Raw genomic sequence first — 56539 nt, forward strand, 5'->3', positions numbered from 1 at the left:
TCTATGACGGCATCCCGCATCTGCTGTCACCGGTCGTGACCGACCCGAAGAAGGCCGTTGTGGCGCTCAAATGGACCGTCCGCGAGATGGAAGAGCGTTACAAGAAGATGTCGAAGATCGGTGTGCGCAACATCGACGGCTTCAACACCCGTGTTGCCCAGGCGCTGGAGAAGGGCGAGGTGCTGACCCGCACCGTCCAGACCGGCTTCGATCGTCAGACCGGCGAAGCGATTTACGAGACGGAAGAATTCGACCTGCAGCCCCTGCCCTATATCGTCGTGATCATCGACGAAATGGCCGACCTGATGATGGTCGCCGGCAAGGACATCGAAGGCGCCGTACAGCGCCTCGCCCAGATGGCACGTGCGGCCGGTATCCATGTGATCATGGCAACGCAGCGTCCCTCGGTCGACGTCATCACCGGCACGATCAAGGCGAACTTCCCGACCCGTATCTCCTTCCAGGTCACCTCGAAGATCGACAGCCGCACCATCCTCGGCGAGCAGGGCGCAGAGCAGCTGCTCGGCATGGGTGACATGCTCTATATGGCCGGCGGCGGTCGCATCCAGCGTGTCCACGGGCCCTTCGTCTCGGACCACGAGGTCGAGGAGATCGTCGCCTATCTGAAGACACAAGGCTCGCCGCAATATCTGGAAGCCATCACCATCGATGACGATGAAGATGGCGAGGATGGCGGTGGTCCGATCGGAACCGGCAATCTCGGCGAGTCGGACGATCCCTACGATCAGGCCGTCGCGATCGTGCTTCGAGACGGCAAGGCGTCGACCTCCTATGTCCAGCGCCGCCTCGGCATCGGCTATAACAGGGCAGCTTCGCTGATCGAACGCATGGAGAAGGAAGGCATCATCGGCCCGGCCAATCACGCGGGCAAACGCGAGATCTTGGTCCCGACCGAAGAGTAACAGCCGCACCACGTTCCATCATGGAACAACAACGGTACGGGACGAGTTGCCGCAGCAGCAAGGGCGCGCATGGCCATGAAGCCGCCGCCTTTTTCGGCGAGACCGTTAGCATATGAAGGAGTACCGCATGACAGACATCAATGAACGCGACGCCCGCATGCCGATCGTGGCAAGCCGCCGCCAGTTCGTGCTGGGAACGGCCGCCTTGATGGCCTGCGCCGCCTTTCCGATGCCGAGCTTTGCTGCGGGCGCGGCACAGCAGATCGCCGATCACTTCTCCAGCGTGAAGACCATGATGGGCGAGTTCGTCCAGTTCGGCCCGCGCGGCGAGCAGACCGGCGGCAAGTTCTTTATCGAACGCCCGGGCAAGCTGCGCTTCAACTATGAGAAGCCGTCGCCGATGCGCGTCATTTCCGACGGCAAGAATGTGGTCATCGGCAATATGAAGCTGAAGACCTGGGACCTCTATCCGCTGAACAAGACGCCGCTCAGCATTCTGCTGTCGGAGCGCATCGACCTCGGTAATCAGATGGTTCGCGATGTGAAGCAGGAAGCTGATCTGACCACCATCGTGCTGGGTGACCGGACGATCTTCGGCGACTCGACCATCACCCTGATGTTCGACCCCAAGAGCTTCGAACTGCGTCAGTGGACGATCACTGACATGCAGAAGAAGGACACGTCCGTCATGATCTTCAACGTTCAGAACGGCGTGCAGTTGGATCCGAGCGTCTTCGAAATCCCCTATGCCGAGGTCCATGGCCAGAAGCGCGGCGGCTGAGGAAAACCTGTCGAGTTGTGGAGAAGGCGGCAGACCCCAGAGGTCCTGCCGCCTTTTTCTGTTCATGGGCGTCGTAATCCCCTAAACCCGCTGGGGAACCTGGAAAGCGGACGCCATGACACTCTCGATCTCCACCTGGAACATCAATTCGGTGCGCCTGCGCCTTCCGATCGTCGAAGACTTTCTGAAGCGCGTGAACCCGGACATCCTGTGCCTGCAGGAGATCAAGTGCCAGAACGACCAGTTTCCAATCGATGCGATTGCTGCACTCGGTTATTCCAACATCGTGATTCATGGCCAGAAGGGCTATCACGGCGTCGCGATCTGCTCGAAGCTGCCGCTCGCCGAGGATCACCGCCAGGACTATTGCGGCGTGGGCGACAGCCGCCACATCTCCGCAGTCTTCGAATGGGCCGGGCGCCGGATCCGCATCCATAATTTCTATGTTCCGGCCGGCGGCGACGAACCCAATCGGGACATCAATCCGAAATTCGGCCACAAGCTCGATTTCATCCAGGAGATGAAGATGCTTTCGGCGGAAGCTGAGCCGAACACCGGATCGATCCTTGTTGGCGACCTCAACATCGCGCCGCTGGAACATGACGTGTGGTCGCACAAGCAGATGCTGAAGATCGTCAGTCACACGCCGGTGGAAACCGAAGGACTGCTCGACATCATGCGACAGGGCAAGTGGGTCGACCTGATGCGCCAGCAGGTGCCCGCCTCTGAAAAGCTCTACACGTGGTGGAGCTACCGCGCCAAGGATTGGGCGGCAGCCGATCGCGGCCGTCGCCTCGACCATGTGTGGTCTTCCGCCGATCTGGCACCGCTGCTCACTGGCGTCGATGTGCTGAAAGAAGCGCGCGGCTGGACACAGCCGTCCGACCATGTGCCGGTGACAGCACACTTCAAGGCCGCATAGCAGGCGATAGACAGCAAGCTATTTAATTGAAGCGGGGCGCCAGGGCTTCAGACCCTTCGATCAATGCGGCCAGAGACTGCTTGATCCTGCCCTCGACCTGGCGGGCCATCTGCGGATATTCCTCAAGCAGCCGGTGAAAAAGCGCGCGTGTGATGCGGATGACTTCGACGTCCTGCGCAGCGACAGCTGTGTATTTGCGCTCTACCATGGTCACCAGTGCGAGCTCGGAGAGCATCACGCCTGGCCCGACACGCGTCTCGAGATGAGGCTTGCCATCCCGTCCGATCACGTAAAGCTCGATGTCGCCGCGCGCGATGACGTAGGCGCATTCCGCAGGCGCTTTCTCGCGAAACAGGGCCTGGCCGGCAGCAACCTGTCGATGCTCCGCGCCGAAGGCGATCAGTCGCAACTGATCGGTGTCGAGGCCGGAAAAGAGCGGCAATTCCGACAGGAGCTCGATATCGTCGCTGAGTGCCATGGCGTTCATCCTCTGCAGACGGTTTGGATGTCATCTGCCTCTTGACCGTCCATAACGCAAAACGGGGAGAGTGACGACCCGTCAGCCGTCCTCATCCCCGAGATGATGCACTCTCATTCCGATCAGGGAACGATCTTGTACCCGCCGTTTTCCGTAACAAGGATCTCGGCATTGGACGGATCCCGCTCGATCTTCTGGCGAAGACGGTAGACATGGGTTTCCAGCGTATGCGTGGTCACCCCGGAATTGTAGCCCCAGACTTCCTCAAGCAGCACGTCGCGCGTCACGACCTTCTGGCCAGCGCGGTAGAGGTATCGGATGATCGCCGATTCCTTCTCCGTCAGCCTGATCTTCTTTCCGTCGTCGGTAGTCAGAAGCTTCTGGCTCGGCTTGAACAGATAGGGACCGACGCCGAAGGTCGCATCTTCGCTCTGCTCGTATTGGCGTAGCTGCGCACGGATGCGGGCCAGCAGAACGGCGAAACGGAAGGGCTTGGTGACATAATCGTTGGCACCTGCCTCAAGGCCGAGGATCGTATCGGAATCCGTGTCGTGCCCGGTAAGCATGATCACCGGTGACTTGAAGCCGCCCTTGCGCAGCAGCTTCACGGCTTCCCGACCGTCCATGTCCGGCAGACCAACGTCCATGATCATCAGATCGACCTGCGCAGTCTTGGCCGTCTGCATGGCGCGGGTGGCGTTACTTTCCTGAAGCAGCGAGAACTCTTCGTAAAGCGAGAGCTGCTCGACCAGGATCTGCCTCAGATCATCGTCGTCATCCACGAGCAGAATGGTCCGCGTCGTCATCCGTCATCCTTCCAGAATGGTCCATCGGCGAAGGCCTTGCTGCCCTCTTGCACGGCATGTAAGTCGTTGTTGCAGCAGTTGAAGAGCTCAGCGTACAACAATAATCACGAACAAGGCAAAAAGTCGTGACCAAGAGACCAAAGGTTTCGCGACAGCAACGAAAGACTTTGGCCCGTATCGTGGTCCGCTCGGCTCCGCGCGACCAGCGTCGGGCTATTCTGCAAGCGGGCATCCTCAGCATTCCCGCGGCCATCGGCCGAAGCGGCAGGACGAGCCGCAAGCGCGAGGGTGACGGCGCAACGCCGATCGCCAGCATGCCCCTCCTCTATGCCTATCACCGAGGTGATCGCATCCAGCCACCACAAAGCCAGCTGAGGCTGCTGCGCACCCGCAGCGACATGCTCTGGAGCGACGCCAATGGTCACCCAACCTACAATCGCCCGGTACGCGCGCCCTTCAAGGCAAGCCACGAACGTATCGAGCGCGCGGACGAACTCTATGACATCTGTGTCGTGATGGACTGGAACATGCGCATGCGAAAAAGGGGCTGCGGATCAGCGATCTTCTTCCACATTGCACGGCCGGGCTTCACGCCAACGGAGGGATGCGTTGCCATTCGCCACCGGGACATGTGCCGCCTCCTGCCGCATCTTGACCGCAGGACGATCCTTCAGGTTCTCTGATATCCCGTTCAGGCGAATTGGACGGCACGCCTCTTTTATCGCGGCCGGATCGGACTAGTTAGGAAAGGCGGCCGGCATCGAAGCCCGGGTTTTACCGCTCCATTTTCCTTCCGCATTCATTGCGTTGACCATCCCCGACCTGGAGATTTCAATATGACAGATCAGCTTTACCTCTCGCTGCATGATGGCGCCCGCATCCCGCAGGTTGGCCTTGGTGTATGGCAAACGCCCGACAATGAGGCGGCACCGGCGGTCAAGGCAGCACTCGACGCCGGCTATCGGCATGTCGACACGGCTGCCGTCTATGAGAACGAGCAGGGCGTGGGAGAAGGCATCCGCCAGTCCGGCCTTCTGCGCTCTGACATCTTTCTGACCACCAAGCTGTGGAACACAGATCAGGGTTACGAGCAGACGCTGAAGGCTTTCGAAGCGAGCCTCAAGCGGCTCGGCACTGACTACGTCGACCTTTATCTCATCCACTGGCCGTCAGCGCATCGTGGCCTCTTCGTCGACACCTGGAAGGCCCTTGTGACGCTGAAAGAGGAAGGTCGGGCGAAGTCGATCGGCGTGTCGAACTTCTATCCGGAGCATATCGAAAAGATCGTGGCCGAGACCGGCGTCGTGCCGGTCATCAACCAGATCGAGCTTCACCCTGACTTCCAGCAGCGCGAAACCCGCGCCTTCCATGAGAAGCACAAGATCGCGACGCAGTCCTGGAGCCCCCTCGGCCAGGGCAAGCTGCTTGGCCATCCTGTCATCGCAGAGATTGCCCAGAAACTTGGCCGCACGCCGGCTCAAGTGATCATTCGCTGGCATATCGAAAATGGTCTTGTGGTCATCCCGAAGTCGGTCACGCCGTCGCGCATCGTCGAGAACTTCAAGGTTTTCGACTTCAAGCTGTCGGCGGAGGATCTGGACAGACTGAACGGACTGGATGACGCGGGCGCTCGTATCGGACCTGATCCGAAGACGGCGACCTTCTGATTCACGTGAGACACGACTGACGAGAATTGAGCGGGCCACCTGCTGAAACGAGGGTGGCCCGCTTTTGATTTATTCCTTGATTGCCGAATCCCAGTGCTCGTCGGCCTTTCCGTCGACGATGCGCCAGGTGTCGTACCACGTGGTGGTATAGGTCTTGGAAGGATCCTTCGGGTCCTTCTCCTCCCGAACGATGGCAACCGTGACCAGATCGCCTTCGGCCGTGACGAACGCCACTGGTGTCGACAGTTTCTCGGGGATCGGCTTCTTTTCGACCTTCAGGACCTGGGTGAAAAACCCGACGACGGTATCACGACCCGAAGGGACGTTCGGATTGTGCTGAAGGTAACGCTCGGTCAGAAACTGATCGGCCTTGTCCCAATGCCCGGCTTCCAAGAGGTTGCGCATGATGTGGTAGACCACCTGCTTGTTGGCATGCAGCTTCGGATCGACGCTCGTGAACAAGGCTTCCTTGTCGGCCGCGGCGACGACAGCCTCCTGGGCAGAGACCATAACGGGGTACATCAAAGGCGTAAACAAGCCTACGCTGATGGCCAGAACTGCGGGTCGCTTGAGCATGAACTTATCCCTTGGGAACAGCGAGGAAATTTGCCCGAAGGGATATCGTTTGCTGGAAGGCGCCGCCAGAAGGCAGTTTTTCCAGTTAAGGTCTGAAAAACAGAACCACCCACCCCATCGGCACTGCTAGAACAAGTTGCGTCAGGTGTTCGTCGTCGCGTTGGCAGTCCTTGCCAGCATGGAACAAGATGTGACACTCTGCGCTGCCACAATTCGGGAGATTTCCATGCTGTTCCGCCGCGCCGTTCTTGCCGGTCTGTCCGCCCTTGCCCTTGTTCCCTTCGCCGCGCATGCGAGCGACCTCCCGGATCTCGGCGGAAAATCCGTCGTTGTCGTAACGGAAAACGCCTATCCGCCGCTGCAATTCGTGGACCCCAAGTCCGGCCAGCAGATCGGCTGGGAATATGACGCGATGAACGAGATCGCAAAGCGTTTGAATTTCAAGGTGGAGTACCAGAACACCTCCTGGGACGCGATGATCCAGGCTGTCTCGGACGGTCAGTTCAACATCGGCATGACCGGCATCACCATCAAGGAAGATCGCAAGGAGAAGGTGGATTTCTCCGAGCCCTATATGCGTTCAGAGCAGTTCATGCTGGTCCGTGGCGATGAAACCCGCTTCACGGATGGCAAGAGCTTCGGCGAATTCAAGGATGGCCTGGTCGGCGCACAGCCGGGCACCACGCCCTTCTACACCGCCGTATACGAGATCCTCGACGGCAACGAGCAGAACCCGCGTATCAAGCTGTTTGAAACCTTCGGCGCGACCGTCCAGGCGCTGAAGACGGGTGATGTCGACGTGGTCCTGACGGACGGCACGGCTGGCAAGGGCTATGTCGATTCCTCGAACGGCGGCCTCAAGCTCGTCGGCGGTCCGCTCGGTTCGGAAGACTTCGGCTTCATCTTCACCAAGGGCTCCGATCTCGTGGCCCCGGTGAATGCAGCCATCGCTTCGATGAAAGCCGATGGCACGATCGAAGCCCTGAACAAGAAGTGGTTCCTCGACTACAAGATGGGCGAATGAGCCAGATTCAGACCTGCGACCTGAAGGCGGGTAACTGATGGCATTCCAGACCCTGCCCCAGGGTGACCAGAAAGGCGATCGGCCGTGGTGGCTGATCGCCTTCGTCGTGATGGCGCTGACCCTCGGGATCGTCATCTTCGTCAGTGATCTCTACACGCAAGTCTTCAACACCGTGGTCAAAGGGCTCGGCGTCACTGTTTTCGTGACGTTGATCGGCTTCCTTCTGGCCACGGCACTGGGGCTGCTGATTGCGCTGCTCGGCATGTCGGACCATATGGCCCTGCGGCAAGTAGCCCGCTTCTACGTGGAAGTGGTGCGCGGCATTCCGATCCTGGTGCTGCTCTTCTACATCGCTTTTGTCGGCGCGCCTGCCCTTGTGGCGCTCTACAACCTTGTGACCGCGCCGCTGATCTCGATCGGCCTGACGGACGCCATGGTCGTGCGAGACTTCTCGCTGATGTGGCGGGCGATCATCGCTCTGATGATCGGCTATTCGGCCTTTATCGCCGAAATCTTCCGCGCCGGCATCCAGTCGATCGACAAGGGCCAGATAGAGGCGGCAAAGGCTCTGGGCTTGAGCCGCAGCCAGCGGTTTCGACTGGTGGTCTTCCCTCAGGCGATCCGCGTGATCTTCCCGCCGCTCTCGAACGATTTTGTTGCGATGGTGAAGGACTCGTCCCTCGTCTCGGTGCTCGGCGTCGCAGACATCACCCAGATGGGCAAGGTCTACGCTTCCGGGTCCTTCCGCTTCTTCGAGACCTATTCGATCGTGGCCTATGTCTACCTGGTGCTGACGATCGGATTGTCGATCCTGCTTCGCGGCTTCGAGCAGCGCATGCGGACCCGCATGCGCGACTGAAGCGCTCCGTCAGTAACGCTCGGGAACATACATCTCGGTCGGTACCGGGTGGCGGATATAGTCGGCGTTGCGAACGCGTTCAGGAAGCTCCACGGTTTCCTTTGGCACATGCTCGTATGGCACCTGCGACAGAAGATGGGCGATCATGTTGAGACGCGCCTTCTTCTTGTCGACGGCTTGGACCACCCACCATGGGGCTTCCGGGATATGCGTGCGCTCCAGCATCTCTTCCTTGGCGCGGGTATAGGCCTCCCAGTGCACTCGGCTCTCCAGGTCCATGGGCGAGAGCTTCCACTGCTTCAGGGGATCGTTGATCCGCATGCGGAAGCGGAATTCCTGCTCCTCGTCGGTGATCGAGAACCAGTACTTCACGAGAATGATGCCGGAGCGAACTAGCATGCGCTCGAACTCCGGTACGGATCGAAAGAACTCTTCCAGTTCGTCCGGGCCGCAGAAGCCCATCACCCGCTCAACGCCGGCCCGGTTGTACCAGGAACGGTCGAAGAGAACCATTTCGCCAGCCGTCGGCAGATGCTGCACATAGCGCTGGAAATACCACTGGCTCCGCTCGCGTTCGGTCGGCGCGGGAAGGGCCACGACGCGGCAGACGCGCGGGTTGAGCCGCTGGGTAACCCGCTTGATCGCGCCGCCCTTGCCGGCTGAATCGCGACCTTCGAACAGCACGACCATCTTCAGCTTCTTGTATTGCACCCAGTCCTGCAGACGGACCAGCTCATGCTGGAGGCGAAAGAGTTCGCGGAAATAGATTCGTCTGTCGATCGTCGGCTCAGACATCCCGTCCGCGACGAGATCGTCGAGACGATCCTCATCCAGCTGTTGCTCCAGTTCCTCGTCGAAACTGTCGAGGATCTCATTCTTGATGCGATGGATGTCTTCGTTCATGACGCGGGTTCCGAGAGGATGATCTATACTGACGAAGATCAATCATGCTTGCACGACTGCTTCATGACAGACGGATGTCACAGGACCAGCGAAGCAATTGCCGACATCTGCGAAAACTGGTAAGACGCCGCTCATGGGATCGAAATTCGGATGCCTCGCGAACCAGTTTATCGTGCTGCAGGACCACAAGCGTCTGCCGGCGCGCTTCTTCGCGCGCGTTCAAGGGGCTTTGGCGAGCCTTCGCGGCTGACCGCCTTCGGCTGCGGCCGACCTTGTTGCATCCTAAAAAACCGAAATCCCTTTTCCTCAGTCTGGACGGAACTTAACCCATGAGCGCACCCCGCACCCTTTACGACAAGATCTGGGACGACCACGTCGTTGATCGCCAGGACGACGGCACCTGTCTTCTCTACATCGACCGTCACCTCGTCCACGAAGTGACGTCTCCGCAGGCCTTCGAAGGGCTGCGCATGGCCGGCCGCAAGGTTCGCGCACCGCAGAAGACGCTGGCCGTGGTCGACCACAACGTTCCGACCTCGCCGGACCGCCATCTCGGCATCAAGAACGAGGAGAGCCGCATTCAGGTCGAGGCGCTCGCCACCAATGCTGCCGAATTCGGCGTCGAATACTACTCCGCTTCCGACAAGCGCCAGGGCATCGTGCACATCGTCGGCCCGGAGCAGGGCTTCACCCTGCCGGGCATGACCATCGTCTGCGGCGACAGCCACACCTCGACGCATGGCGCCTTCGGCGCGCTGGCCCATGGTATCGGCACGTCTGAAGTCGAGCATGTGCTCGCGACCCAGACGCTGATTCAGAAGAAGGCGAAGAACATGCTGGTGCGCGTCGACGGGAAACTGCCCGAAGGCGTGACGGCAAAGGACATCATCCTTGCGATCATCGGCGAGATCGGGACTGCCGGCGGCACCGGCCACGTCATCGAATTCGCAGGCGAGGCGATCGAGGCCCTGTCGATGGAAGGCCGTATGACCGTCTGCAACATGACGATCGAAGGCGGTGCCCGCGCCGGTCTTATCGCGCCGGATGAAAAGACTTTCGAATACATCAAGGACAAGCCGCGCGCGCCGAAGGGCGAAGCGCTGGAGCAGGCGATTTCCTATTGGAAGACGCTAAAGTCCGACGAAGGTGCGCATTTCGACCGCGTCGTCGTTCTGGACGCTGCCAACCTGCCGCCGATCGTCTCCTGGGGCTCCTCGCCCGAGGACGTCGTCTCCATTGAGGGCGTCGTCCCGAACCCGGATGACATCCAGGATGAGACGAAGCGTACCTCCAAGTGGCGCGCTCTTGACTACATGGGCCTGAAGCCAGGCACCAAGATCACCGACATCGCCGTCGACCGCGTCTTCATCGGCTCCTGCACCAACGGCCGTATCGAGGACCTGCGCGAAGTGGCCAAGGTCGTCGAAGGCAAGACGGTGGCTTCCACCGTATCGGCCATGATCGTCCCGGGCTCTGGCCTCGTGAAGGAACAGGCGGAAGCCGAAGGCCTCGACAAGATCTTCAAGGCCGCTGGCTTCGACTGGCGCGAGCCGGGCTGCTCGATGTGCCTCGCCATGAACGATGACCGCCTGAAGCCGGGCGAGCGCTGCGCCTCGACCTCGAACCGCAACTTCGAAGGTCGCCAGGGCTTCAAGGGCCGCACGCACCTTGTATCGCCGGCAATGGCGGCAGCCGCGGCTGTTGCTGGTCACTTCGTCGACATCCGCAGCTTCAAGTAAGCCATCGGCAAGCTGGTATGCACTGTAGCCGCCCGCTGAAAAGCGGGCGGTTTTCTTTTGTCCGGGCCGTTGCAAAGGCACTCAAAGCCGCTATCGTCGCGCTGTCACAAAAATGTCATATGCCGCCCTGCAGGTCTTCCATGAACATCCGTGAATTTGATCTCTCATACCGCAGGCCGCGGCCGTGAGTACTGTCGCCATCGGTCTGGCGCTGATAGCCGCCGTCCTGCATGCCAGTTGGAATGCCTTTCTGCGCACCGGAGCGGACCGGCTCTGGTCGATCACAGTGATGAGCCTCGCTGGAAGCATCATCACACTGCCCTTGCTGTTCATGGTTCCCGTCCCCGGAGCAGCCGCCTGGCCATACATCCTGCTGTCGGCGGGCCTCCAGGTTGGCTACAGCCTGTTTCTGGTGGCGGCCTACAAGCATGGCGAACTGGGCCAGGTCTATCCGATCGTTCGCGGCACCGTGCCGCTGCTGGTCACTCTGGGCGGACTCCTCTTCTTTGGTGAGGTGCTGGGGCTCTGGCAAACACTGGGTGTCATCCTGATTGCCGCCGGCATCATGAGCCTGTCGCTCGGCAAGAGCCGCGCTGCGACCTCATCCATTCTCTTTGCCCTGGCGACCGGCCTGATCATTGCCTGCTACTCCACAGTCGACTCTCGGGGAGTGAAACTGGTCGAGCAACCAGTCGCCTATGCGCTCTGGGTGCTGTTTCTCTTCGGCATCATGATCACGATCGCCTTCGCGGTGACCCGAAAAGGCCTGCTCATCGACGTGCGATCTCCGCTGACCTGGAAGGCCGCTGCTGGCGGCGTGGTCGCCATGCTGGCCTACGGGCTTGTCGTGGTGGCCTATGCCTATGCACCCGCGGGCCTGGTCACCGCAGTTCGGGAAACAAGCGTCGTCTTTGCAGTGCTGATCGGCGCGTTCCTGTTGGGTGAACCACTCACCCTTCGCAGGCTACTTGCCTGCATGATCGTGGCCGGTGGTGCGATCAGCATCAGCCTCTAAGCGACCAACCTGCTTCCAAAGGCCCAAACGAAAAAAGGCTCCGGAAACCGGAGCCTTTCATCAATGCGTTTTGCGTCTGCTTATTCGGCAGAAGCTTCGGCTGCTGCTGCAGCTTCAGCGGCAGCGGCCTTTTCAGCGGCTTCGGCTGCTGCCTTTTCGGCGGCCAGAGCCTGTGCTGCTGCAACCTTCTCGGCTTCCAGACGTGCCTTTTCTTCGGCAACGGCGGCGCGCTCGGCGTCGTTCAGCTTGCGGGCGCGGGTGCCGGTGTTTTCGACGATACGAGCCGACTTACCGCGACGATCGCGCAGGTAGTACAGCTTGGCGCGACGGACCTTACCGCGGCGAACGATTTCGACGCTTTCGACGAGCGGCGAGTAGACCGGGAATACGCGCTCGACGCCTTCGCCGTAGGAGATCTTGCGAACCGTGAAGCTCTCGTTGATGCCGCCGCCCGAACGAGCGATGCAAACGCCTTCATAGGCCTGCACGCGGGTACGGTTGCCTTCCTTGACGGTGACGTTGACGCGGAGCGTGTCGCCCGGGGAGAATTCCGGAAGCTTGCGCTTGGCTTCGATCTTGGCGGCCTGTTCGGCTTCCAGCTGCTGAATGATGTTCATGTCTAACCTCGGTTTCTTCTGAAACAGCCAGAGCGCTCAACGATGATCCCTTGGGTCTATGCCGCAGGATATTGACCCAGATGGGTCGGAGCGAATTCGCAGTTCTTTGTTTTGGCAGACGGGCAATAAGCCCATTTCCGAGGGGGCCATTACACCAAGCAGGCCTGCTTGTCACCCCATACAAGACAAATTTCGTGCATGCGAGGCACCCTGAACGCCTTGCTGCGTTGGATTCCTGCCCTTAAGACTTCGCCTCCAAGTATCGGGAGCGCTGTCGCATGACCATTGCCATGATTTTCCTGCTGTTCACATCCGGCTTCCTGTCCGGCGCCGTGAACGCGATCGCAGGCGGCGGCACCTTCCTAACCTTCGGAGCGCTGACACTTGCCGGCCTGCCGCCGATCAGCGCCAATGCAACCTCTTCCGTGACCCAGTTCCCCGGCTATATCACCTCGACGCTTGCCTATCGCAACGAATTGAAAGAGATGAAGCGCAGCGCGATCGTGCTTGGCCTCATTTCGGCCGTGGGTGCCGTCGGCGGCTCGCTCTTCTTGATATCACTGTCGAATCCAGCCTTTCGCTCCATGGTGCCGTGGCTGTTGCTCGGCGCGACAGCAATCTTTGCAGCCGGGCCGAAGCTGCGGCCAAAAACGAAAGGCGAAAGCCACCCGGCAAGCCCGCTCGGACTCGCGCTTCAGGCCATCACCTCGTTCTACGGCGGCTTCTTCGGCGCAGGCATGGGCATCATGATGCTCGCCTCGCTGGGGCTTGCGAGCGGCGGCGACTATCATCGTTTGAACGCGCTGAAGAACTTCCTGTCGATCGTCATCGCCGCCGTTGCCATCGTGATCTTCGCGAGCGCCGGGGCCATTTCCTGGCTGCATGCCGCGATCATGATCCCGGCCGTGGCCGCTGGCGGTTACGCGGGTGTGGCGATGGCAAAGAAGGTGCCCCAATCCGTGCTGCGCTGGATGGTGGTTGCGGCAGGGCTCGGGCTCGCTGCCTACTATTTCTTCACCGGCTGAGGCGGCAGCAAATCGGGGCGACGCTCGCGGGTCAGCGCGACAGCCTGCTCATGCCGCCATTTCTCGATGAGAGCATGATTGCCTGAGGTCAGAACCTCGGGGATCTCCCGGCCTTCGAAGACTTGGGGGCGGGTGTATTGCGGGTGTTCCAGCAGGCCGCCTTCGAAACTCTCATGCACGCCGGAGAGCTGGTTTCCCATGACTCCCGGAAGAATGCGCACGACGGCATCCAGCACTGTCAGTGCCGCAGGCTCGCCGCCGGAAAGTATATAGTCGCCGATCGAGACCTCTTCGAGCTGGCGCGCATCGATCACACGCTGGTCCACGCCCTCGAACCGACCACAGACGATGACCACGCCTTCGCCTGAAGCGAGCTCTCTCACCCGCTCCTGCGTCAGGGGGCGGCCACGCGGGCTCATCAGCAACCGCGGCCGTCCATCGTCGGCTATGGAATCAATCGCACGCGCAAGCACATCGGGCCGAAGCACCATCCCGGCGCCGCCGCCCGACGGCGTATCGTCAACGCTGCGGTGCTTGTCTTCCGCGAAATCGCGGATCTGCACCGCCTCGATTTCCCAGTCGCCGCGCTCAAGCGCCCGGCCTGCGAGCGCAAGGCCAAGGTGCCCCGGAAACATGTCCGGATAGAGCGTCAGGATGGAGGCCTTGAAGGGCATGGGGCGCTCAGCGACCATTGTTCGGGCGGGGCTTGCCGCCGGCATTGCCATAGGGCTTCTCTTCGCCGTCATCCTTCAGACCAGCGGCAATCGGATCGACCAGAAGCCGGCCGCCTTCGAGATCGATTTCGAGCACTGCAGCTTCGGAAAACGGAATGAGCACGGGGCGCTTGCCCGGCCCCTTGAGTTCGAGGAGATCACCGGCGCCGAAGTCATAGACAGCCGTTACGGCACCGTAGTGATTGTTCTCGGCGTCATAGACCTCGAGGCCCTCGAGATCGGCATAATAGAACTCGTCCTCGTCAAGATCATCATCCGGCAGGGCATCGCGATCGACGAAGAGTTCGGTTCCGTTCAGCACCTCGGCAGCGTTGCGGTCATTGATTCCGCGAAAGCGCACGATGGCAACGGTCTTGCCGTCACGGATCTCCAGGATCTCGAATTTGCGACCGTCGGCCGCAAAGAGGAAGCCATAGTCGCCGAGGCCAAGCGGATCTTCGGTGAATGTCTTCACCCGCACTTCGCCGCGCAGCCCCTGGGCAGCGCCGATCACGGCCATCAGTATCGGGTTTTCAAGCTTGCTCATGGGTGAGAACGGTCCTGCGGAGGCATCGGTTCGACATTCCTTTTAGGCGGAACGACGGGGAAAGAAAACGCAAAAACGGGCGGTGGGGTGACCCACCGCCCGCTGTAAACGGCTGGATGCCGATTATTCTGCGGCGGCTTCCGAAGCAGCGGCAGCAGCGTCGGCTGCCTTCTGTGCCTTCTCGGCGGCGCGTTCCTGGGCCTTCTTGCCCGGCTTTGCCTTGTCTGGGTTTACGCGGGCAGCGCGCTCGGCGAGACCGGCTTCAGCCATGAAGCGCAGGACGCGGTCGGTCGGCTGGGCGCCCTTGGCAACCCATGCCTTGATGGCTTCAACGTTGAGCTCAACGCGCTTTTCGTTGTCCTTGCCGAGCATCGGGTTCCAGGAACCGACCTTGTCGAGGAAACGGCCGTCGCGCGGAGCGCGGGCGTCAGCAACAACGATCTGGTAGTACGGGCGCTTCTTGGAACCACCGCGGGCGAGACGAATCTTGAGGGACATTGCATTACTCCTTAGGTTTTCGATGCAGGCTGCCGGGGCATGCCTGTTTTTCTTGTTGAGGCCGCCGTCAGGCGGTCTTTTCGGTTGCACCGCCATGTTCGGCGGCAATGGCTTCATGATGCCGGATGACTTCGGTGATGATGAAGTTCAGGAACTTCTCGGCGAAATCCGGATCCAGATGAGCATCCTGAGCCAGGCGGCGCAGGCGGGCGATCTGGTATTCTTCGCGCGCCGGGTCTGCCGGCGGCAATTCGTAGGTGGCCTTCAGCACGCCGACGGCCTTGGTGCAGCGGAAGCGCTCAGCCAGCATGTGCACCAGCGCAGCGTCAATATTGTCGATCGACTGCCGGTAGCCGGCAAGCTGCTGCTTCACACTCTGATCTGTCATGCGCCCCTCCTCACTTCTTCTTCGGCAGGCCGGGAAGGCCCGGGAAACCGCCACCGCCGAGACCGGGGAGCTTCGGACCACCGAGACCCGGCAGGCCACCGGCGCCCAGACCGGGCAGGCCACCCGGCTTGATACCGGCGGCTTCCGCCTGCTTGGCGAGGGCTTCGAGCTGCTTCGGATCCATCTTCGACAGGTCCGGCATGCCCATGCCGCCGCCCATGCCGCCAAGACCCATCTTCGAGGCAAGGCCGCCCATCATCTGCTTCATCATGCCGCCGCCCTTCTTGCCGCCCATGGCCTTCATCATGTCGGCCATCTGGCGATGCATCTTGAGCAGCTTGTTGATGTCGGAGGCGTCCGTGCCGGAGCCGGCAGCAATGCGCTTCTTGCGGGAATGCTTGAGGATATCAGGATTGGCGCGCTCGGCGCGGGTCATCGAGGAGATGATCGCGAGCTGGCGCTTGAAGACCTTGTCGTCGAGGCCGGCGGCCGAAATCTTGTCCTTCATGCCGGCCATGCCCGGCATCATGCCCATGATCCCACCCATGCCGCCCATGGCCTGCATCTGCTTGATCTGTTCTGCCAGGTCGTTGAGGTCGAACTTGCCCTTGGCCATCTTCTCGGCCATGGCGCGGGCTTTTTCCGCGTCGATGTTCTCGGCGGCCTTTTCGACCAGCGAGACGATATCGCCCATGCCGAGGATACGGTCTGCGATACGGCGCGGATGGAACTCATCGAGCTCCGACATCTTTTCGCCGACGCCGATCAGCTTGATCGGCTTGCCGGTGACGGCACGCATCGAAAGGGCTGCACCGCCTCGTCCGTCACCGTCCATACGGGTCAGCACGAGGCCGGTGATGCCGACGCGTTCGTCGAAGTTGCGGGCGAGATTGACGGCATCCTGACCGGTCAGCGCGTCGGCGACCAGCAGGATTTCATGCGGCTTCGAGCGGGCCTTGATCTCGGCCATCTCGATCATCAGCGGCTCGTCGATATGTGTACGGCCGGCGGTGTCGAGGATGACGACATCATGGCCGCCAAGTTTCGCGGCTTGCACAGCACGCGATGCAATATCGGTTGGCGACTGGCCTGCAATGATCGGCAACGTATCGATGCCGGTCTGGACGCCGAGCTGGCGTAGCTGCTCCTGGGCTGCCGGTCGACGCGTGTCGAGGGAGGCCATCAGGACCTTCTTCTTCTCGCGATCCGTCAGGCGCTTGGCAATCTTGCCGGTCGTGGTGGTTTTACCCGAGCCCTGGAGGCCGACCATCATGATCACGACGGGGGCGGCAGCCATCAGGTCAACGCCCACGCTATCGGTGCCGAGCATTTCGACCAGCTCGTCATGGACGATCTTGACGACCATCTGGCCGGGCTTGATCGACTTCAGGACGGCGGCGCCAACGGCCTTTTCACGGACACGGTCGGTGAAGCCCTTGACGACTTCAAGCGCGACGTCGGCTTCGAGAAGCGCACGACGGACCTCGCGCATCGCTGCCGAGACATCCGCCTCGGACAGGGCGCCACGGCCGGTCAGTCCATTCAGAATGGAGCCAAGACGGTCCTGGAGGTTTTCAAACATCGGCTCTTCCTTGCATGGTTTCGGACACCCGAAACCTCGGTCTTCTCCACGCGGAAAACAAGACGCAAAGCCAAAAAGCACCCGAGGGCGCAACGCGCTGTCGGGTGTTGACCTCCGGGAACTCTTTATACCTTTACGGGTCCCGGTCGGCGGCTCGGAGTGCTTGTCTCGTCGCAGATTGCGCGGGATAAATAGGAAAATGGCCTGGAAGTCAAGCGAAGCCCCGATTTTCAGGGATTCGGCGACGTTAAGCGATCTGTATCAACCCTATTGCCGTAGAATTGACGAAACCACATATGGGTGAGCCATGAACAGACGCAGCTTTCTCAAATGGTCGGGCTTCGGGCTCGTTGCCGCCACACTCGGAGGCCTCGGCATGCGTGAAGCACAGGCCGGCAACCGCTACTATTCCGGTCCCCTCTCGGATCATTTCGACGGCAAGGTCTTCTTCAATCCGGGTGGTGAAGAGCCGCGTGGCTTCACCGATCTGCTCCGCTGGCAATTCGGCGGCGGCAAGATCGACTGGCCGAAGGCAGTGGCTGCGGCCGATTTCGTCACGACCAGGCCGGAGCCGCGCGTCGAAGGGAGCCGACTGGTCGTCACCATGGTCGGCCATGCGACGCTTCTCATCCAGACGGCGGGGCTGAACATCCTGACCGACCCGGTCTGGTCGGAACGGGCAAGCCCCGTCTCCTTTGCCGGGCCGAAACGCAACAATCCGCCGGGTGTCGCTTTCGACGATGTGCCGAAGATCGACATCGTGATCGTCACGCACAACCACTACGACCATCTCGACATCGCGACCCTGAAACGGCTGATCGCGCGGGACAACCCGCGCCTGGTCACGCCTCTCGGCAACGACACGATCATCCGCAGCGACGTGCCTCGGCTGCAAGCGGACGTCATGGACTGGGGTGACCGGCTCGAGATTGGCAACGACGTCATCGTCCATTGCGAGCCCTGCCACCACTGGTCGGCGCGCGGCATGGGCGACAGGCGCATGGCGCTCTGGGCGGCCTTCGTTCTGGAGACACCGGGCGGCAAGATCTACCATATTGGTGACACCGGCTATGCCGAGGGCAAGCACTACCGTGAACTCAAGGCCAAGCACGGCGACATCAGGCTCGCCATCATGCCGATCGGTGCCTATGAGCCGCGCTGGTTCATGAAGGCGCAGCACCAGAACCCGGAAGAGGCGATCGAAGGCTTCCGCTTGAGCGGGGCGGCCTTTGGCATCGGCCACCATTTCGGCACCTTCCAGCTCACCAATGAAGGCATCGACGATCCGCCGAGGGCGCTTGTGACGGCCATGTCTGCGGCCGGGATCGGCAATGAGCGCTTCAAGGGCCTGCGCTCCGGCCAGCAGTTCGAGGTGCCTCTCACAAACGCTTGAGGGGCACGAGGCGCGTTGACACGGCTCACGCTTTTGACCACACTTCACGCATTCACCAGGGGTGTCCCGACAAGGGGCTGAGATATCGCTACGCCGAAATGGCAGCGCGGTGACCCGTTGAACCTGATCCAGTTCATACTGGCGTAGGGACGGTGCGAGCGCTGCAAAATGACGATTCGAAAACCCGAATCCCGTGGCGTCTTTCCATCATTCCGGCTGACATGACTGGGTCTCCAACCTGAACACTTGGAGCTCCATGATGAACATTGCCCCTAACTTCCCAAAGCCCGACGTCACCGCAGGGCCGCTTCCCGCCTCGACCAAGATCTTCTTAGCAGGGGACATGCACCCGGATATCCGGGTGCCCCTGCGCCAGATCGCGCTGCACCCGACCTCCGGCGAACCGCCTGTGAATGTCTATGACTCCTCAGGTCCCTATACCGACCCGCAGGCGACCATCGCCATCGACCAGGGGCTTGCCCGACACCGGACAGCCTGGGTCCAGATACGCGGCGATGTCGAGGCCTATGAGGGCCGCGATGTAAAGCCCGAGGACAACGGCTTCGTCTCTGCCGAAAAGTTGACGCCGGCGTTTCCCGTGAAACATCAGCCGCTTCGCGCCACGGGCGGCAAGGCCGTGACGCAGCTTGCCTATGCCCGCGCCGGCATCATCACGCCAGAGATGGAATATGTGGCGATCCGCGAAAACCTTGGCCGCAAGGCTGCGAAAGAAGTGCTTGTACGTGACGGCGAAAGCTTTGGCGCCGCGATCCCCGATCACGTGACGCCGGAATTCGTCCGGCAGGAGATCGCCCTGGGCCGGGCGATCATCCCCGCCAACATCAACCACCCCGAACTGGAGCCGATGATCATCGGCCGGAATTTCCTGGTGAAGATCAACGCCAATATCGGCAATTCGGCCGTCACCTCCTCCATGGCCGAGGAGGTCGAGAAGATGGTCTGGGCGATCCGCTGGGGCGCCGACACGGTCATGGATCTCTCCACCGGTCGCAACATTCACAACATCCGCGACTGGATCATCCGCAATTCGCCGGTGCCCATTGGCACCGTGCCGCTCTATCAGGCACTGGAAAAGGTCGGCGGCATTGCCGAGGACCTGACCTGGGAGGTCTATCGCGACACGCTGATCGAGCAGGCCGAGCAAGGCGTCGACTATTTCACCATCCATGCCGGCGTGCGGCTGCATTACATCCCGCTCACCGTAAACCGCGTTACCGGCATCGTCTCGCGCGGCGGTTCGATCATGGCCAAGTGGTGTCTGCATCATCACAAGGAGAGCTTCCTCTACGAGCATTTCGAGGAAATCTGCGACATCTGCCGCGCCTACGATGTGTCGTTCTCGCTGGGCGATGGCTTGCGCCCCGGCTCGATTGCCGATGCCAATGATGCCGCCCAGTTTGCCGAACTGGAGACGCTGGGTGAGCTGACGCAGATCGCTTGGGCTAAGGATTGCCAGGTGATGATCGAGGGACCCGGCCATGTTCCCATGCACAAGATCAAGGAGAACATGGACAAGCAGCTGAAGACCTGCGGCGAGGCCCCCTTCTATACGCTGGGGCCGCTGACGACGGATATTGCACCCGGCTACGACCACATCACCTCCGGCATCGGTGCTGCGATGATCGGCTGGTTCGGCACGGCGATGCTCTGCTATGTCACGCCGAAGGAGCATCTGGGTCTGCCCGACCGCGACGACGTGAAGACGGGCGTTGTCACCTACAAGATCGCAGCGCACGCCGCCGACCTCGCCAAGGGTCATCCGGCAGCCCAGCTACGTGACGATGCACTCAGCCGTGCCCGCTTCGAGTTCCGTTGGGAGGACCAGTTCAACCTGTCGCTGGACCCGGAAACCGCGCGCTCCATGCATGACGAGACCCTGCCGAAGGAGGCGCACAAGGTCGCCCATTTCTGCTCGATGTGCGGGCCGAAATTCTGCTCGATGCGCATCTCGCATGACATCCGCGCCGAGGCTCAGAAGGAGGGCCTGACCGCCATGGCGGAGAAATACCGCGCCGGCGGCGATCTCTACATGACGGCAGACGAGATCGCAGCGCTGGAGACGGGAGAAAGGTCATGACCGTTCTGGTAAAAGGCGCCGGTGTCGCGGGGCTGGCGACGGCGCTGGAACTGGCACGCAGGGGTATCCCTGTCGAGGTCGTGGAGCGCCGAGCCGATATCGGGCTTGGCGCCTCCCATTGGGCGGGCGGCATGCTCGCCCCCTGTTGCGAGCGGGAGGCGGCGGAAGAGATCGTGCTGACATCGGGTCTCTTGGCTGCCGACTGGTGGGACGAGGCCGTACCCGGTCTCGTCCAGCGCCAGGGCACGCTTGTGCTGGCCAATCCGCGCGATCTCGCCGACCTCAAGCGCTTTGCGAACCGTACGCGCGGCCTTCGCTGGCTGGGCGAGGAAGAGATCGCAGAGCTTGAGCCGGATCTCGCGGGGCGAATCGGCACCGGCCTCTTCTTCGCAGAGGAGGGCCATCTCGATCCGCGCCAAGCCTTGCGAGGGATTTATCAGGCAGCGCGGCAGCTCGGTGTCTCCTTCCGCTTCGGGGAGGAGGCAGGAGATGCGAGAGACTATGCGAGCGTCGTCGATTGCAGGGGACCACAGGCGATCGGTGAGATCGACGGATTGCGTGGTGTGCGCGGAGAGATGCTCTATCTGGAGACAGGCGATGTCACCCTCTCCCGTCCCGTGCGGCTCCTGCATCCCCGCCACCCGCTCTACATCGTGCCGCGCGGCAACGGGCTGTTCATGCTGGGCGCGACCATGATCGAGACTGAGGATGACGGGCCGATCACGGCGCGTTCGATGATGGAGCTGCTGAACACCGCCTATGCGCTTCACCCGGCCTTTGCCGAGGCGCGCATCGTGGAAACCGGCACCGGCATCCGCCCGGCTTTCCCGGACAATGTGCCCCGCCTCATCGAAACACCCGAAGGCCTGGCCGTGGCCGGCATGCACCGCCATGGCTTTCTGATGGCACCTGCACTGGCGCGTGAGGCGGCAGAGAGGCTGACAACCACACACGCATCCGAGAAAAGGAGGACCGCATGAAGCTCACCGTCAACGGAGAACCCCTGGAGCTGGATGCAGGCAACCTCGCCGATCTGCTCGCCAAGCTCGACTATGGGGGCGACTGGCTGGCAACCGCCGTCAACGGCGACCTAGTTCACCGCGAGGAGCGAGCTGTTCATCCTTTGAACGATGGCGACCGGATCGAGATCCTTTCGCCCATGCAGGGAGGCTGAGATGACCCTGGAACTCTATGGCAAGTCCGTCTCATCGCGCCTCCTGCTCGGCACCGCGCGCTACCCCTCGCCCGCGATCCTGGCGGAGGCCGTGCGGCGATCGAAGACAGAGATCGTCACCGTCTCGCTCCGCCGGGAAACCGCAGGCGGCAAGGCGGGTGGGGCCTTCTTCCAGCTGATCCGCGACCTCGGCGTCCACGTCCTGCCCAACACCGCCGGCTGCCACAGCGCCCGCGAGGCGGTGCTGACGGCGAAGATGGCGCGGGAGGTCTTCGGCACCACCTGGATCAAGCTTGAGGTGATCGGCCATCACGACACGCTGCAGCCGGATGTTTTCGAACTGGTGGAAGCGGCGAAGATCCTCGGTTCCGAGGGCTTCGAGGTTTTCCCCTACACGACCGACGATCTGGTGGTTGGGGAAAAGCTGCTCACCGCCGGATGCCGCGTGCTGATGCCCTGGTGCGCGCCGATCGGCAGCGCCATGGGGCCGCAGAATCTGCCGGCACTCAGATCCATGCGGGCGGAATTTCTTGACGTACCGCTGATCGTCGATGCCGGCATCGGTCGTCCCTCCCATGCGACCACCGTTATGGAACTCGGCTATGACGCCGTGTTGCTCAACACCGCCGTCGCCAGCGCCGGCGATCCGGCCGCGATGGCAGAGGCCTTTGCGAGTGCAATCACGGCAGGGCAGATCGCCCATAAAGCGGGCATGTTGGAACCGCGCGATATGGCGATCCCGTCAACGCCCGTGATCGGAAAGGGGGTCTTCGCATGAAGCTCGATCCCTTCTACCTCATCGTCGACAGCGCCGACTGGATCGAGCGGCTTGTGCCGCTGGGCGTGAAGCTGGTGCAGCTGCGGATGAAGGACGCTGAGGAAAGCGTGCTTCGCCAGCACATCCGCCGCGCCCGGCAATGCTGTGCTGATCACGGCTGCCAGCTCATCGTCAACGACCACTGGCAGATCGCCATCGACGAGGCCTGCGACTTCGTCCATCTCGGCCAGGAGGATCTGGCAACGGCAGACCTCGCCGCGATCCGCAGCGCGGGCCTGAAACTCGGCCTCTCGACCCATGACGAGGCCGAGCTTGAAAAGGCGCTGGCCGCCAAGCCTGATTATGTTGCCCTCGGCCCGGTCTATCCGACGATCCTGAAAAAGATGCCCTGGGCTCCGCAAGGCCTGGAACGGCTGACGGTGTGGAAGGAAAAGATCGCCCCCCTGCCCCTGGTTGCCATTGGCGGGCTTCGCCCCGATCGTCTACCTGGCGTCTTCGCAGCAAGTGCCGACAGTGCGGCAGTGGTGACGGACATTACCCTGCATGCCGATCCCGAGGCGCGAACGCGGGAATGGCTTGATGTGACCGAGCGCTGGCGTTGACCATGCATGTGCGGTTTCGGCCGCTCCACTGGTAATTCGGCTGCTTTTCCGCCATATAGGCTGAAAATGCAGCTTTCTGGAGTGACGATGTCGGATCGGGTCGAATTCGCTAGGATGAACGGGCTTGGCAACAAGATCCTGGTCGTCGACATGCGCGGTCGCACCGACCGGGTGACGCCAGCTGCCGCTGTTGCGCTCGCCGCCGACCCGGCGACTGCCTTCGACCAGATCATGGCGATCCACGATCCGAAGCTCGACGGCACCGACGCCTATATCGACATCCTGAATTGCGATGGCTCGAAGGCCCAGGCCTGCGGCAACGGCACGCGCTGCGTTGTGCAGGCGCTTGCCAGCGAAACCGGCCGCAAGAGCTTCACCTTCCAGACCATCGCCGGCATCCTGAACGCCGTTGAACATGCGGATGGCACGATCTCCGTCGACATGGGCAAGCCCGTCTTTGCCTGGGACAAGATCCCGCTGTCTGAAGAATTCCACGACACCAGCCGCATCGAGCTGCAGATCGGCCCGATCGACGCGCCGATCCTGCATTCGCCCTCGGCCATGTCGATGGGCAATCCGCATGCTGTCTTCTGGGTCGATCGCGATCCAATGACCTATGATCTGGAGCGCTTCGGGCCGCTTCTCGAAAACCATCCTATCTTCCCGGAAAAGGCCAATATCACGCTCGCCCACGTCACCTCGAAGACAACCATGATAACGCGCACCTGGGAACGCGGTGCCGGCCTGACGCTCGCCTGCGGCTCTGCTGCCTGCGCCGCGGGTGTCTCGGCCGCCCGCACGGGACGCACCGAGCGTAAGGTGACAATCACGGTGGCGTCGAGCCCGAACCGCGGCACACTGACCATCGACTGGCGCGCCGACGACAAGGTCGTCATGACCGGTCCCGCCGAATGGGAATGGTCGGGCACGGTTGATCCGGCGACCGGCAGCTGGCAGCGCGACACAAGCGCCGATGCAGAGGCCGCCACCCAGTGACCTCCGCGCGACATGGCGCCGTCGAGGTCATCACCTTCGGCTGTCGCCTGAACACCTATGAGTCCGAGGTCATGAAGGCCGAGGCCGCCAAGGCCGGCCTCGATAACGCGATCCTCGTCAACACCTGTGCGGTCACCTCCGAGGCAGTGCGCCAAGCACGCCAGGCGATCCGCCGGGCGCGACGGGAAAACCCGGAAGCCCGCATCATCGTCACGGGCTGCGCTGCCCAGACGGAGGCGCAAAACTTCGCTGATATGCCCGAGGTCGATGCTGTGCTTGGCAACGAGGAGAAGCTCAAGGCTGAGCACTATCGCCGCCTGCCGGATTTCGGCGTCTCGGCGGAAGAGAAGGTGGCCGTCAACGACATCATGAGCGTGACCGAGACGGCACCGCAAATGGTGGCGCATATCGATGGCCATGTGCGTGGTTTCCTGCAGGTGCAGAATGGCTGTGACCATCGCTGCACCTTCTGCATCATTCCCTACGGTCGCGGCAATTCACGCTCCGTGCCGATGGGCGCCGTCGTAGACCAAGCGCGCAAGCTCGTCGAAAACGGCTATCGTGAGATCGTGCTGACCGGGGTTGATGCGACGAGTTACGGCGCAGACCTGCCCGGTAATCCGACGCTCGGCCTTCTTGCCAAGACACTGCTGAAGCAGGTGCCGCAGATCCTGCGCCTGCGCCTCTCTTCGATCGACAGCATCGAGGCCGACAGCCATCTCTTCAACCTGATCGCCGATGAGCCGCGTTTCATGCCGCATCTGCATCTGTCGCTGCAGCACGGCGACGACATGATCCTGAAGCGCATGAAGCGGCGGCATTCCCGCGCCGATGCGATTGCCTTTGCCGAGCAGGTCCGGCGCCTGCGCCCTGGCTTTGCCTTCGGTGCCGACATGATCGCCGGTTTCCCGACAGAGACCGAGGAGATGGCGGCAAACTCCGCGCGCCTCGCCGAGGAAATCGGCATCGCCCATCTGCATGTCTTTCCCTACAGCCCCCGCCCCGGCACGCCGGCAGCGCGCATGCCGCAGCTCGACCGGGCACTCGTCAAGGCGCGTGCCGCGGAGCTTCGCGCGGTGGCCGAAGGATTGCAGGCTGTGCATCTTGCCTCGCATGTCGGCACCCGCCAGAAGCTGCTGGTCGAGCGCAACGAAATGGCGCATACGGAAGACTTCACCCTCGTTGCAGCGCCCGGCATGAACCCCGGCAGCCTCGTCGAGGTCTCGATCGGCGGCCACACCGGCCGCCATCTGACGATTGCATCGGCAGCGGCAAGCGCGGCTGCCTGACAGACGGAATAGAGTGACCATGGCCCTCGGCTTCATCAAGAAAGTCTTCACCTTCGGCAAGGAGAAGCCCGCAGAAGCGCCTGCGGTGCCGGCGGAGCTGACGGCCGAGGAGAAGGCTGCGATCTCGGCCGAAAGCGAGCCGAAGGGTCGCGACGAAGATTTGCCCGTTGCCGAGGATCCGGTTCTCGCAGAAGAAATGGAAACGGCCGGCGGCCCGTCCGATGATCTTTCGCCTGAAGATCTCTCGATAGTGCCGCTCGAACTGCTCGAGGCGGAAGCCGAGGAAGAGGTTGAAGAAGCTCAAGCCTTGAAAGCCGACGAGCCGGAGGCAGAAGGTGAATCTGCGGCCGTCTCGGATTCGGCATTGGAGCCCGTTGTCCCCGTTCTGCCCAAAGGTTTCGCCGCGGCTGAGGCGAGAGCTCCGGAGCCGGAAGCCTCAGCGCCTGCGGAAAAGCTGAGCTGGTTCCAGCGGCTGAAGGCGGGGCTCTTCCGCACCTCCTCGCAGCTGACGAGCCAAATCACCGCCCTCTTCACCAAGCGCAAGCTGGACGACGAGACGCTGGAAGAACTGGAAGACCTGCTGATCCAGGCCGACCTCGGCGTCGAAACGGCCCTGCGCGTCACGGACACGCTGGCCTCCGAGCGCTATGGCAAGGATGTGACCGGCGAGGATGTCACCAAGATCATGGCGACCGAGATCGTCAAGGTGCTGAAGCCGGTGGCCAAGCCACTGGCGCTCGATCTCAGCCACAAGCCACATGTCATCCTCGTTGTCGGCGTCAACGGCACCGGTAAGACGACGACGATCGGCAAGCTGGCCGCCAAGCTTTCGGGCTCGGGGCTGAAGGTGATGCTCGCCGCAGGTGATACCTTCCGCGCCGCGGCCATCGAACAGCTGAAGATCTGGGCGGACCGCACCGGCTCGACCTTCATCGGCACCAAGCTCGGCGCCGACGCAGCCGGCCTCGCCTATGAAGCCTTCGAGCGGGCCAAGGCGGAGAAATCCGACGTCCTGATCATCGACACCGCCGGTCGCCTGCAAAACAAGGCGGAGCTGATGGCGGAACTCGAAAAGATCGTCCGCGTTCTCGGCAAGCTCGATCCGGATGCCCCGCATACCGTGCTGCAGACGCTCGACGCGACGACGGGCCAGAACGCGCTGCAGCAGGTCGAGATCTTCCGCAACATCGCGGGCGTCAACGGCCTGATCATGACCAAACTCGACGGCACGGCGCGCGGCGGCATTCTGGTTGCCATCGCCGCCAAGCACAAGCTGCCCGTCTATTTCATCGGCGTCGGCGAAGGCATCGACGACCTCGAACCCTTCGAGGCGGAAGACTTCGCCAGCGCCATTGCCGGCATTGCGCGCTGAGCGCCGGAAACATTAGGGAACGACATCATGTCGGACACATCCACCGATACCCACGCGTCCAAGGCTGAAAAGCAGAATCCTCTGCTGAAGATGGCGCTCGAACTCGGACCGCTCTTGATCTTCTTCTTCGGCAACCTGCGCGGCGAGTGGCTGGCCAAGACCTTTCCGGAGCTGACCGCGATCGGCGGACCGCTCTTGATTGCGACCGCCCTTTTCATGGCCGCGACCGTGCTGTCGTTGATCATCTCCAAGATCGTCTTCAAGCACTTGCCGGTCATGCCCTTCGTCTCGGGTATCGTCGTCATGGTCTTCGGCGGCCTGTCGATCTGGCTCCAGGACGAAACCTTCATCAAGATGAAGCCGACCATCGTCAACACGCTCTTCGGCGTTGTTCTGCTCGGTGGCCTCGCCTTCGGTACATCGCTGCTGGGTTATGTCTTCAACGCCGCTTTCCAGCTGGATGCAGAGGGCTGGCGCAAGCTGACGCTGCGCTGGGGCATCTTTTTCCTCTTCCTCGCCGTGCTGAACGAGGTCGTCTGGCGCAACTTCTCGGATGATGTCTGGGTCAGCTTCAAGGTCTGGGGCACGATGCCGATCACCATCCTCTTCACGCTGGCGCAGATGCCACTGATCATGAAGCACTCGCTGGAAGACAAGGAGCAGAAATGAACAGCATGACCAGCCAGGGCAGCGAACACGCCACGACTCGTTTCTGGCTGGCGGTGACATTCGTCATCATCCTGGTTCAGATCGTCTCCCAGTATCTCATGGGCCGGATCTGGATCTGTGAATGCGGCTACGTAAAGCTCTTTGAAGCCGGCGTGAATACGCCCGGCAACTCGCAGCACCTGTTCGACTGGTATACGCCGTCACACATCATCCACGGCTTCCTGTTTTACGGCCTGGGCTGGCTCGTGATGCGCAGGAAGCCGATCACTGCCAAGCTTGCACTTGCCGCGCTGATCGAGGCCGCGTGGGAGATCCTGGAAAACTCGCCGATCGTGATCGACCGCTATCGAACTGCGACAATGGCGGTAGGCTATACCGGCGACAGCATTCTGAATTCGGGCATGGACATGGTGGCGATGATCGCGGGCTTCTTATTCGCAGCCCGCATGCCGATCTGGCTGACGGTCGTCATTGCGCTGGGATTCGAAGTTCTGACGGCTATCGTCATCAGAGACAACCTGACCCTCAACGTTCTGATGCTGGTCTGGCCGATCGAGGCGGTGAAAACCTGGCAGGGCGCTCTCTAAGGTCTCTCAGAGACCAGCTAGCGCCTTTTCGATCGCTGGCATCAGCTGCGTCTGGAAGGTCTCGGGATCGAACGGACCCACCTTCTTGTAGAGGATCGTGCCGTCAGGACCGACGAGATAGCTTTCCGGAATGCCGTAAACACCCCAGTCGATCGCAGCCTTTCCGTTGGGATCGACCCCAATCGCAGAATAGGGATTGCCGAGTTCCCCGAGGAACCGCAATGCATTGTCGTTGCGATCCTTGTAGTTGATGCCAACGACATTGACCCGGGGGTCCTTCGAGAGTTCGAGCAGCATCGGATGCTCTTGGCGGCAAGGCACGCACCAGGAGGCAAAGACGTTGACCAGCGTGAGCTTGCCGTCAATTGCCGCGGTGGTTAGCGCCGGACGCTCGGACCCGTCGAGTGCCTCCATTTGCAGCGGCGGCGCTTTGGTGCCCAGCAAGGCCGACGGGATCTCGGAGACGTCCCGGCCGGATTGAAGCTGGGTCATGAACACTGCGGCAAGACCCGCGAACAGCAACAGTGGCAGCGCGGCGATCAGGTATCGCCCACGACCCTTTGCGACCGGTACCTCGCTTTCGCTCTGCTGCGTCATGCGCTCGGATCCTGTACGGAAGAGGCTGAGGCCGAGCGTCGCCGGATCCCCTGCGCTTCGAGCGTCTTCAGTTCCGCCTGCCGCGCCCGACCGTCGAGATAGATCCAGACGGTCAGGACCAGACAGATGCCGGCGGTCAAGGCATACGACCCGATGACGTAAAAAGCGTGGCTCATGCTGAATGCTCCCGACCGGCCTGACGCGCGGCCAGGCGACGCTGTGCACCGACCCGGCGACGCCAGATCTCGTTGCGCATCGCCATCAGATGCAGCGTGAAGAAGAGGAGGGTAAAGGCCAGCGCCATCACGAGCAGCGGCCAGAGGAATTCCGGATGGATGGTTGGACCGTCAAGCCGCATGACACTCGCGGGCTGATGCAGCGTGTTCCACCAGTCGACCGAGAACTTGATGATCGGGATGTTGACGAAGCCGACAAGGATCAGAACAGAACTGAGCCTTGCTGCCTTGGACGGATCGTCCATGGCGCGGTTGAGAGCGATCAGTCCGAGATACATCAGGAAGAGTACGAAGACAGAGGTGAGACGCGCATCCCATACCCACCATGTGCCCCACATCGGCTTGCCCCAGAGCGAACCGGTGACGAGCGCGATCAGCGTAAAGGCAGCACCCAGGGGAGCGGCCGCCTTGTGGCTGACATCAGCCAGCGGATGACGCCAGACGAGCGTGCCGATCGCCGAAAGGGCCATCACGGAGTAACACATCATCGAGAGCCAGGCTGCCGGCACATGCACATACATGATCCGCACTGTATCACCCTGCTGGTAGTCGGTCTCCGAGGCAAAGCCGAGATAGAGCCCGACCGCGAAGAGCAGCACCGTGATGCCCGCAAACCAAGGCAGGATCCGCGCGACCAGCGCGAGAAAACGGGTGGGATTGGCGAGGTCGCCGATTTTTGTGATGGCAAGGCTGTTGTCGGTCATGATGTGTTTTAGCCTGTCTCAATCCCGCCTGCAATTGATCCTGGTCAAGCTGAAATGTCTCAGTCCGCCGAGCTGCGCAAGGCAGCGGCTGCACCCACAGGTCCGATCACGGCAAAGAGAAGTGTGATGGCTGTCAGGAAGAGGAAGGGCGGCATGAAAGGCGCTGGATCCTCAACCGCTGCATAGGAGGCACTGACACCGAAGATCAGCACCGGAACGGCAAGCGGCAGCACGAGGATGGACACCAGCAGACCACCACGGGGCAGGGCGACGGCCACAGCTGCACCCGCCGCTCCGATAAAGGTGATGGCAGGCGACCCGACCAGCAGGGTCAGCATCACAGCGCCGATGGCGACTTCATCCATATTCATGAAAAGGCCGAGCAGGGGGGAGGCCACGACCAGCGGCAACCCGGTGGCCACCCAGTGCGCGAGGCACTTGACCAGCACGGTGAGAACCAGCGGCGTCTCCTGCATCAGCAGGATATCGAGCGAACCGTCGTCCCTCTCGGCCTGGAAGAGCCGATCAAGGCCGAGCAGCGCCGACAGTAGCGCCCCGATCCAGACGATAGCCGGACCGATGCGGGAAAGCAGATTGAGATCAGGACCGACACCGAAGGGGATGACGGCAACGACGGTCGTGAAGAAAAGCACGCCGATCAGTGCGCCACCACCGGCACGCACCGAGAGCTTCAGGTCTCTGAGGAAGAGTGCCATCATGCCGCATACTCCTCATCGACGCCATCGAAGCCGAGCATCTCCAGGTTCGCCGCGCCCTCCATGCCGAGAGGCTGGTGGGTTGCCGCAAGCACGATGCCGCCTGCCTGCCTATGTCGCCGGACCAACTCCTCGAACATGGTGTCAGCGCGACGGTCGAGAGCAGCGGTCGGCTCGTCGAGGATCCAGACTGGCCGATATGCCACCAGAAGCCGCGCCATCGCGAAGCGTCGCTGCTGACCGGCAGAGAGATAGCCGTAGGGGAGATGCGTAATCCCGGCCAGATCGACGGCCGCTGCCGCCTCTTCGACCTCAAGGCTTTGCCCCGTGCCTAGGTCACCCAGGAAGGATTTCCAGAAGGTCAGATTCTCAGCGACCGTCAATTCTCGTTTCATACCGTTGCGATGACCGAGGTAGTGACTGAATTCGCCCGCAGGGCGCGCTTCGTGATGGGCTTGCGAAAAGCAGACGGCACGTCCCGTTTCAGGGCGAAGCAGCCCTGCCACGACACGCAACAAGGTCGATTTTCCAGAGCCGTTTCGGCCTGTGAGAACCAAGGCCTCTCCGGCCGCCAACGTAAAGGAAACATTAACGAAAATCAGGTCCTCGCCACGGCGCGCTGAGAGATTTTCGGCTTCAAGCCTGATCATGATCGCCTTCTGGCAGGATGAGGCCTGCCTCATAAAAATTTCCGTTTTCGTCCTTCGTCGGTCTGGCGCCTTTCTTAGAAATTATCTATAAGACCTGCAACCACGCCAGCGGCCGGCGTGAAGTTCATCCTTGTGCCGAACTTGGACATCGCGAGGAGCGATTTTCACGGGCGGACAGCGGAAATGGTCGTACCCGCATCCTGATGTGCATGAAGTGCATAGGCGTCCGCACGATTGTGTTGGCTATCAGAATATGCGGGGTTTCTATCCGTGGCTAAATCTCTCGACAGCTTCAATTGCCGGTCGGTCCTGACCGTCGACGGCAAGGACTATGTCTACTACAGCATCCCGAAGGCCGAAGCGAACGGTCTTGCCGGTGTATCGAAGCTCCCTTACTCGATGAAGGTGCTTCTCGAGAACCTTCTCCGTAACGAAGATGGCCGCTCGGTCACCAAGAAGGACATTCAGGCCGTCGCCGAATGGCTAACCAACAAGGGCCTGACCGAAGCCGAAATCGCCTATCGCCCGGCCCGCGTGCTGATGCAGGACTTTACCGGCGTTCCCGCCGTTGTCGACCTTGCCGCCATGCGCGACGCCATGGTCAATCTCGGTGGTGATCCGGAAAAGATCAACCCGCTGGTTCCTGTCGACCTCGTCATCGACCACTCTGTTATCGTCGACGAATTCGGCACGCCGACAGCCTTCGCCCGCAACGTCGAGCTCGAATACGAGCGCAACGGCGAGCGCTACCGCTTCCTGAAGTGGGGCCAGCAGGCATTCAAGAACTTCCGCGTTGTGCCGCCCGGCACTGGCATCTGTCACCAGGTCAATCTGGAATACCTCGGCCAGACCGTCTGGACCAAGGATGAGGACGGCGAAACCACCGCCTATCCGGATACCTGCGTCGGCACCGACAGCCACACCACGATGATCAACGGTCTCGGCGTTCTCGGCTGGGGTGTCGGTGGCATCGAAGCAGAAGCCGCCATGCTCGGCCAGCCCGTCTCCATGCTGCTGCCAGAAGTCATCGGCTTCAAGCTCACCGGCAAGGTGAAGGAAGGCGTGACCGCGACCGACCTCGTCCTGACCGTCGTGCAGATGCTGCGCAAGAAGGGCGTTGTCTCCAAGTTCGTCGAATTCTTCGGCCCCGGCCTTGATTCGATGTCGCTCGCCGACCGTGCGACCATCGGCAACATGGGCCCGGAATATGGCGCGACCTGCGGCTTCTTCCCGGTCGATGGCGAAACCATCAACTACCTGACCATGTCGGGCCGCACCAAGGACCGTATCGCCCTGGTGGAATCCTACTCCAAGGCACAGGGCATGTGGCGCGACAGCGACGGTTCGGACCTCGTCTTCACCGACACGCTGGAACTCGACCTCGGCGACGTTGTCCCGTCCATGGCCGGCCCGAAGCGTCCGGAAGGCCGTCTGCCGCTGGAAACCATCGCTCCGAACTTCGCAACGGCGCTGGAAAACGACTACAAGAAGCCGGGCCAGCTGACCAACCGCTACGCTGTTGAAGGCACCGACTATGACATCGGCCATGGCGACGTCGCGATTGCCGCCATCACGTCCTGCACCAACACCTCGAACCCGAGCGTACTGATTGCAGCCGGCCTTCTCGCCCGCAACGCCGTTGCCAAGGGCCTGAAGTCCAAGCCGTGGGTCAAGACCTCTCTGGCACCGGGATCTCAGGTCGTCGGCGAATATCTGGCCAAGTCTGGTCTGCAGACCTCGCTCGATGCACTCGGCTTCAATCTGGTCGGCTTCGGCTGCACCACCTGCATCGGCAACTCCGGCCCGTTGCCGGCGCCGATCTCGAAGACGATCAATGATAAGGGCCTGATCACGGCCGGTGTGCTCTCGGGCAACCGCAACTTCGAAGGCCGTATCTCGCCGGACGTCCAGGCCAATTACCTGGCATCGCCGCCGCTGGTCGTCGCCTACGCGCTCGCCGGCACGGTCCAGAAGGATCTGACCACGGAGCCGCTCGGTGAAGACCAGGACGGCAACCCTGTGTTCCTCAAGGACATCTGGCCGACCTCGCACGAGATCCAGGAATTCATCCTGAAATACGTCACGCGCGAACTCTACGAATCGAAGTATGCAGATGTGTTCAAGGGCGACGCCAACTGGCAGGCCGTTCAGGTCCCCGCTGGCCAGACCTATGCATGGGACGACAGGTCGACCTATGTGCAGAACCCGCCCTACTTCGTCGGCATGGGCAAGACTGGCTCGGGCCTGAAGAATATCAACGGCGCCCGCGTCCTTGGTCTCTTCGGCGACAAGATAACCACCGACCACATTTCTCCGGCCGGTTCGATCAAGGCAGCGTCTCCGGCGGGTGCCTACCTGACCGACAACGGCGTGGCCGTGGCCGACTTCAACCAGTACGGCACGCGCCGCGGTAACCACGAAGTGATGATGCGCGGCACCTTCGCCAACATCCGCATCCGCAACCACATGCTCGGTCCGAACGGCAAGGAAGGTGGCTACACGGTCCACTATCCGTCCAAGGAAGAGCTGTCGATCTACGATGCAGCCATGATGTACAAGGAAGAGGGCGTTCCGCTCGTCATCTTTGCAGGCGTCGAATACGGCAACGGTTCGTCGCGCGACTGGGCAGCCAAGGGCACCAACCTTCTCGGCGTCAAGGCCGTAATTGCCCAGTCCTTCGAGCGTATCCACCGCTCGAACCTCGTCGGCATGGGCGTCGTGCCCTTCACCTTCGAAGACGGCACCACCTGGGCCTCGCTGAACCTCAAGGGCGACGAGATCGTGACGATCGAAGGCCTGGAAGGCGACATCAAGCCGCGCGAGAAGAAGATCGCCAAGATCACCTACTCCGATGGCACCGTGAAGGATGTCCCGCTACTCTGCCGCATCGATACGCTGGATGAGGTCACCTACATGAACAATGGCGGCATTCTGCAGACCGTTCTGCGCGATCTCGCTGCCTAAAAGTTCTAAGACGACAGATGAGAAGCCGCCGGGTAACCGGCGGCTTTTTTCGTGGGTGAGAGAATTGGACCGTTGACCAAAATTTCACCCCATCGTGACTTTGCGCACAGGGCACGAGAGAGTATCAAGTGCACCATGCAGAAAAGGCATCGCATCAGCATGTTGCAGGCAAGCAAGAGCACGGGTCGAGGAAAGCCAAGGTCAAAGCTGTTAGCTTTGGTCCTTGCGCCATTCATCATCCTTTCCGCCCCTGCAGCGAAGGCTGACGACGCATCGACGCCGAAGGGCGTTGTGGAACTCTTCACCTCACAGGGATGCCGCTCCTGCCCTCCTGCGGACCGCGCATTCGAGCAGCTCGTCCGCGAAGGCAAGGTCGTGGCGCTGTCCTACCACGTCGATTATTGGAACTACCTCGGCTGGGCCGACACCCTGGCGACCAAGGAAAACACGGCAAGGCAGTATGCCTATGCCAAGACCTTCGGTCGAAATGGGGTCTACACCCCGCAGGCGGTGCTGAATGGCCGTGAACATCTGAAGGGCACCGACGCATCGGAGGTCAATCAGCGACTGGACCGCATGAAGTCGAGCGGAAACGGATTGGTCGTGCCAGTAAGGGCCTCGCGTCACGACGACCAGTTGTCGATTACGATCGGTAAGGGCGCCGGCAAGGCAAATGTGGTGGTCGTCTATTTCCGCCAGAACCAGACCGTCGAGGTGCTCAAGGGCGAAAACCTCGGGCAGAGCCTGAACTACTGGCACAGCGTGACCGACGTTCAGACCGTTGGCATGTGGGATGGAAAGTCGCTTGATCTGACGCTTCCGGCAAAGCCCATGGGCGACGAAGAGAGCGACGGCATCGCCATTCTCCTGCAGGCTGCCGATGAGGGCGGCAATCCGTCCCGAATCATTGGGGCCACCGTCATGATGACCACGCCAAAGACTCTCTGATTTCAGCGTGCTGGAAACTTGGTGTGGTCCGGCCTGGAAACATTGGGGGGCTGGGGGTAAGGGGTCAATGCGCCAGACCGGACCTTTTGGCGCATCGCGCCAACCAAGTTAGTTATACTATATCTCAAAAAGCGGCGCACGTATGTTCAAATTTGGGCGCGGCGACGTTTATCTGATTTGCAGCGTGATTATTGTCACAACCGGTGCGTCAGCAGAGCCAACGAAAAGGCCCGCCCGGTGGACGCCGGACAGGCCTCAATGAATTCGTAGCCAAATGATTGTCAGCCGACGAGCGCGTCGTAAGCCTGGACATTCTTGATGGCGCGCTCACCGATCACCGCGGCACTATCGCCCGGCTTATAGAGGCTGGATCCCAGGCCAAAGGCGCGAACGCCGACCTTCCAGTAATCCGCAAAGTTGGCGTCGGATACGCCGCCGACGGCGCCGAGAGGCAGATGCGGCGGCAGAATGGCCTTGATGGCGGAAATGCCGCTTGGGCCTAGCACACTGGCCGGGAAGAACTTGAGCGCCGAAGCGCCGCACTTGGCGGCAAGCAGAGCTTCCGTCGGGGTAAAGACGCCCGGCATTGCGACCATCCCATGCGAAACCGCACGGCGAATCACTTCAGGCTCGACATTCGGTGTCACGAGAAGATTGCCGCCGACGTCGTTCAGCCGGTCCACCTGGGACGCTTCGAGCACTGTCCCTGCCCCGATCAGCACATTTGCCGGTGCAAGTTTGCGGGCCTTCTCGATGGAAACGAACGGATCGGGCGAGTTCAAGGGCACTTCGATCGCCTCGAACCCTGCTTCCAGCAGCGCATCCACTGCGGCTTCGATCTCCTCCGGCTTGATGCCGCGCAGGATAGCAACAAGATTGCGGCGAAGCGTGGGCCAGGCAACGGATGCGGTCATCAGGTCAATCCTTGAATTCGTGGTCGAAAAGAGAAAGTGCCGAGGCAAGAAGACCGCGACGGACCAACAGTCCCCCATCAAGGAGAACCGGCTCGCCGCCAGCCTGGACGATGGCACGGGCATAGAGACGCGTCAGCTTGCCGGTACCGATCAGGTAGGCCTTGCCATACCGCGTCAGGTCTTTGCGGATCGCCGCGATCTCGGCGCCGATCAGCAGACCGGAGAGGCGCGCCGCCGGATTGATCTTCGTGCTCGAAGCAAGCAGCCCCTCGGCGCGGATCGAGAAGAGAACCGATGTTAGCGCAAATCCAGGCTCAAGCGCCTGCTGCACCGCAGCGTCGAAGATCTCAGGATCCGCCTCGGCGTCACCGTCCTCTGGAACGGAAAGGCGCAGGATGGACTGTCGGCTGATCAAATTGAAAAGCTCGCCCGTCATCACGGTGGAGAAATTGCGAACCTGTCCACCCTCGACGAGAGCCCATTTCGAATGGGTGCCCGGAAGGCAGAAGAGAGCGTCATCCAGCCCCTGCTCCAGGGCGCCGGCAAGCTGGGTTTCCTCACCCCGCATGACGTCAAAGGCACCGCCCTCGCGCTGGCAGACGCCAGGCAGGATATAGACCGCACGGCTGACGCCCTCCGGCTGGACCGCATGCTGGAAAAGGCCGACCAGCGGCGCTGGCGTTTCCACATAGGGAGCTTCGCGCCAGCCTGTGCGGGCGCCCGCCATACCGGCGATGACCACCGGCAGATCGGGAGACGCACCAAGCGCTGTGAGATGCCCCTCAAGCACGGCGGGATAGGCAGCCTTGTCCAGGCTGCCCATACCCTCTGCAGATTGACGTTCACCGATCACCTCGCCCTGACTGTCGGTCAGCCAGATCCGAAGGTTACTGGTGCCCCAGTCGACGAGCGCGGCAAACGGTGATGTCGTCACGGCATGTCCTCAGGCGAGATCGGTCGGCAGAAGCGCGGCCGGAATATCCTGGAAGCAGACCGGCCGCAGGAAGCGACGGATCGAGAGTGTGCCGACAGACGTGGCACCAAAATTCGTGGAGGCCGGGTAGGGGCCACCGTGAACCATGGAATCTGCCACTTCGACGCCCGTCGGGAAGCCGTTGGCAAGCACGCGACCCGCCTTGCGCTCCAGGATAGGCATCAGGCGCTTGCCAAGCGTCTCGTCACCATCGGCGAGATGGATCGACGCCGTCAGCTGGCCGGAAAGGCTGCGGGCCATGGCGACCATTTCGTCTTCGCTCTCGGCGATAACGATCAGGCCGAGCGGACCGAACACTTCTTCGCCAAGCACATGGTTGTCGAGCCAGTCCTTGGCCGTCGTCTGGAACAGGTAAGGCGTGGCATTGCGCAGGTCGCAGGTCGAGGTGAGAACCGAACGAACACCTTCGGTACCGGCGATCTTGGTGGCACCCTTGCGGTAGGCATCCGCGATCCCATCCGTCAGCATAGTCTGGGGACCGACAGCCGAGAGAGCTTCCGTCGCTGTCTCGACATACTTGTCCGCGTCAGCGCCCTTGAGCAGCACGACGATACCCGGATTGGTGCAGAACTGCCCGGCGCCCATGGTCAGCGAACCGACCCAGCCCTTGGCAATGGCTTCGCCACGTGTGGCGATCGCCTTGGGCAGCATGAACATCGGGTTGACCGAGCCGAGCTCGCCGAAGAACGGGATGGGTTCTGGACGCTGCGCGCAGAGATCGAAGAGCGCGCGACCACCACCGAGCGAACCGGTAAAGCCGACAGCCTTGATCAGCGGGTGCTGAACGAGGGCCTGACCGACATCGCGACTGCCGCCGTGAACGAGCGAGAAGACGCCCGGGTGCACGCCGCAGCGCTTGATGGCGGCATCGATCGCCGAGGCGACGATTTCGCCCGTGCCCGGATGGGCATCATGCGCCTTGACGACGACAGGGCAACCGGCAGCGAGTGCCGCCGCCGTATCACCGCCAGCCGTGGAGAAGGCGAGGGGGAAGTTGGAGGCACCGAAGACGGCAACCGGGCCGATCGGACGCTGAACCATCTTCAGGTCCGGACGTGGCAGCGGCTTGCGATCGGGCAGGGCTTCGTCGTGACGACGGTCCAGGTAATCGCCCTTGCGGATATGCGCCGCGAAGAGACGAAGCTGGCCGACGGTGCGGCCGCGCTCGCCGATCAGGCGTGCTTCCGGCAGACCGGTTTCCTGCGCGCCGATCTCGGTGATCGCATCACCACGTGCGTCGATTTCCTCGGCGATCGCGTCGAGGAAGGCGGCACGCTCTTCGCGCGTCGAATAGGCAAAGGTTTCGAATGCCTCTTCGGCGGCCTTCACCGCCTGATCGACGAGGGCAGGGGTACCCTTCGAGAAGGTGTGGGAGGAGCCCGTGGCAGGCGACGAGGTGAAAGTGTCCGTGCTGGCAACCCAGTTGCCGGCGATCAGGTGTTTTCCAGTCGGTGTATAGGCCATGGGTTGGGCCTCCTTTTGATGTCAGTCTTCGAAGTGAGCGACGACTTTTCGTTCCCCGCAAAGGAACGAATCCGCCACGATGCGCAGCGGCTGATAGTCGGTATCGCTCTGGCGGGAGCGGATGAGATGGGCGAAGCGTTCGTAAATTCCCGCATATTCGCGGTCCGGGCCGGACGCCTGTTCCTTACCCCCGATATAGAGTTCCGAACCGCCCTTTGAAAGACGCAGCTCGCCAGCATTCGTCTGGACTGTGATGTCCCACGTCTGCGGCCCTTCCTGTCGCCAGTCGAATTCGGCCGTGATTGGCGCGCCTTCGACGGTCCGCATGGCGATGGAAGCGGCGATCGGCTGCTTCTTGTTTTCAGGGAACTCCAGGGTGGATTTTTCCACCATGATGTGGCCAGGCACGATCTCCGTCAGGATGGAGAGTGCGTTGATACCCGGATCGAAAACGCCAAAGCCACCCGGCTCCCAGATCCAGGCCTGGCCGGGATGCCAACGGCGCACGTCTTCCTTCCAGACGATCGAGATCGACTGGATGACCTTGTCGGCAAGCCACTGCTTGGCGGGCTCGACACCGAGCGCAAAGCGCGAGTGCCAGGTCGCAAACAACGTCACGCCAGCCTTGGCAGCAAGCTCGGTCAGAGCCTCTGCCTCACCCAGGGTGGTGGCCGGTGGCTTCTCCATCAGGACATGGCGGCCTGCTGCAATTGCAGCCTTCGCCATGTCGAAACGCACTTCAGGCGGGGTGCAGAGCGACACGACCTTGATATCAGGGCGCGCGGCCAGAAACGCATCGAAATCGGTGAAGTTCTCGGCACCCTCGACCTTGCCATGACGGCTGACGCCAGCGGCAACGACGAAGTCCTGACCGCCTTCGATCGACGGGATGTGCTGGTCGCGGGCGATCTTGCCGATACCGACAAGCGCGAGCGGAATACGATCTGCCATCGTCAAGGTCCTCAGTGTGCGTCCTTGCCGACCGGCGAACCGCGGCAGCCCTTCAGGAAGTCGAAGTCGGCACCCGTATCGGCACCCTCGACATGATCGTGGAAGAGGCGGGCATAACCGCTGGCCGGCGGCTCAACCGACGGGCGCCAGTCCGCGAGACGGCGCTGCATCTCTTCTTCCGAGATGTCGAGGTGAATGCGACGCGATTCGACGTCGAGCTCGATGAAGTCACCATTCTTGACGATCGCGAGCGGTCCGCCACGTGCGGCTTCAGGCGAGGTGTGCAGGAGAACGGTACCATAGGCGGTGCCGGACATGCGCGCGTCCGAAATGCGGACCATGTCGGTGATGCCCTTGCGCAGCACCTTCGGCGGCAGACCCATGTTGCCGACTTCGGCCATGCCCGGATAGCCGCGCGGACCACAGTTCTTCAGCACCATGACGCAGGTCTCGTCGATATCGAGCGCCTCGTCGTTGATCTTCGCCTTGTAGTCGTCGATGTCTTCGAAGACCACAGCGCGGCCACGATGCTTCATCAGATGGGCAGAAGCAGCAGACGGCTTCAACACGCAGCCCTTCGGCGCGAGATTGCCGCGCAGAACGACGATACCGCCCTGCTGGGTCAGTGCCTTGTCGACCGGCAGGATGACGTCCTCGTTCCAGTTGCGAACGTCCTTGACCTCGTCCCAGATGCTTTCGCCGGAGACGGTCAGCGCATCCTTGTGCAGCTTGCCGGCTTCGCCGAGACGCTTGATGACAACGGGCAAACCGCCGGCATAGAAGAACTCTTCCATCAGGTACTTGCCCGAGGGCATCAGGTTGACGATCGTCGGGATGTCGCGGCCGAGGCGATCCCAGTCGTCGAGCGTCAGATCGATGCCGACGCGGCCTGCCATAGCTAGGATATGCACGACGGCATTGGTCGAACCACCGATCGCACCGTTGACGCGGATCGCGTTCTCGAAGGCTTCCTTGGTCATGATATCGGACGGCTTCAGGTCGTCCTTGACCATCTGCACGATCCGGCGACCGGAAAGCTGCGCCATCACCTTCCGGCGGCTGTCGACAGCCGGGATCGCGGCGTTGCCCGAGAGTGCCATGCCGAGGGCTTCGACCATCGACGCCATGGTCGAGGCGGTGCCCATCGTGTTGCAGGTACCGCTGGAGCGGGACATCGAGGCTTCGGCTTCGACGAATTCTTCCTGGGTCATCTCGCCAGCCTTCACGGCTTCGGAGAACTTCCAGAGATGCGTGCCGGAACCGACGCGCTCGCCGCGGAAATAGCCGTTCAGCATCGGGCCACCGGTGACGACGATCGACGGAAGGTCGGTCGACGCAGCCGCCATGACCAGCGACGGGGTCGTCTTGTCACAGCCGACGAGCAGCACGGCGCCATCGATCGGCTGGCCGCGCATGGCTTCTTCGACGGCCAGCGCCGCAAGGTTGCGGTACATCATCGCCGTCGGGCGGAAGGTGTTTTCGGATGCCGAGAAAACCGGGATCTCGACCGGGAAACCACCAGCTTCCCAGACGCCGGCCTTCACCTTTTCAGCCAGCTCACGCAGGTGGCCGTTGCAGGGTGTGAGGTCGGACCAGGTATTCAGGATGCCGATGACCGGGCGACCGTCGAAGAGGTCGTGCGGGTGGCCCTGGTTCTTCATCCAGCCACGATGATAGATCGTGTCGCGGGATGTCCCGCCATACCAATGCTGGGATCTCAGTTGGCGCGGCCAGGCCGCCGGTTTGAACTTGCTCATGGCTTTCGTCCTGTCTCTGGGAAATGGGCGGGTCGGTTGACCGATCCGCTCAGAGCATCTTCACCTTGACGGTCTCTGCGGCAGCCTTTGCCAGGCGGTTGCGCAGTGGGAGACCGAATTGCGGGGACTCGATTTCGAAGACATCGCCTTCCTGCGTGACGAATCCATCAGCCACGGAAAGCGTCGCCGTGCCGTACATGTGGACGTGCAGATCGCCCGGCTGGCAGAACAGCGCATACTTGAAGTGGTGATACTCCAGGTTTGCGATCGTGTGGGACATGTTGGCCTCACCCGAGAGGAACGGCTTTTCCCAGACGGTCTGGCCAGCGCGCACGATCCGCGAAATGCCTTCGACGTGGTCGGGCAGAGCGCCGACACGCAGTTCCGGACCGAAGGAGGCCGGACGCAGCTTGGAGTGCGCGAGGAAGAGGTAGTTGATCTTCTCGGTCACATGATCGGAGAATTCGTTGGCAACGGAGAAGCCGAGACGATGCGCGGTGCCGTCTTCGCCGATGATGTAGTAGCCAGCCATTTCCGGCTCTTCACCGCCATCGAGCGCGAAGGATGGCGAGACGAGATCTTCGCCAGGAGCGACCGCGTTGAAGCCATTGCCCTTGTAAAACCACTCAGGCTGAACGCCAATTTCGCCGGGCTTCGGCTTGCCGCCTTCCATGCCCATGCGGAACATCTTCATCGAATCGCTCATGCCGGCGGTATCCGCATGCATGCTGTCACGGGCAGATGCCGAACCGGTATGTGTCAGGCCCGTACCCGTCAGGTACATGTGAGCCGGATCCGGATGACGCACGGGGCAGTCGAGCTTGCCTTCGGCCGCCATAGCGACGAGATCGACGGCATCGCCTGCACCCTGCTTCTCGATGAGGGTCGCTACGTCAGTGCCGGCAGCAATCGCTGCCTTTGCGAGTTCGTAAGTTGTCTTGTAACCTGGGACAAGGCGCGCGGCCTCACCCTGGCGGCAGATGACGCCGCCAGTCTTCAATTGCGAGAGAAACATAAGCCTATCCTCAGACTGCTTTGTTCTTGTTGTAAACGTCGAAGAAGACAGCAGCCAAAAGCACGAGGCCCTTGATGAGCTGCTGGTAGTCGATGCCGATACCCATGATCGACATGCCGTTGTTCATGACACCCATGATGAAGGCGCCGATGACAGCACCGGTGATCTTGCCAACGCCGCCGGACGCCGAGGCACCGCCGATGAAGCAGGCCGCGATAACGTCGAGCTCGAAGCCGACGCCCGCCTTCGGTGTCGCCGAATTGAGGCGAGCCGCGATGATCATGCCGGCGAGAGCCGCAAGCACGCCCATGTTGACGAAGGTCAGGAACACCAGCTTTTCGGTATTGATACCGGAAAGCTTCGCAGCCTTCTCATTGCCGCCCAGCGCATAGATACGGCGACCGATCGTGGTGCGCGTGGTGACGAAGGAATAAAGCGCGATGAGAACGCCCATGACGACGAGCACGTTCGGCAGGCCGCGATAAGTGGCGAGCTGATAGCCGAGGAAGATAGCAACAGCGCTGATGATGCCCATCTGCACGGCGAAGAACACGAAGGGTTCGTTTTCGGTGCCGTGCTCTTCGTTCAGGCGGCGGTTCTTCATGCCGTTATAGATCGCCATACCGACGAGCAGCACGATCAGAATGATCGCAACGTGGTTGGCGATGCCGGTCGTCGCGACATCCGTCAGCGGCAGGAAGTCCGGGATGAAGCCGGTCGACAGCAGCGTGAATTCCTTCGGGAAGGGACCGATCGGGCGACCTTGCAGAACGACATAGGTCAGGCCGCGGAAAACCAGCATGCCGGCGAGCGTTACGATGAAGGATGGGATCTTCTGATAGGCGACCCAGTAACCCTGGGCAGCACCCATGACGCCACCGAGCACCAGACACAGCGGCACGACCAGCGAGAAATGCCAGCCCCATTTGACCAGCATGATGGCTGATATGCCGCCGATGAAGGCGACGATCGAGCCGACCGACAGGTCGATATGCCCCGCCACGATGATCAGCAACATGCCGAGCGCCATGATGACGATGAACGAGTTCTGCAGCACCAGGTTGGTGATGTTGACCGGACGGAACAGAACGCCGTTGGTCAGGAACTGGAACAGCAGCATGATGACGACGAGCGCGAGCAGCAGTCCGTATTCACGGATGTTGTTGCGCAGATAGTCGCCTACGGAGACCTTGGGGGTTTCGGTTCTTGTGTCGATAGCCATTAGTGTTTCTCCCCAGAGCGCATGATGGCACGCATGATGGACTCTTGGCTTGCTTCTTCCTTGGACAGTTCCGCGACGATGCGTCCTTCGTTCATGACGTAGATGCGGTCGCAGGTGCCGAGCAGTTCAGGCATTTCCGACGAGATCATCAGAATGCCCTTACCTTCGGCGGCAAGCTGGTTGATGATAGTGTAGATTTCGAATTTTGCACCGACGTCGATGCCGCGCGTCGGCTCGTCGAGGATCAGGATCTCGGGGTTCGTGAACAGCCACTTCGACAGAACAACCTTCTGCTGGTTGCCGCCGGAGAGGTTCACGGCCTCCTGGTAGATCGAGTGCGACCGGATCCGAAGCTTCTGGCGATAGTCGGACGCCACCTTGGCTTCCTTGCGGTCATCGATGATCGTGCCGCTGGAAACGCCATTGAGATTGGCGAGCGTGGTGTTTTCCTTGATGTTGTTCTGCAGCACGAGACCGAGGTGCTTCCGGTCTTCCGTCACATAGGCAAGACCGGCCTCGATCGCCTTCGGGATCGTCGAAACATCGACCGGCTTCCCGTGCATCGAGACGTCACCGGTGATCTTGTGACCCCAGGACTTGCCGAAAATGCTCATCGCCGTCTCGGTGCGCCCGGCCCCCATCAGGCCCGCAATACCGACGACTTCGCCGGCACGGACATTGAAGGCGACATCGTGCAGGAACTGACGATCGCGGTGGTTCTGGTGGAAGACATTCCAGTTCTTCACCTCAAGCAGGACGTCACCGATCTTGGGGTCGCGCTTCGGGTAGCGGTCTTCCATGTCACGGCCGACCATGCCCTTGATGATTCGGTCTTCCGTGATCTCCTGGGTGTGACAGTCGAGCGTTTCGACCGTACCGCCGTCGCGAAGGATGGTGATCTGATCTGCAACCTTGCGGATTTCGTTCAACTTGTGGGAGATGATGATCGACGTCATCCCCTGCTTGCGGAACTCCATGAGCAGCGTCAGCAGCGCGTCCGAATCCGTTTCGTTCAGAGAAGCGGTCGGCTCGTCGAGGATCAGCAGGCGAACCTTCTTCGACAGGGCCTTGGCGATTTCGACCAGCTGCTGCTTGCCGACACCGATGTCGGTGATGCGTGTCGAAGGCGCGTCCTTCAGGCCGACCTTTGCCAGCAGCTCTTTCGTCCGCGCAAATGTCTGGGGCCAGTGGATCACGCCGTTCTGGGCGATTTCATTGCCGAGGAAGATGTTCTCGGCGATCGACAGGAGCGGCACGAGAGCCAGTTCCTGGTGAATGATGATGATGCCGAGTTCTTCGCTGTCGGAGATCCGGCCGAAGCGACGGACTTCGCCGTCGTAGAAGATGTCGCCGTCATAGGTACCGGCGGGATAGACACCGCTCAGGACCTTCATCAGCGTGGACTTGCCGGCGCCATTTTCGCCGACCAGCGCGTGGATCTCGCCCTCGCGCACCTTGAAGCTGACATTGTCCAGCGCTTTCACGCCGGGAAATGTCTTTGTGATGCCGCGCATCTCGAGAATGATGTTGTCCATGTGCAGAATTCCGGCGCCAGGCCAGCGATCCCGAAAGATCCAGCTGGAGGCGCGAGCTCCCTCAATGCGTATAGAAAATGGGTCCGCGACATGTCGCGGACCCGGATGCGATCCGAAGGATCAGTTGTCGATCTGCTCGGCGGTGTAGTAGCCAGCGCCGACGAGAACTTCCTTGGCATTGGCCTTGTCGAGAGCGACAGGCTTCAGCAGGTAGGACGGAACGACCTTCACACCGTTGTTGTAGGTCTTCTCGTCGTTGATCTCCGGAGCCTTGCCGCCCATGATGGCGTCAACCATGGAAACAGCGACCTTGGCGAGTTCGCGGGTGTCCTTGAACACGGTCGAGTACTGCTCGTCGGCAAGCATCGACTTGATCGAGGGAAGCTCGGCGTCCTGACCGGTAACGACCGGCATGACCATGTCGCCCGAACCGTAACCAACGCCCTTCAGAGCAGACAGGATACCGATCGAGAGACCGTCATACGGCGAAAGAGCGCCGTGCAGCTTGTCTTCGGTGTAGGTCGAGGAGAGCAGGTTTTCCATACGAGCCTGTGCGACAGTGCCGTCCCAACGCAGCGTACCAACCTGGTCCATGCCCATCTGGCCCGACTTGACGACGATGTCGCCGCTGTCGATCAGGGGCTGCAGAACCGACATTGCGCCATCGTAGAAGAAGAAGGCGTTGTTGTCGTCCGGCGAGCCGCCGAAGAGTTCGACGTTCCACGGCTTGGTGTCCGGGAACTTCGCCTTCAGGCCGTCAACGAGGCTGGTTGCCTGGAGAACGCCAACCTGGAAGTTGTCGAAGGTGGCGTAGTAGTCGACGTTGCCGGAATCGCGGATCAGACGGTCATAAGCGATGACCTTGACGCCAGCATCGGCAGCCTTCTGCAGGATGTCGGAAAGCGTGGTGCCGTCGATGGCGCCGATCACGAGAACCTTGGCACCCTTGGTGACCATGTTTTCGATCTGGGCGAGCTGGTTCGGGATATCGTCGTCAGCGAACTGCAGGTCCGGGGTGTAGCCGGCTTCCTTGAACAGCTTTTCCATGGTCTCGCCGTCGGAGATCCAGCGGGTCGACGTCTTTGTCGGCATCGAAATGCCAACCATACCCTTGTCCTGTGCGAAGGACATGGGCGCGAATGATGCGATGCCGATTGCGAGAGACGCAATCAGGGCGCCAAGTTTCTTCATGGTAACCTCCCTGGTCATACCGTGCGAGGCCAAGCTCCTCCTGGCACTCGCTGAAACAAGAACGGACGGCTGACACGGCAGCCCCCAGCTCCGTGGCGAGTCTTATCGTGGCCAATATACCGATCAAATGATTATTTTGACTTTCTGCATACCGTAGTTGATATGTGCTTAATGGCCGAGATTCATATCCACCGTTTGCAGCCCAAGCATTTAAACCTGATCCGCTCCATCGCGGAGCTCGGTCAATTAAGCTTGGCCGCTCAGGCACTTGCGCTGACACAGCCTGCGGCTTCCCGCATGTTGGGGGAAATTGAGCGCTATGTCGGCTCGCCGATTTTCGTCCGCACGCCAAAGGGCATGGAGCCCACGGCTGTCGGCAGCGCGCTCGCGCGCCGGGCTTTGAACGTGCTTGAGGAAATGCGCGAAGCGGCAAGAGAAGTCGAAGCCATCCAGCGGGGTTTGACCGGCAAGGTCAGGATCGGCGCGGTCACGGGCGGCGCCGTCGGGCACGTCGTTCCCGCCATTCGCGCCCTGAAGGCAGAAGCCTCGACCGTCGACATTCACGTCGATGTCGCCCCCAGCGGCGAAATGATCCGGGACCTCCTGTCTGGCCAGTACGACTTTGTCCTGGGGCGTATCCCCGCGGGCATCGACGCAAGGCAGTTTCATGTCGAAGGGGCAACCATGGAAGAGGTGGAGATCGTCGTCCACCGCAGCCATCCCCTGGTCAATGTCGACCGGCTGAACATATCGGACATGACACATTTCCCCTGGGTGATGCAGGCCCCTGGCACACCTCTGCGTCAGGCGGTCGAGAATGTCTTCATCGAGGAAGGGGCGCCGATCCCGCGCAATATCGTCAACACGACCTCGCTGCTGGTGATGATTGCCATGCTCGCCTCGTCGAACGCGATCGCGCCGATGTCGAGGGAGGTTTCAGACCTTCTCTGTCGCCAGACGCCAGTCGGCGATCTGACGACGCTCAGACTGGACACACCGATCGAGGTGACGCCGTATCACCTCATCACCTTAAGCGGTAAACGTCTGTCGCCGATCGCAGCACGCCTGCGCGAACTTTTGCTTGGCCACTTCCTCAGCCGAAGCCGCTGATCGGGCCAGCCAGGGGCAGAGCCTGCCCGTCGAAGCTTGCAATTTCGGGCATGTCAGGCACACTGTCACCCATCCGTCATGAATCGGAGCTCGTGGAGCATTGATGACAGAGCAGCCGGAAGGGCAGCGCCGCGACGACGAGGGGGCAGACAGAAGCGCCACTCCCGTTGTCGACCTGGGTGTCTACAGACAATCGCTCGACCCTCTACCCGTCACCTTTCACCGTCGCGAACTCGACGCCATCCTCTGGATCTACGGCCGCATGGTCGGAGAAGGCGAGTGGCGCGACTACGCGATCGATCACATGAAGGACAAGGCGGTGTTCTCCGTCTTCAAACGGTCGGGCGAATATCCGCTCTACCGGATCGAGAAGAACCCGAAACTCGCAGCCAAGCAGGGGGCCTTCTCCGTGGTCGGCACGGACGGACGGATTCTCAAGCGTGGGCATGACCTCCGCCAAGTTCTGAAGGTCTTCGACAAGGCGCTGAAAGCTTTGGACTGAAGTTTAAGGCATGACGCCAGGATAGGTCGAAAGATCGGGCAAGGTCGTATTGCCCTCACCCAACGCCTTCTGCATGAAGACGGTATCGAGCCAAAGCCCGTGCTTGAATCCGGTGCCCACCATTCTGCCCGAAAACTCGAAACCACAGCTGCGATGAACCGCCATCGATGCCTCGCTGGCACCGCCGATCACCGCGACCATCTGTCGGAAGCCCGCTTTTTCGCAGCGGTCGAGTAGCGCGTTCAGCAAGGCCTTTCCCACGCCACGGCCACGCGCAGATGGATGGATGTAGATGGAATCCTCCACCAGCCATCGATAGGCCGGACGCGTCCGGAAGGCCGAAGTATAGGCATAACCCGCCAAAGAACCTTGCTCATCGACAGCCGCCAGGTAGGGGTAGCCCTTTGCCTTGAGCGCCTGATATCTCTCGGTCATCTCCGAAAGATCGGGAGGCACGAGCTCGTAGCTCGCCGTCCCGTTCGCGACCGCATCGGCATAGATTAACGTGACCTCTGAAAGATCGTCGGGGGTCAGGTCGCGTATGTAGAGGCTCATGCAGTTGCTCCGTTCGGAATGGTCCTTATTTCCATGACGAAAGGGGGCAGACAAGCCTTTGGGTGTCACGGTGACACGGCGATCGGCCAAGCGACATTCGCTTTTCGCCAAAGCCGGCGGCCTGTCGGCTTGACTCACGCTGAAAACCTTGTAATCCCTCGCCGCGAAGAGGAATTCGGTCCATGCACGCTTTCGGGCAACCCATTGCGGTCTTCCACCTCCTGCAGCAGTCTGCTGCCGGCGGCGCATGCCATTCTCTTGCATCCACGACCAAGGCCAAAACGACGACGAAAACCGTCTGACGTCTTCGGCCACCGCTCTCTCCCCGGCACGGCCGGGGACAAGGAAGGTTGCGTTCTGTCGCGAGCTTCCCCCTCACCATCCGCGGAGAGACAGAAAGAGAGCATTGACATGGGTTTCAAGATTGCAGTCGTAGGCGCCACCGGTAATGTCGGTCGCGAAATGCTGAACATCCTTTCCGAACGCGGATTCCCGGCATCGGAAGTCGTGGCGCTTGCCTCGGCCCGTTCGCAGGGCACCGAAGTCTCCTTCGGCGACAAGGTTCTGAAGGTTTCCAACCTCGACAATTATGATTTTTCCGACACCGACATTTGCCTGATGTCGGCCGGCGGCACGATCTCCCAGAAGTGGTCGCCGAAGATCGGCGCGCAGGGCTGCGTCGTCATCGATAACTCCTCGGCGTGGCGCTACGATTCCGAAGTGCCGCTCATCGTGCCTGAGGTCAATCCGGACGCCATTGCCGGATTCAAGAAGAAGAACATCATCGCCAACCCGAATTGCTCGACTGCCCAGCTGGTCGTCGCGCTGAAGCCGCTGCATGATTTCGCGAAGATCAAGCGCGTGGTGGTCTCGACCTACCAGTCCGTATCGGGCGCCGGCAAGGAAGGCATGGACGAACTCTTCACCCAGACCCGCGCTGTCTTCGTGGCCGACCCGGTGGAAGCCAAGAAGTTCACCAAGCGCATCGCCTTCAACGTCATCCCGCATATCGATAGCTTCATGGAAGACGGCTACACGAAGGAAGAGTGGAAGGTCCTGGCCGAAACCAAGAAGATGCTCGATCCGAAGATCAAGGTGACCTGCACGGCCGTGCGCGTACCGGTCTTCATCGGTCATTCGGAATCGGTCAACATCGAGTTCGAAAACGAAATCACCGCCGATCAGGCCCGCGACATCCTGCGCGACGCCCCGGGTTGCCTGGTCATCGACAAGCATGAGAACGGCGGCTACATCACCCCGCTCGAATGCGCCGGCGAAGACGCGACCTACATCTCGCGTATCCGCGAAGACGCAACTGTCGAAAACGGCCTCAACATGTGGGTCGTCTCCGACAACCTGCGTAAGGGCGCTGCTCTGAACGCGATCCAGATTGCTGAGCTTCTGGTCAATCGCGGGCTGATCAAGCCGCGCGCCACCGCCTAAGACAACAATCCTGAGGCTTCCGGGTTCGGCCCGGGAGCCTCAGCCGGACCTTTCAGCTGAAAGTGATCCGATTTGAGAGGTCGGGCGCCATACATTAGCGTGAGATGGATGACAGCATCCGCTTTCACTGGCATGGTGCCGCCGATTCGTACCCATTCAAAGTCCGTTATGAGGCATCAATGCGACTGACATCCACTCTGTCGGCAGCCCTGGTTTCCGTGGTCGCCCTACTGGCCGGCACGCAATCCGCAGCAGCGGCCGCTTGCAGCAATACATCCGCCGGCTTTGAGGAATGGGCTGCTGCCTTCAAGCAGCAGGCCGAAGGCCAGGGCTTCAGCCCGCGCATGCTCGACAAGGTCTTTTCGAGCGTGAGCTACAGCCGCAGCACGATCAGCGCTGACCGTGGCCAGAAGAGTTTCAAGCTCTCCTTCGATCAGTTCATGCAGAAGCGCGGCGGTCAGACGATCATCAATCGCGGCAAGACGATGAAGAAGAACAACGCGGCTTTGTTCTCCCGTCTTGAACAGCGCTATGGCGTGCCTGCAGGACCGCTGATCGCCATTTGGGGCATGGAGACCGGCTTCGGCTCCTTCCTCGGCAAGGAGCACACCCTGTCGGCTGTTGCGACTCTGGCGTTTGACTGCCGCCGCAGCGAGTTCTTCACCGATCAGTTCTACGCCGCTCTGGAGCTCGTGCAGGCCGGCAATCTCGACGTGAACGCCAAGGGCGCAGCCCATGGCGAAATCGGCCAGACCCAGTTCCTGCCGCGCAACGTCGTCCGCTACGGTGTAGACGGCGATGGCGACGGCCATATCGACATGGTGCGTTCGCGCGCCGACGCGCTTGCATCGACCGCGAACTTCCTGCGCGGCCATGGCTGGCAGCCTGGCGCCGGCTACCAGCAGGGCGAGCCAAACTTCGTCGCTATTCAGGGCTGGAACGCTGCGACCGTCTACCAGCAGGCCATTGCCCATATCGCGGCCCGAATCGACGCAGAATAAGAAACGCAATGCGGTGGCTCATGGGCCGCCGCATAATCACTCAGAGATGTAAGACAGAGCACCCGCCGTCAGGCAGCCGCGTCTACATCCAGTCGGGCAAAATCCTGGCTCTTCGGATCCATCAGCCAGAGCTCGCCATTGCTGATGTCGAACCATGCGCCATGAATGCGCAGCTTCCCCCGCTCTTCCAGGATCTTCACACACGGGAAGGTCCGCAGGTTCGCAATCGAATTGCGGATCGAGATGCGCTCGAGCGCTGTCTGCCGTTCCGCAGGGGTCATGTTGGCATTGCCCTGGATCTGCTCGGCGGCAGGCGCCAGAAGGTTCATCCATTTCCCGATGAAATCGCCCGGGGACAGAGGCTCCGCGTTCGGATCCAATGCGGCCCGAATACCGCCGCAACGACCATGGCCCATGACAATGATGTCCTGGACCCTCAGCGCCTGCACGGCAAACTCAAGCGCCGCAGATGTCGAATGGTACTGCCCGTCCGGCTCGTAGGGCGGCACCATGTTCGCGACATTGCGCACCACGAAGAGTTCGCCCGGAATGGAATCGAAGATCACTTCCGGAGCGGCTCTGGAGTCGCAACAGGCAACCACCAGCGTATTGGGCTTCTGCCCCTGCTCGGCGAGAACCCGGTAACGATCACGCTGATCTTGGTAGCGGCCACCCATGAAGTTGCGGTAGCCGTTGAGGAGTGCGGGAGGAAAACTGGTCATTGTTACCGATTACAGCGCGTGACCAGCCGTTGCAACACCGGGAACAAGGTTTGCCTGAGCGATCAGTCTGAGCGCACGGGCTTGCGCTGTGCCGGATGCATGAGCCGGCGCATCTGCACCATTGCCATAGGCGTAGACAGGCTGGACGCATCGCTTTCCAAGGCAAGTTCGTCTCCTCCCCGTTTGGCGGTGCGGGCCAGGATCTCGAAGACACTGGCTGTCGCAGTGCGAAGCGCGGTCTCTTCATCGACACCGTCGAGCAGGCGGGCAAGGAAGACGGCCGCCAGTAGATCGCCCAGTCCATTCGGCGGATTGTCGATCAGCCTGTGCTCGGCCAGAAGCGCGGAGCGGCCGCTGAGCAGGAGATTGCCCGTACCTCCAGCCATCATCGGCACGGCTGAGGTGACCAGCATGTGCTTCGGTCCGAGAGACAGCGCGGCGTCGATGATCTGCTGATTGCTCAGCAATTCACCGCCGACCATCCATTGAAGTTCGTATCGGTTGGGGGTCGCAATATCTGCGATCGGGATCAGGTGATCACGGATGGCAGTTGCGGTTTCGACGGGTATGTACAATCCGCCCAGATCCCCCATAACGGGATCGCAGACATAGGTGAGTTGCGGATTGCGCTCTTTGGCAGCCTGGACCAATCGCGCCACTGCCGCCGGCTGCCGTGGACTGCCGAAATATCCAGTCAGGATCGCAGAGACTTCACCGAGCCACGGAGACCGGATCAGATCGTCGATGGCACTCTCGAAATCATCGTCCGGAAACCGCAACCGCGTGGCCGGTCCGTGCCCCGGATGCCAGGGAAGGACGATGGTCGGAAGTGCCCAGACGGGATGACCGAGGACCTCCAGAGCGAATACCGCGGCTCGATTTCCGACCGATCCGCGGACAACATGGCTGGATATGACGATAACAGCACCCCTGGCTATTTCGTGCATTTTGCGTGATTCCCTTCTCAAATCCGGCATTCGAAGCGTTCAAGGACCAATCCGTGTGAAAATTTCTCGGATCACATAAATCTGGCCGCATATTTTTGCCCGAATTCTTTATATTCCTGTTCCATACATAATTTCGCAAATCATTTGCGGGAACATTACGCGAAACGACGCGAGCTACGGAGGGGTCAATGGGCGTGACTGGGAAAACGAAGCGCGAGGAGCTTCTGGAGAGGGCAACGGAGGAGGCTCGCAGGCTCGACCATGCATTTGTCCCGCCAACGGTCATTTTCAGCAGGGCCAGCAACGACGACGTCAACCGCTACGACGAAGCGATGCTTGCGCGCGCATCGGTCCGAGCGGCCACCGACATTGCTGCCTGGGATCGCCAGACACCGCATATCCGCATCGAGACGATCGAAGGTGTCAGCCCCAGCGGCATTCCCGTCAGCGTTCTCTCCATCGTCGATCACAACAAGTCTTTCCTCTACGATTCGTTGATGGGTGAGGTCACCAGCCACTACCGCGACATCTACATGGCAGTGCATCCTATCCTGGCTGTGACACCACGAGGCGACATCTCGCTGTCGAACCCGGATTCGGATCCGGAAGGCGCAATTAAGGTAAGCTACATCCAGCTTCATCTGGCACCGCTCACGGCGGAGCAATCCGCCGAGCTTGTCCAAAGGCTTCAGCACGTGTTGGGCCAGGTCAAGATGGCCGCCACCGACTGGAAGCCGATGCTTAACCTCCTGGAGAGGACGCTCTCGGAGCTGCGAGATCTCTCGGCCGGAAGAAGCGAAGCAGAGCGCGACGAGGCAGTCGCCTTCCTCGAATGGCTGCGCAACAACAATTTCACCTTCCTTGGCATGCGGGAATACGTCTATTCCGGTGAAGGCGCCGAAGCCACGGTGGAACGCGACAAGGGAAGCGGCCTCGGCATTCTGTCGGATCCCAGCGTGCTCGTCCTTCGCCAGGGTCAGAACCATGTGACGACCACGCCCGAAATTCTGGCCTTCCTGCAGGGACCGGACTATCTGATCGTCACGAAGGCCAACGTCAAATCCGTCGTCCATCGCCGCGCCTATATGGACTATGTCGGCATCAAGCGTTTCGGTCCGAACGGCAAGGTCATAGGCGAATTGCGCATCGTCGGCCTCTTTACCGCCACGGCCTACACGCGCTCGGTCAATCAGATCCCGCTCCTGCGCGCCAAGGTCGAGAAAGTGGTATCCCACTTCGATTTCGACCCCCGCAGCCATTCAGGCCGCATGCTGCAGAATACGCTCGAGAACTATCCTCGCGACGACCTCTTCCAGATTACACCGGATCTCCTGGCCAAATTCTGCGAACAGATCAACGACCTCTCTGAACGCCCCCGCGTCCGCGTTCTGCCGCGCATCGATCATTTCGACCGTTTCGTCTCCCTGATCGTCTATGTGCCGCGCGAAGACTACAACTCCATGGTCCGCGAGAAGATCGGGCTCTATTTCCAATCCGTCTACAAGGGGCATGTGTCAGCCTTCTACCCGGCCTTCCCTGAAGGCGGCGTAGCGCGCGTCCATATCATCATCGGTCGTCGGGAAGGCGAAACGCCTCAGATCCCGCAGCAGACCCTTGAAGACGCTGTCCGCGAAATCACGGCCCGCTGGACGGATCGTTTCGCGGCACTCGCCGGCACCGGTGCCCCGACGCTCGAAGTCGGGCAGGCTTTCCAGGAAGCCTTCACGCCTGAGGAAGCGGTCAGCGACCTGAAGCATATCAAGGCCTGCATGGCCGGTGCTCCGCTCTCGCTCGAGTTCCACCAGGTCGCGGCTGAAGACGGGCCACTGCTCTATCTGAAGATCTTCCATGCGGGCGACCACCTGCCGCTCTCCAGGCGCGTGCCCTTGCTTGAAAACCTCGGCTTCCGCGTGATCAGCGAGCGCACATTCGATATCGACATCGCGGGCTCCGAAGAGCAGCAAGCGATCGTCCTGCACGACATGGAACTCCAGATCCCAGAGGGCGTGAACTTCGACAACAAGCTGCACGGCAGCCAGGTGGAGGAAGCATTCCTCGCCGCCTTCACCGGTGCGGTCGACAACGACGCTTTCAACCGTCTGATCCTCGCTGCCGGCGTAAGCGCCCGCGAGGCATCGGTGCTGAGAGCCTATGCCGCCTATCTTCGTCAGGCAGGCGCGGTCTATTCGCTGACCTACATGGCAGAAACGCTGACCAAGCATCCGGCCATCGCCTCGGATCTGGTGGCGCTTTTCCGCAATCGCTTCGACGTTGCCGTGGCGGAGAAAACCCGGAAGAGCCGTCACGCAGAGCTTCTCCAAACGCTGGAAAGCAGGCTGACCGACGTCAAGAGCCTGGACGAAGACCGCATTTTGCGTCGCTACATCAATGCGATCGAAGCGACGCTGCGCACCAACTTCTTCCAGAAGGGCTACCAGCAGAGCGAGCGTCCGATGCTCGCCTTCAAGTTCGATCCCCACAAGCTCGAAGGTCTGCCTGAGCCGCGCCCATTCCGCGAAATCTTCGTCTACGGCGTCGAAGTGGAAGGCGTGCACCTGCGCTTCGGCAAGGTTGCCCGTGGTGGCCTCCGCTGGTCGGATCGCGCGCAGGATTACCGCACGGAAGTGCTGGGCCTGGTGAAGGCCCAGCAGGTCAAGAATGCGGTCATCGTTCCCGTCGGCGCAAAGGGTGGCTTCTTCCCGAAACTGCTGCCGCCCCAAACCAACCGCGAGGCATGGCTCGCCGCCGGGACGGAGGCCTACAAGACATACATCCGGACGCTCCTGTCGATCACCGACAACATCGTCGCGGGCGAGATTTCACCGCCTGCCGACACCCTGCGCCCGGATGGTGACGATCCCTATTTCGTCGTGGCAGCCGACAAGGGCACGGCGACCTTCTCCGACACGGCAAATGGTCTGGCCCAGGCAGCCGGCTTCTGGCTGGACGATGCTTTCGCTTCGGGTGGTTCTGCTGGTTACGACCACAAGAAAATGGGCATCACGGCCCGCGGCGGCTGGGAGACGGTGAAGCGTCACTTCCGCGAGATCGACATAGACATCCAGACAACGCCTTTCACCGTGGCAGGCGTTGGCGACATGTCGGGTGACGTCTTCGGCAACGGCATGCTGCTGTCGGAAAAGATCAGGCTGATCGCTGCCTTCGACCACCGCGACATCGTGATCGACCCCAATCCGGATCCGGCGATCTCGTTTGCGGAGCGCAAGCGCATGTTCAACCTGCAGCGCTCCAGCTGGCAGGACTACGACAAGTCCACCCTATCGGCAGGCGCAATGATCATTTCTCGCGCCGAGAAGTCCGTCAAACTCACGCCTGAAGCCGCAGCTGCCATCGGGCTTGAAACAACGACCGCGACACCGATGGACATCATGACGGCCATCCTGAAGGCACCGGTCGACCTACTCTGGTTCGGCGGTATCGGCACTTACATCAAGGCCGCTGCGGAAACGGATGCCGAAGTCGGCGACCGGGCCAATGACGCGATCCGTATCAATGGCACCGACGTGCGCGCCAAGGTGATCGGCGAGGGTGCCAACCTGGGTGTCACGCAGAAGGGCCGTATTGCCTATGCATTGAACGGCGGACGCTGCAATTCCGACGCGATCGACAACTCGGCCGGCGTGAATTCGTCCGACGTGGAGGTGAACATCAAGATTGCGCTGAGCCCTGCCATGCAGGATGGCCGCTTGCCCCGCGAGAAGCGCAACGTGCTGCTGGCCGAGATGACGGATGAAGTGGCGGGCCTCGTGCTGCGCAACAACTATCTGCAGTCTCTGGCCATCTCCCTGACCGAAGCCAAGGGCGCCGGCAACCGGGAGGAACTGAGCCGGCTGATGGACTATCTCGAAGGCATGGGGCGTCTCAACCGAAAGGTCGAGATGCTGCCGGATTCTGCTGCCGTCGCAGAACGCTATGTTTCCGGCAAGGCACTTACCCGCCCGGAAATCGGTGTGCTCCTGTCCTATGCGAAGATCGTGCTCTTCGACCAGTTGATCGAGTCGGATCTGCCGGACGATCCCTATTGCGAGACGACGCTCGCCAATTACTTCCCGGCAGCCATGCGCAAGGCCTTCGCGAATGACATCGCCGGCCACCGCCTGCGCCGGGAGATTATTGCAACGGTTCTCGCCAACCACGCGATCAACCGCGGAGGCCCGGGCTTCGTGGTTTCGGTTTGCGATGCGACGGGCAGCGCCCCGGATGAAGCCGTCAAGGCCGCTCTGGTAACGCGCGACGCCCTTGGTCTATCTTCTCTCTGGGACAAGATCGACGCGCTGGACGCCAAGATGCCGGGTCAGACGCAGAACCGGCTCTATGCGATCATTGCGGACGTCTACACGGCCATGACCCGGCTTCTGA

General features: G+C 61.2%; 55 protein-coding genes and 1 riboswitch (2 of these 56 running past the window's edge). Of the genes, 28 read left to right on the forward strand and 27 right to left on the reverse strand.

All coding sequences use genetic code 11. The features are described from left to right. The 3 genes from C0V73_RS16805 to C0V73_RS16815 all read left to right on the forward strand — a co-directional run. Positions 1–923 carry the 3' end of a DNA translocase FtsK gene (locus C0V73_RS16805; protein WP_102021134.1) on the forward strand. It extends 1729 nt beyond the left edge of the window, so only the last 923 of its 2652 coding nucleotides appear in the window; its start codon lies beyond the left edge, outside the window; it ends in the stop codon at positions 921–923. Positions 924–1050: 127 nt separating this feature from the next. Next, positions 1051–1704 (forward strand): outer membrane lipoprotein carrier protein LolA, encoded by a 654-nt coding sequence (locus C0V73_RS16810; RefSeq protein ID WP_102021279.1) that lies wholly within the window; start codon positions 1051–1053, stop codon positions 1702–1704. A 115-nt stretch (positions 1705–1819) separates the two neighbouring features. After that, positions 1820–2626, forward strand: coding sequence for an exodeoxyribonuclease III (locus C0V73_RS16815; protein ID WP_102021135.1), 807 nt, complete (start codon positions 1820–1822; stop codon positions 2624–2626). Positions 2627–2648: 22 nt separating this feature from the next. Here the strand turns inward: C0V73_RS16815 and C0V73_RS16820 are convergent, their stop codons facing one another. Together C0V73_RS16820 and C0V73_RS16825 are read right to left on the reverse strand one after the other, a co-directional pair. Continuing rightward, positions 2649–3104, reverse strand: a complete 456-nt coding sequence (locus tag C0V73_RS16820; protein ID WP_102021280.1) for a cyclic nucleotide-binding domain-containing protein — start codon at positions 3102–3104, stop codon at positions 2649–2651. A 122-nt stretch (positions 3105–3226) separates the two neighbouring features. After that, the gene (locus C0V73_RS16825; RefSeq protein WP_102021136.1) at positions 3227–3910 is read right to left on the reverse strand and encodes a response regulator transcription factor; all 684 of its coding nucleotides are present in this window, start codon (positions 3908–3910) and stop codon (positions 3227–3229) included. A 125-nt stretch (positions 3911–4035) separates the two neighbouring features. Here C0V73_RS16825 and C0V73_RS16830 point away from each other — a divergent pair, with 125 nt between their 5' ends. Together C0V73_RS16830 and C0V73_RS16835 are read left to right on the forward strand one after the other, a co-directional pair. Then, positions 4036–4593: a L,D-transpeptidase family protein gene (locus C0V73_RS16830; RefSeq protein WP_102021137.1), complete on the forward strand. Its 558-nt coding sequence runs from the start codon at positions 4036–4038 to the stop codon at positions 4591–4593. A 153-nt stretch (positions 4594–4746) separates the two neighbouring features. Further along, positions 4747–5577 carry an aldo/keto reductase gene (locus C0V73_RS16835; RefSeq protein ID WP_102021138.1) on the forward strand — a complete coding sequence of 277 codons (831 nt, stop codon included), beginning with the start codon at positions 4747–4749 and terminating at the stop codon, positions 5575–5577. Between the two features lie 69 nt (positions 5578–5646). Here the strand turns inward: C0V73_RS16835 and C0V73_RS16840 are convergent, their stop codons facing one another. Further along, positions 5647–6153 carry a nuclear transport factor 2 family protein gene (locus C0V73_RS16840; RefSeq protein WP_102021139.1) on the reverse strand — a complete coding sequence of 169 codons (507 nt, stop codon included), beginning with the start codon at positions 6151–6153 and terminating at the stop codon, positions 5647–5649. 226 nt (positions 6154–6379) lie between these two features. Between C0V73_RS16840 and C0V73_RS16845 the strand changes: the two genes are divergently transcribed. Further along, positions 6380–7177 carry a transporter substrate-binding domain-containing protein gene (locus C0V73_RS16845; RefSeq protein WP_102021140.1) on the forward strand — a complete coding sequence of 266 codons (798 nt, stop codon included), beginning with the start codon at positions 6380–6382 and terminating at the stop codon, positions 7175–7177. A 37-nt stretch (positions 7178–7214) separates the two neighbouring features. After that, the gene (locus tag C0V73_RS16850; RefSeq protein ID WP_102021141.1) at positions 7215–8036 is read left to right on the forward strand and encodes an amino acid ABC transporter permease; all 822 of its coding nucleotides are present in this window, start codon (positions 7215–7217) and stop codon (positions 8034–8036) included. Between the two features lie 9 nt (positions 8037–8045). Here the strand turns inward: C0V73_RS16850 and ppk2 are convergent, their stop codons facing one another. Beyond that, positions 8046–8939, reverse strand: coding sequence for a polyphosphate kinase 2 (ppk2, locus tag C0V73_RS16855; protein WP_102021142.1), 894 nt, complete (start codon positions 8937–8939; stop codon positions 8046–8048). Positions 8940–9268: 329 nt separating this feature from the next. On the opposite strand from ppk2, the gene leuC reads away from it, so the two are divergent. Together leuC and C0V73_RS16870 are read left to right on the forward strand one after the other, a co-directional pair. Next, entirely contained in the window at positions 9269–10678 is a 1410-nt protein-coding gene (leuC, locus tag C0V73_RS16865) for a 3-isopropylmalate dehydratase large subunit (protein WP_102021143.1), read from the forward strand. Between the two features lie 184 nt (positions 10679–10862). Next, on the forward strand, positions 10863–11693 hold the full coding sequence (locus C0V73_RS16870) for an EamA family transporter (RefSeq protein WP_102021144.1): 831 nt from the start codon (positions 10863–10865) through the stop codon (positions 11691–11693). Between the two features lie 80 nt (positions 11694–11773). Here C0V73_RS16870 and rplS read toward each other — a convergent pair whose 3' ends face one another. After that, complete coding sequence (rplS, locus tag C0V73_RS16875; RefSeq protein WP_006724279.1) at positions 11774–12310, reverse strand: 50S ribosomal protein L19; 537 nt, start codon at positions 12308–12310, stop codon at positions 11774–11776. Between the two features lie 278 nt (positions 12311–12588). Between rplS and C0V73_RS16880 the strand changes: the two genes are divergently transcribed. Continuing rightward, a complete protein-coding gene (locus tag C0V73_RS16880) occupies positions 12589–13335 on the forward strand; it encodes a sulfite exporter TauE/SafE family protein (protein WP_102021145.1) in 747 nt (248 codons plus the stop codon). On the opposite strand, the gene trmD is transcribed toward C0V73_RS16880, so the two are convergent. The 5 genes from trmD to ffh form a co-directional block, all read right to left on the reverse strand. Continuing rightward, positions 13317–14009 (reverse strand): tRNA (guanosine(37)-N1)-methyltransferase TrmD, encoded by a 693-nt coding sequence (gene trmD / locus C0V73_RS16885; protein WP_102021281.1) that lies wholly within the window; start codon positions 14007–14009, stop codon positions 13317–13319. The two genes, C0V73_RS16880 and trmD, sit on opposite strands and share 19 nt — an antisense overlap. Positions 14010–14016: 7 nt before the next feature. Beyond that, complete coding sequence (gene rimM / locus C0V73_RS16890) at positions 14017–14595, reverse strand: ribosome maturation factor RimM (RefSeq protein WP_102021146.1); 579 nt, start codon at positions 14593–14595, stop codon at positions 14017–14019. 123 nt (positions 14596–14718) lie between these two features. Next, positions 14719–15093: a 30S ribosomal protein S16 gene (rpsP, locus tag C0V73_RS16895; RefSeq protein ID WP_102021147.1), complete on the reverse strand. Its 375-nt coding sequence runs from the start codon at positions 15091–15093 to the stop codon at positions 14719–14721. Between the two features lie 67 nt (positions 15094–15160). Continuing rightward, the gene (locus C0V73_RS16900) at positions 15161–15481 is read right to left on the reverse strand and encodes a chorismate mutase (RefSeq protein ID WP_102021148.1); all 321 of its coding nucleotides are present in this window, start codon (positions 15479–15481) and stop codon (positions 15161–15163) included. 10 nt (positions 15482–15491) lie between these two features. Then, positions 15492–17063, reverse strand: coding sequence for a signal recognition particle protein (gene ffh / locus C0V73_RS16905; protein WP_102021149.1), 1572 nt, complete (start codon positions 17061–17063; stop codon positions 15492–15494). Positions 17064–17370: 307 nt separating this feature from the next. On the opposite strand from ffh, the gene C0V73_RS16910 reads away from it, so the two are divergent. The 11 genes from C0V73_RS16910 (at position 17371) to C0V73_RS16960 (ending at position 28021) form a co-directional block, all read left to right on the forward strand. Then, the gene (locus C0V73_RS16910) at positions 17371–18456 is read left to right on the forward strand and encodes an MBL fold metallo-hydrolase (RefSeq protein ID WP_102021150.1); all 1086 of its coding nucleotides are present in this window, start codon (positions 17371–17373) and stop codon (positions 18454–18456) included. 47 nt (positions 18457–18503) lie between these two features. Next, positions 18504–18624, forward strand: a riboswitch (TPP riboswitch). Positions 18625–18715: 91 nt separating this feature from the next. Continuing rightward, positions 18716–20554 (forward strand): phosphomethylpyrimidine synthase ThiC, encoded by a 1839-nt coding sequence (gene thiC, locus C0V73_RS16915; RefSeq protein WP_102021151.1) that lies wholly within the window; start codon positions 18716–18718, stop codon positions 20552–20554. Then, positions 20551–21534, forward strand: coding sequence for a glycine oxidase ThiO (thiO, locus tag C0V73_RS16920; protein ID WP_102021152.1), 984 nt, complete (start codon positions 20551–20553; stop codon positions 21532–21534). The genes thiC and thiO overlap by 4 nt, the downstream gene beginning before the upstream one ends. After that, on the forward strand, positions 21531–21728 hold the full coding sequence (gene thiS, locus C0V73_RS16925; RefSeq protein WP_102021153.1) for a sulfur carrier protein ThiS: 198 nt from the start codon (positions 21531–21533) through the stop codon (positions 21726–21728). The genes thiO and thiS overlap by 4 nt, the downstream gene beginning before the upstream one ends. Position 21729: 1 nt before the next feature. Next, positions 21730–22506, forward strand: a complete 777-nt coding sequence (locus tag C0V73_RS16930) for a thiazole synthase (protein ID WP_102021154.1) — start codon at positions 21730–21732, stop codon at positions 22504–22506. Next, positions 22503–23108 carry a thiamine phosphate synthase gene (locus tag C0V73_RS16935; protein ID WP_102021155.1) on the forward strand — a complete coding sequence of 202 codons (606 nt, stop codon included), beginning with the start codon at positions 22503–22505 and terminating at the stop codon, positions 23106–23108. The genes C0V73_RS16930 and C0V73_RS16935 overlap by 4 nt, the downstream gene beginning before the upstream one ends. Positions 23109–23195: 87 nt before the next feature. After that, the gene (gene dapF / locus C0V73_RS16940) at positions 23196–24104 is read left to right on the forward strand and encodes a diaminopimelate epimerase (RefSeq protein ID WP_102021156.1); all 909 of its coding nucleotides are present in this window, start codon (positions 23196–23198) and stop codon (positions 24102–24104) included. After that, complete coding sequence (mtaB, locus tag C0V73_RS16945; protein WP_102021157.1) at positions 24101–25393, forward strand: tRNA (N(6)-L-threonylcarbamoyladenosine(37)-C(2))-methylthiotransferase MtaB; 1293 nt, start codon at positions 24101–24103, stop codon at positions 25391–25393. The genes dapF and mtaB overlap by 4 nt, the downstream gene beginning before the upstream one ends. A gap of 19 nt (positions 25394–25412) precedes the next feature. Further along, the gene (gene ftsY / locus C0V73_RS16950) at positions 25413–26765 is read left to right on the forward strand and encodes a signal recognition particle-docking protein FtsY (protein ID WP_102021158.1); all 1353 of its coding nucleotides are present in this window, start codon (positions 25413–25415) and stop codon (positions 26763–26765) included. 27 nt (positions 26766–26792) lie between these two features. Next, positions 26793–27434: a septation protein A gene (locus C0V73_RS16955; protein ID WP_102021159.1), complete on the forward strand. Its 642-nt coding sequence runs from the start codon at positions 26793–26795 to the stop codon at positions 27432–27434. Positions 27435–27439: 5 nt separating this feature from the next. Continuing rightward, positions 27440–28021, forward strand: coding sequence for a DUF2585 domain-containing protein (locus C0V73_RS16960; RefSeq protein WP_102021282.1), 582 nt, complete (start codon positions 27440–27442; stop codon positions 28019–28021). Positions 28022–28027: 6 nt separating this feature from the next. Here the strand turns inward: C0V73_RS16960 and C0V73_RS16965 are convergent, their stop codons facing one another. Genes C0V73_RS16965 through ccmA form a run of 5 tightly spaced genes read right to left on the reverse strand, consistent with a single transcriptional unit; the run spans position 28028 to position 30921 of the window. After that, entirely contained in the window at positions 28028–28618 is a 591-nt protein-coding gene (locus tag C0V73_RS16965) for a DsbE family thiol:disulfide interchange protein (protein WP_102021160.1), read from the reverse strand. After that, positions 28615–28794 (reverse strand): heme exporter protein CcmD, encoded by a 180-nt coding sequence (ccmD, locus tag C0V73_RS16970; protein WP_102021161.1) that lies wholly within the window; start codon positions 28792–28794, stop codon positions 28615–28617. Before ccmD ends, C0V73_RS16965 begins: the two co-directional genes overlap by 4 nt. Then, a complete protein-coding gene (locus tag C0V73_RS16975; RefSeq protein ID WP_102021162.1) occupies positions 28791–29558 on the reverse strand; it encodes a heme ABC transporter permease in 768 nt (255 codons plus the stop codon). Before C0V73_RS16975 ends, ccmD begins: the two co-directional genes overlap by 4 nt. A gap of 59 nt (positions 29559–29617) precedes the next feature. After that, on the reverse strand, positions 29618–30277 hold the full coding sequence (ccmB, locus tag C0V73_RS16980) for a heme exporter protein CcmB (protein ID WP_102021163.1): 660 nt from the start codon (positions 30275–30277) through the stop codon (positions 29618–29620). Beyond that, positions 30274–30921: a heme ABC exporter ATP-binding protein CcmA gene (ccmA, locus tag C0V73_RS16985; RefSeq protein WP_102021283.1), complete on the reverse strand. Its 648-nt coding sequence runs from the start codon at positions 30919–30921 to the stop codon at positions 30274–30276. Before ccmA ends, ccmB begins: the two co-directional genes overlap by 4 nt. A 273-nt stretch (positions 30922–31194) precedes the next feature. Here ccmA and acnA point away from each other — a divergent pair, with 273 nt between their 5' ends. Both acnA and C0V73_RS16995 read left to right on the forward strand, forming a co-directional pair. Beyond that, positions 31195–33888, forward strand: coding sequence for an aconitate hydratase AcnA (gene acnA, locus C0V73_RS16990; protein WP_102021164.1), 2694 nt, complete (start codon positions 31195–31197; stop codon positions 33886–33888). Positions 33889–34047: 159 nt separating this feature from the next. Beyond that, the gene (locus C0V73_RS16995; RefSeq protein WP_102021284.1) at positions 34048–34836 is read left to right on the forward strand and encodes a thioredoxin family protein; all 789 of its coding nucleotides are present in this window, start codon (positions 34048–34050) and stop codon (positions 34834–34836) included. 281 nt (positions 34837–35117) lie between these two features. Here the strand turns inward: C0V73_RS16995 and C0V73_RS17000 are convergent, their stop codons facing one another. The 9 genes from C0V73_RS17000 to chvE all read right to left on the reverse strand — a co-directional run bounded on the left by C0V73_RS17000 (position 35118) and on the right by chvE (position 45879). Continuing rightward, a complete protein-coding gene (locus tag C0V73_RS17000) occupies positions 35118–35750 on the reverse strand; it encodes a 2-dehydro-3-deoxy-6-phosphogalactonate aldolase (protein ID WP_102021165.1) in 633 nt (210 codons plus the stop codon). A 4-nt stretch (positions 35751–35754) separates the two neighbouring features. Next, positions 35755–36684 carry a 2-dehydro-3-deoxygalactonokinase gene (locus tag C0V73_RS17005; protein WP_102021166.1) on the reverse strand — a complete coding sequence of 310 codons (930 nt, stop codon included), beginning with the start codon at positions 36682–36684 and terminating at the stop codon, positions 35755–35757. Positions 36685–36693: 9 nt separating this feature from the next. After that, positions 36694–38208 carry an aldehyde dehydrogenase (NADP(+)) gene (locus C0V73_RS17010; RefSeq protein ID WP_102021167.1) on the reverse strand — a complete coding sequence of 505 codons (1515 nt, stop codon included), beginning with the start codon at positions 38206–38208 and terminating at the stop codon, positions 36694–36696. A gap of 21 nt (positions 38209–38229) precedes the next feature. After that, positions 38230–39159 (reverse strand): Gfo/Idh/MocA family oxidoreductase, encoded by a 930-nt coding sequence (locus C0V73_RS17015; RefSeq protein ID WP_102021168.1) that lies wholly within the window; start codon positions 39157–39159, stop codon positions 38230–38232. 11 nt (positions 39160–39170) lie between these two features. Further along, positions 39171–40916 (reverse strand): L-arabinonate dehydratase, encoded by a 1746-nt coding sequence (gene araD, locus C0V73_RS17020; protein ID WP_102021169.1) that lies wholly within the window; start codon positions 40914–40916, stop codon positions 39171–39173. Between the two features lie 49 nt (positions 40917–40965). Continuing rightward, positions 40966–41931 (reverse strand): AraD1 family protein, encoded by a 966-nt coding sequence (araD1, locus tag C0V73_RS17025; protein ID WP_102021170.1) that lies wholly within the window; start codon positions 41929–41931, stop codon positions 40966–40968. Between the two features lie 10 nt (positions 41932–41941). After that, positions 41942–43153: a multiple monosaccharide ABC transporter permease gene (gene mmsB / locus C0V73_RS17030; protein WP_102021171.1), complete on the reverse strand. Its 1212-nt coding sequence runs from the start codon at positions 43151–43153 to the stop codon at positions 41942–41944. Beyond that, positions 43153–44688 (reverse strand): multiple monosaccharide ABC transporter ATP-binding protein, encoded by a 1536-nt coding sequence (gene mmsA / locus C0V73_RS17035; RefSeq protein WP_102021172.1) that lies wholly within the window; start codon positions 44686–44688, stop codon positions 43153–43155. Before mmsA ends, mmsB begins: the two co-directional genes overlap by 1 nt. Before the next feature lie 120 nt (positions 44689–44808). After that, a complete protein-coding gene (chvE, locus tag C0V73_RS17040) occupies positions 44809–45879 on the reverse strand; it encodes a multiple monosaccharide ABC transporter substrate-binding protein (protein ID WP_102021173.1) in 1071 nt (356 codons plus the stop codon). A 171-nt stretch (positions 45880–46050) separates the two neighbouring features. Here chvE and C0V73_RS17045 point away from each other — a divergent pair, with 171 nt between their 5' ends. Together C0V73_RS17045 and C0V73_RS17050 are read left to right on the forward strand one after the other, a co-directional pair. After that, positions 46051–46989, forward strand: a complete 939-nt coding sequence (locus C0V73_RS17045; RefSeq protein WP_102021174.1) for a LysR family transcriptional regulator — start codon at positions 46051–46053, stop codon at positions 46987–46989. Positions 46990–47092: 103 nt separating this feature from the next. Continuing rightward, positions 47093–47491 carry a DUF2794 domain-containing protein gene (locus C0V73_RS17050; protein ID WP_102021175.1) on the forward strand — a complete coding sequence of 133 codons (399 nt, stop codon included), beginning with the start codon at positions 47093–47095 and terminating at the stop codon, positions 47489–47491. A gap of 3 nt (positions 47492–47494) precedes the next feature. Here C0V73_RS17050 and C0V73_RS17055 read toward each other — a convergent pair whose 3' ends face one another. Further along, on the reverse strand, positions 47495–48046 hold the full coding sequence (locus tag C0V73_RS17055; protein WP_102021176.1) for a GNAT family N-acetyltransferase: 552 nt from the start codon (positions 48044–48046) through the stop codon (positions 47495–47497). Between the two features lie 411 nt (positions 48047–48457). Between C0V73_RS17055 and C0V73_RS17060 the strand changes: the two genes are divergently transcribed. Continuing rightward, a complete protein-coding gene (locus tag C0V73_RS17060; RefSeq protein ID WP_102021177.1) occupies positions 48458–49489 on the forward strand; it encodes an aspartate-semialdehyde dehydrogenase in 1032 nt (343 codons plus the stop codon). 179 nt (positions 49490–49668) lie between these two features. Further along, positions 49669–50490: a lytic transglycosylase domain-containing protein gene (locus C0V73_RS17065; RefSeq protein ID WP_102021285.1), complete on the forward strand. Its 822-nt coding sequence runs from the start codon at positions 49669–49671 to the stop codon at positions 50488–50490. A 68-nt stretch (positions 50491–50558) separates the two neighbouring features. On the opposite strand, the gene C0V73_RS17070 is transcribed toward C0V73_RS17065, so the two are convergent. Then, positions 50559–51212, reverse strand: a complete 654-nt coding sequence (locus C0V73_RS17070; protein WP_102021178.1) for a carbonic anhydrase — start codon at positions 51210–51212, stop codon at positions 50559–50561. A 62-nt stretch (positions 51213–51274) separates the two neighbouring features. Then, a complete protein-coding gene (gene pdxY / locus C0V73_RS17075) occupies positions 51275–52159 on the reverse strand; it encodes a pyridoxal kinase PdxY (RefSeq protein ID WP_102021179.1) in 885 nt (294 codons plus the stop codon). A gap of 188 nt (positions 52160–52347) precedes the next feature. Between pdxY and C0V73_RS17080 the strand changes: the two genes are divergently transcribed. After that, positions 52348–56539, forward strand: the 5' portion of a protein-coding gene (locus C0V73_RS17080; protein WP_102021180.1) for an NAD-glutamate dehydrogenase. The gene runs 593 nt beyond the window's last position; 4192 of the gene's 4785 nt are visible here — the first part of the coding sequence; it begins with the start codon at positions 52348–52350; the stop codon falls past the right edge of the window.

Source organism: Rhizobium sp. TH135 (genome assembly GCF_002855515.1).
In the GTDB taxonomy this organism is placed as follows: domain Bacteria; phylum Pseudomonadota; class Alphaproteobacteria; order Rhizobiales; family Rhizobiaceae; genus Allorhizobium.

Excerpts from the sequence above, each read along its gene's own strand:
- C0V73_RS16810 (WP_102021279.1), top strand. The coding sequence starts at position 1,051 with ATGACAGACATCAATGAACGCGACGCCCGCATGCCGATCGTGGCAAGC.
- C0V73_RS16815 (WP_102021135.1), top strand. The coding sequence starts at position 1,820 with ATGACACTCTCGATCTCCACCTGGAACATCAATTCGGTGCGCCTGCGC.
- C0V73_RS16820 (WP_102021280.1), bottom strand. The coding sequence starts at position 3,104 with ATGGCACTCAGCGACGATATCGAGCTCCTGTCGGAATTGCCGCTCTTT.
- C0V73_RS16825 (WP_102021136.1), bottom strand. The coding sequence starts at position 3,910 with ATGACGACGCGGACCATTCTGCTCGTGGATGACGACGATGATCTGAGG.
- C0V73_RS16835 (WP_102021138.1), top strand. The coding sequence starts at position 4,747 with ATGACAGATCAGCTTTACCTCTCGCTGCATGATGGCGCCCGCATCCCG.
- C0V73_RS16840 (WP_102021139.1), bottom strand. The coding sequence starts at position 6,153 with ATGCTCAAGCGACCCGCAGTTCTGGCCATCAGCGTAGGCTTGTTTACG.
- C0V73_RS16845 (WP_102021140.1), top strand. The coding sequence starts at position 6,380 with ATGCTGTTCCGCCGCGCCGTTCTTGCCGGTCTGTCCGCCCTTGCCCTT.
- C0V73_RS16850 (WP_102021141.1), top strand. The coding sequence starts at position 7,215 with ATGGCATTCCAGACCCTGCCCCAGGGTGACCAGAAAGGCGATCGGCCG.
- ppk2 (WP_102021142.1), bottom strand. The coding sequence starts at position 8,939 with ATGAACGAAGACATCCATCGCATCAAGAATGAGATCCTCGACAGTTTC.
- leuC (WP_102021143.1), top strand. The coding sequence starts at position 9,269 with ATGAGCGCACCCCGCACCCTTTACGACAAGATCTGGGACGACCACGTC.
- rplS (WP_006724279.1), bottom strand. The coding sequence starts at position 12,310 with ATGAACATCATTCAGCAGCTGGAAGCCGAACAGGCCGCCAAGATCGAA.
- C0V73_RS16880 (WP_102021145.1), top strand. The coding sequence starts at position 12,589 with ATGACCATTGCCATGATTTTCCTGCTGTTCACATCCGGCTTCCTGTCC.
- trmD (WP_102021281.1), bottom strand. The coding sequence starts at position 14,009 with ATGCCCTTCAAGGCCTCCATCCTGACGCTCTATCCGGACATGTTTCCG.
- rimM (WP_102021146.1), bottom strand. The coding sequence starts at position 14,595 with ATGAGCAAGCTTGAAAACCCGATACTGATGGCCGTGATCGGCGCTGCC.
- rpsP (WP_102021147.1), bottom strand. The coding sequence starts at position 15,093 with ATGTCCCTCAAGATTCGTCTCGCCCGCGGTGGTTCCAAGAAGCGCCCG.
- C0V73_RS16900 (WP_102021148.1), bottom strand. The coding sequence starts at position 15,481 with ATGACAGATCAGAGTGTGAAGCAGCAGCTTGCCGGCTACCGGCAGTCG.
- ffh (WP_102021149.1), bottom strand. The coding sequence starts at position 17,063 with ATGTTTGAAAACCTCCAGGACCGTCTTGGCTCCATTCTGAATGGACTG.
- C0V73_RS16910 (WP_102021150.1), top strand. The coding sequence starts at position 17,371 with ATGAACAGACGCAGCTTTCTCAAATGGTCGGGCTTCGGGCTCGTTGCC.
- thiC (WP_102021151.1), top strand. The coding sequence starts at position 18,716 with ATGAACATTGCCCCTAACTTCCCAAAGCCCGACGTCACCGCAGGGCCG.
- thiO (WP_102021152.1), top strand. The coding sequence starts at position 20,551 with ATGACCGTTCTGGTAAAAGGCGCCGGTGTCGCGGGGCTGGCGACGGCG.
- thiS (WP_102021153.1), top strand. The coding sequence starts at position 21,531 with ATGAAGCTCACCGTCAACGGAGAACCCCTGGAGCTGGATGCAGGCAAC.
- C0V73_RS16930 (WP_102021154.1), top strand. The coding sequence starts at position 21,730 with ATGACCCTGGAACTCTATGGCAAGTCCGTCTCATCGCGCCTCCTGCTC.
- C0V73_RS16935 (WP_102021155.1), top strand. The coding sequence starts at position 22,503 with ATGAAGCTCGATCCCTTCTACCTCATCGTCGACAGCGCCGACTGGATC.
- dapF (WP_102021156.1), top strand. The coding sequence starts at position 23,196 with ATGTCGGATCGGGTCGAATTCGCTAGGATGAACGGGCTTGGCAACAAG.
- ftsY (WP_102021158.1), top strand. The coding sequence starts at position 25,413 with ATGGCCCTCGGCTTCATCAAGAAAGTCTTCACCTTCGGCAAGGAGAAG.
- C0V73_RS16955 (WP_102021159.1), top strand. The coding sequence starts at position 26,793 with ATGTCGGACACATCCACCGATACCCACGCGTCCAAGGCTGAAAAGCAG.
- C0V73_RS16960 (WP_102021282.1), top strand. The coding sequence starts at position 27,440 with ATGACCAGCCAGGGCAGCGAACACGCCACGACTCGTTTCTGGCTGGCG.
- C0V73_RS16965 (WP_102021160.1), bottom strand. The coding sequence starts at position 28,618 with ATGACGCAGCAGAGCGAAAGCGAGGTACCGGTCGCAAAGGGTCGTGGG.
- ccmD (WP_102021161.1), bottom strand. The coding sequence starts at position 28,794 with ATGAGCCACGCTTTTTACGTCATCGGGTCGTATGCCTTGACCGCCGGC.
- C0V73_RS16975 (WP_102021162.1), bottom strand. The coding sequence starts at position 29,558 with ATGACCGACAACAGCCTTGCCATCACAAAAATCGGCGACCTCGCCAAT.
- ccmB (WP_102021163.1), bottom strand. The coding sequence starts at position 30,277 with ATGATGGCACTCTTCCTCAGAGACCTGAAGCTCTCGGTGCGTGCCGGT.
- C0V73_RS16995 (WP_102021284.1), top strand. The coding sequence starts at position 34,048 with ATGTTGCAGGCAAGCAAGAGCACGGGTCGAGGAAAGCCAAGGTCAAAG.
- C0V73_RS17000 (WP_102021165.1), bottom strand. The coding sequence starts at position 35,750 with ATGACCGCATCCGTTGCCTGGCCCACGCTTCGCCGCAATCTTGTTGCT.
- C0V73_RS17010 (WP_102021167.1), bottom strand. The coding sequence starts at position 38,208 with ATGGCCTATACACCGACTGGAAAACACCTGATCGCCGGCAACTGGGTT.
- C0V73_RS17015 (WP_102021168.1), bottom strand. The coding sequence starts at position 39,159 with ATGGCAGATCGTATTCCGCTCGCGCTTGTCGGTATCGGCAAGATCGCC.
- araD (WP_102021169.1), bottom strand. The coding sequence starts at position 40,916 with ATGAGCAAGTTCAAACCGGCGGCCTGGCCGCGCCAACTGAGATCCCAG.
- araD1 (WP_102021170.1), bottom strand. The coding sequence starts at position 41,931 with ATGTTTCTCTCGCAATTGAAGACTGGCGGCGTCATCTGCCGCCAGGGT.
- mmsB (WP_102021171.1), bottom strand. The coding sequence starts at position 43,153 with ATGGCTATCGACACAAGAACCGAAACCCCCAAGGTCTCCGTAGGCGAC.
- mmsA (WP_102021172.1), bottom strand. The coding sequence starts at position 44,688 with ATGGACAACATCATTCTCGAGATGCGCGGCATCACAAAGACATTTCCC.
- chvE (WP_102021173.1), bottom strand. The coding sequence starts at position 45,879 with ATGAAGAAACTTGGCGCCCTGATTGCGTCTCTCGCAATCGGCATCGCA.
- C0V73_RS17045 (WP_102021174.1), top strand. The coding sequence starts at position 46,051 with ATGGCCGAGATTCATATCCACCGTTTGCAGCCCAAGCATTTAAACCTG.
- C0V73_RS17050 (WP_102021175.1), top strand. The coding sequence starts at position 47,093 with ATGACAGAGCAGCCGGAAGGGCAGCGCCGCGACGACGAGGGGGCAGAC.
- C0V73_RS17055 (WP_102021176.1), bottom strand. The coding sequence starts at position 48,046 with ATGAGCCTCTACATACGCGACCTGACCCCCGACGATCTTTCAGAGGTC.
- C0V73_RS17060 (WP_102021177.1), top strand. The coding sequence starts at position 48,458 with ATGGGTTTCAAGATTGCAGTCGTAGGCGCCACCGGTAATGTCGGTCGC.
- C0V73_RS17065 (WP_102021285.1), top strand. The coding sequence starts at position 49,669 with ATGCGACTGACATCCACTCTGTCGGCAGCCCTGGTTTCCGTGGTCGCC.
- C0V73_RS17070 (WP_102021178.1), bottom strand. The coding sequence starts at position 51,212 with ATGACCAGTTTTCCTCCCGCACTCCTCAACGGCTACCGCAACTTCATG.
- pdxY (WP_102021179.1), bottom strand. The coding sequence starts at position 52,159 with ATGCACGAAATAGCCAGGGGTGCTGTTATCGTCATATCCAGCCATGTT.